This window comes from Paraconexibacter sp. AEG42_29, from assembly GCF_040581415.1.
Lineage (GTDB): Bacteria > Actinomycetota > Thermoleophilia > Solirubrobacterales > Solirubrobacteraceae > Paraconexibacter.
On the sequence record NZ_CP114014.1, the window covers coordinates 1,394,404 to 1,450,434 of the forward strand.

Below are 56,031 nucleotides of genomic sequence, written 5' to 3' on the forward strand. Positions count from 1 at the left end.
GCGGTATCGTCGCGGGTGATTGACCCCCTCCGGACCCCCTGATCCTGGCCACGACCTGCCGGCCGACGCGTTCCTCGAGTCGCTCACCGACACGAGCCTGTACTCGATCGGCGCGTACTTCTGCGACCGCCATCCCGAGCTGATGGACGACGTGATCGGCCAGGCGGAGGACATCGAGCGGCTCGGCCTGCAGCGCTGGGCCCAGCACGAGGAAGTCGGCATGGACACGGCGTTCCAGACGCTCATCACCGGGCTGGCAGTGCGGTACTTCAAGGCCGTCGCCGGCGCCGGCCGCTGATCGCACGCGCCACGCACCGGGGCCACGCGTCGCCGCGGCCGCGAACCTGAGATACTTCGTCGGCCTCATCGGGGCGTGGCGCAGCCTGGTAGCGCGCGCCGTTCGGGTCGGCGAGGTCGGAGGTTCAAATCCTCTCGCCCCGACTAGAGCAGCAGGACCGCGGTCGACGACCCAGCCGCGGGAAGCAACAGAAGCCCCGCCCGCCGCGGGGCTTCTTTGCGTCCGGGGCCGTCCCGTGACCAGAGCGGCACCGCTTCTGGCGTGAGTGCGGCGCCCGGGTGCAGCGGGGGCCACAGGTGTGACGGGTACGACCGGAGCGACAGGCGCGGTCAGCCGAGTCGCCCGGCTCGGGCAACGCCTAGCTGTCGGTGACTGGGGGAGTCCCGTTCCGGGGTGCAGCGGGAGGTACCTCCGGGTCCGGCGTCTCGGCCGGCGACTCGCCCGGCGCGGCCGGCGGCTCGGGCTCGACGGACAGCGTCGACAGCTCCGCTTCGTCCTCTGCTCCTGCCGGGACGGCCGCCTCGGTCGCGTCAAGCTTCGCCCGCAGGGCCTCGGTCGCCACGTGCAGGTCCCGGACGAGCTCCCCGAGCGGGCGCGGGTCGGGGACGGCTTCGGGCTCCTCGCCCTTGCGGGCGGCGTTGAACTCGCGCATGAAGCCGCGCGGCCCGGCCTCCAGGCGCGTCCGGACCGCGCCCAGGGCGGCCTTCAGGTTGTCCCATTCCGTCCTCGCTGCCTCCTGGCCGTCCGGCCCGAGCGCCTTCCAGCGCGCGTCGAGGTCCCGGGCGGTGTTGACCCGCGCGTTGGCGGTCCGGGCGAGGTTGGCGAGCTGGAGATATCCCATGACGCAGGCGCCCCGGACCGGCGGGCCCGGGCAGGGGAAGGGTAGTCGGGCGCGCGGCAGGGTGCCGCCGCAACCCATGCGTGGCGGCCAGGGCGTCTGCGCCGCCGTACCTCAGCCGGCCCGGGCCGCTCCGACCAGGCGCCGCAGGACGACCACGCCGCCCCAAGGGGTCCCGAGGTTCAGGTCGAGGTCGTCGACGTGCGCGCGCATGAGCTCGATCCCGCGCCCGCGGTCCGGGTCCCCCGGCGGTAGGCCGCGGCCGCCGACGTCGCGGATGCGGATCGTCACGTCGTCGGCGCCGCGGGCGAAGTCGACCAGGACGGGCCGGGGAGCGAAGTCGTGCCCGTGTTCGATGGCGTTCTGCCACGCCTCGTTGGCGGCGAGCACGAGGCCGACGCTGTCCTCCGCGTCGACCCCGACCTCGTGGAGCCAGCGGCGCAGCAGCCGGCGAGCGGCCGCGACGCCGTTCGGCTCCGGCAGCAGCGTGAGCGAGACCTCCAGGCCCAGGCGCGGTGCCGCCCGCGCGCACAGGACCGTCACGTCGTCCCCGGCGGCGGTCCCGCACGCGTCGAGGATGCGGCCGCGCGTCGTCTCGATGTCCGGCGCCTGGCCGAGGGCGCCCAGCAGCCGAGCGAGCCCGGTCTCGATCCCCTCGCTGCGGCGCTCGACGAGGCCATCGGTGTAGAGGACGAGGACGGCGTCCGCCGGGAACGCGACGACGACCTCTTCGGCGTCGCACACGTCGACGACGCCGAGCGCCGGGCAGCTGCCGTCCACGAGCCGCGGCTGGGCGCCCGGAACCGCGATGGCCGCCGGCGGATGCCCGGCGTTGACGATCCGGACGACGTTGCGGTCGGGTTCGACCACCGCATAGATCAGCGTGGTCATGTCGTCGGGAGCCAGGACCTGGTGGAACGCGTTCAGCCGTTCCACGACCTCGGTCGGCGGATGGCCCTCGAGCGCGTACGCGCGGGCGACGCTGCGCAGCTGGCCCATCCGGGAGGCCGCGTCGACCCCGCGGCCGGACACGTCCCCGACGAGCAGACCAATCCGGCCGCCGGGCAGGGTGAAGGTGTCGAACCAGTCGCCGCCGACCTGGGTGCCCTCGCCGCCGGCCTCGAAGTGCGTGGCGATCGCCAGGCCGGGGGTGACCGGCAGCTCGGCCGGCAGCAGCGCCTGCTGGAGCGTCGAGGCGATCTCGTGCTCGCGCTCGTACAGCGCCTCGGCCTTGACGCGGGCGGCCTGCTCGCCGGCGAGCGCGAGCCGCGCGCGCTCGACCTCGATCCGGCCGCGCAGGTCCCACAGCTCGACGAGAACCTGGCCTTCGGCCTCGGAGACCAGCGACGCCACTAGCTGCACCGGGACTCCCGTGCGCAGCTCGAGCTCGACCTCGAAGCGGTCACCGGGCTGCTGCAGCGCGCCGAGCTTGCGCAGGACCTCGTCCCCCGGCGCCAGGCCGCCGAAGAGGTCGGGGAGCGTCTCGCCCTCGAGCGCGCCGGCCGGCCGGCCGAGCAGCGCGGCCATCGCCGGGTTGGCGTGGACGACGACCCCGGCCGCGTCGGCGATCCCCAGGCCGTTGGGGGACGACCGCATCGCGCCGAGCAGCAGCGATTCGCTGCGCAGGCGGGCGCGCCGCTCGAGCTCCAGGTCGGCGAAGACCGCGACCTTCGAGCGCAGGATCGCGGGGTCGAACGGCTTCAGGACGTAGTCGACCGCGCCGGCCTCGTACCCGCGGGTGACGTGTGAGACGTCGGTGCTGACCGCGCTGAGGAAGATGATCGGCGTCAGGCGCGAGCGGGGCCGCCGCCGGATGTAGCTGGCCGTCTCGAACCCGTCCATCCCCGGCATCTGCACGTCGAGGATGACAGCGGCGAAGTCCTGCTCGAGCAGGGCGCGCAGGGCGTCCTCACCCGACGTGACGCGGACGAGCTGCAGGTCGAGCGGGCCGAGGACCGCCTCGAGCGTGATGAGGTTCTCGACGCGGTCGTCCACGAGCAGGACGCTCGGACGGTCGGCGGGGGCGGTGGTGGTGAGGGAGCCGGCGGGGAGCACGATCGATCAGGCCTGCAGCCAGACCCGCATGAGGGACAGCAGCTGGTCCATGTCCACGGGCTTGGTGATGTAGTCGGACGCCCCCGCCTCGATGCACTTCTCGCGGTCGCCCTTCATCGCCTTGGCGGTCAGCGAGATGATCGGCAGCGCCTCGAACCGCGGCTGGGTGCGGATCGCGCGCGCCGTCTCGTAGCCGTCCATCTCCGGCATCATCACGTCGAGCAGGACGAGGTCGGTCTTGTGCTCGCTGAGGCGCTTGAGCCCCTCGCGACCGTTCTCGGCGTAGAGCACCTTCATGCCGCGCATCTCCAGGGCGCTCGTGAGCGCAAAGACGTTCCGCACGTCGTCGTCCACGATCAGGATGCGCTTGCCGAGGAAGATCGAGTCCGCGGTCCGCAGCTGGGAGAGGAGCTTGCGCGTGGGGGCGGGGAGGCGGGCCTCCATCCGGTGCAGGAACAGCGCCGTCTCGTCCACGAGGCGCTCCGGCGACGCGACGGCCTTCGCGTTCACGCGTCCGGCCAGCGGCTCCAGGCGGCTGCGCTCGGCGTGGGCTTCCGGCGCGTAGACGACGAACGGCAGGTCCCGCAGGCGGTCGTCGCCGGCAGCCTCCTCGAGCAGCGCGAGGGCGGGGGTGAGCGACGCCCCCGCCGGGATCACCACGCAGTCCGGGCGCTCAGCGCGGAGGGTCGCGAGGGCCCCGTCGTAGGGGATCGTGCGCAGCTCGACGTCGTCGCCGGCCCCGAGCAGCGTGAGGGTGGCCGGGTCCAGCTCGCTGCCGTCGCCGATGACCGTGAGCTGCTTGACCGTCCGGGAGGCCAGGGCGGTCAGCGCCGCGGCGACGTGGTCGACGAGCTCACCGCCTGCGAGCTCCCCGTACGCGCCCGCCGCGCCCGCGCGCAGAGCGGCGAACCTTCTGCCCGGCTGGCCGACGACGAACGCGGGGCGGTGGCGCGTCTCGGGGTCCTGCTTGAGCTGCGAGAGCAGGACGTCGCCGCGGCCGTCGCCGGCGAAGATCAGGACCGCGTCCGGGCGGTGCTCGCGGGCGAGCGCGAGGCCCATCGGCGCGCGGCGGGCGACCAGGACCTTGAAGTCGCGGTCGCGGGCGGCGGTGAGGACCTCGGCGGCCCGCGCCGAGTCGTGGGCGATCACGAGCAGCACGCGGTCGCCGGGCCGCAGGCCGGCGCGGTCGTCCTCGATGCCCTCGAACGCGAGCAGCGTGTGCTCGCGGGAGTCGTCGTCCGGGTCCTGGACGGCTGCGGCGGCCGGCGACGGTGTCGTCGTCTCGTTCGCGGCCTGCATCTGCGGCTGCGGCGGGCGGGCCGGCGGGACCTCGGCCAGCCGCGGGCTGGCGGGCAGCGCGAGCGTGAAGGCGCTGCCCTCGCCGATGACGCTGATGACGTTCAGCTCGCCGCCGAGCAGCCGCGCGATCTCGCGGCTGATCGAGAGGCCCAGGCCGGTGCCGCCGTAGCGCCGGGACGTCGTCCCGTCCGCCTGCTGGAAGGCTTCGAAGATCAGGCCGAGCTTCTCCTCGGCGATGCCCACGCCGGTGTCCAGCACGGTGAACTCGACGGTGCCGCGCTCGCCGGGGGCGATCCGCAGCCGGACCGAACCCGCCTCGGTGAACTTGAACGCGTTGGAGAGCAGGTTGCGCAGGACCTGCTGCAGGCGCTGCTCGTCGGTGACGATCGCGGCCGGCAGGTTCTTCGCCCGCTCGATCGCGAACGCCAGGTGGTTCTGCTCGGCGACCGGACGGAACGAGCGCTCCATGTCGTCGCACAGGTCGCTCAGCGCGACCGGGCCCGCGTTGAGGTCCATCTTGCCGGCCTCGACCTTGGACAGGTCGAGGATGTCGTTGATCAGCGCGAGCAGGTCGTTCCCTGCGCCGTGGATCGTGTTGGCGAACTCGACCTGGGTGGCCGTGAGGTTGTCCTCCTCGTTGTCCGACAGCATCCGGGACAGGATCAGGAGGCTGTTCAGCGGTGTGCGCAGCTCGTGGCTCATGTTCGCCAGGAACTCGGACTTGTACTTCGAAGAGAGCGCCAGCTGGGCGGCCTTGTCCTCCAGCCCGGCGCGCGCCAGCTCGATCTCCGCGTTCTTGATCTCGATGTCGCGGTTCTGCTGCTGCAGGACGAGGGTCTTGTCCTGCAGCTCGTCGTTGGTCTGGCGCAGCTCCTCGGACTGCTTCTGCAGCTCGTGGGTCAGCGCCTGGGACTGGGACAGCAGCTCCTCGGTGCGCATGTTCGCGCGCAGGGTGTTCAGGACGACGCCGATGGTCTCCGCGAGCTGGTCCAGGAAGCCGCGGTTGACCGGCGTGAACGGCCGCAGCGACGCGAGCTCGATGACGCCCAGGACCTGCTCCTCGAAGGTGATCGGCATGACGACGATCTGGGCGGGGGACGCCTCGCCGAGCGCGGAGCCGATCTTCACGTAGTCGCCCGGGACGTCGGTGATCGTGACCGAGCGCGCCTCGCGGGCCACCTGGCCGACGAGGCCCTCCCCGAGGCGGAAGCGCGTCGGCACCTCGCCGTGCGGGCGGTAGCCGTACGCAGCGATCAGCTCGAGCTCGACGTCGTCGCCGTCACCATCCAGGTCGCCCTGCTCGCTGAGGAAGAACGCGCCGTGCTGCGCGGAGACGACGGGCGTCACCTCGCTCATGATCAGCTGCGTGACGGCCTGCAGGTCCCGCTGGCCCTGGAGCATGCCCGAGATCCGCGCGAGGTTCGTCTTCAGCCAGTCCTGCTCCGCGTTGACCTTCGTGGTCTCGCGGAGGTTCTCGATCATCTGGTTGATGTTGTCCTTCAGCTCCGCGACCTCGCCCTGGGCCTCGACGGCGATCGTCCGCGTCAGGTCGCCCTGGGTCACGGCGGTCGAGACCTCGCCGATCGCGCGCACCTGGGTCGTCAGGTTGCCGGCGAGCTGGTTGACGTTCTCGGTCAGGTCGCGCCAGGTGCCGCTCACGCCCTCGACCTTGGCCTGACCGCCGAGCTTGCCCTCGGTGCCGACCTCGCGCGCGACGCGGGTGACCTCGTCCGCGAACGAGGACAGCTGGTCGACCATCACGTTCAGCGTCTCCTTCAGCCCGGCGATCTCCCCCTGGGCGTCGACGGTGATCTTCTGGCTGAGGTCGCCGCCGGCCACCGCCGTCGCCACGTGGGCGATGTTCCGCACCTGGCTCGTCAGGTTGGCGGCCATGAAGTTCACGTTGTTCGTCAGGTCGCGCCAGGTGCCGCTGACGTCCTCGACCTTGGCCTGGCCGCCGAGCTTGCCCTCGGTGCCGACCTCGCGGGCGACGCGGGTGACCTCGTCCGCGAACGAGGACAGCTGGTCGACCATCGTGTTGATCGTGTCCGCCAGCGCGGCGACCTCGCCCTTGGCCTCGACCGTGATCTTCTTCGACAGGTCGCCGTTGGCGACGGCGGTGGTGACGGTGGCGATGCCGCGGACCTGGTCGGTCAGGTTCGTCGCCATCAGGTTCACGTTCTCGGTGAGGCCCTTCCAGGTGCCGCTGACCCCCGGCGCCTCGGCCTGCCCGCCGAGCTTGCCCTCGGTGCCGACCTCGCGGGCCACGCGGGTGACCTCGGCGGCGAACGCGCGCAGCTGGTCGACCATCGTGTTGATGGTGTCCTTGAGCTCGAGGATCTCGCCGCGGGCGTCGACGGTGATCTTCTTCGACAGGTCCCCCTCGGCGACGGCCGTCGTCACCGCCGCGATGTTCCGCACCTGGTCGGTCAGGTTGCGGGCCATGAAGTTCACGTTCTCGGTCAGGTCGCGCCACGTGCCGGACACGCCGGCGACCTCGGCCTGACCGCCGAGCGCGCCCTCGGTGCCGACCTCGCGGGCGACGCGGGTGACCTCGTCCGCGAACGAGGACAGCTGGTCGACCATCGTGTTGATGGTGTTCTTCAGCTGGAGGACCTCGCCCTTCACGTCGACCGTGATCTTCTGCGAGAGGTCGCCCTTGGCCACGGCCGTGGTGACCTGGGCGATGTTGCGCACCTGGTCGGTGAGGTTCGTCGCCAGCGAGTTGACGTTCTCCGTCAGGTCCTTCCAGATGCCGGCCACGCCCGGGACGAACGCCTGGCCGCCGAGGCGGCCGTCCGTCCCCACCTCGCGCGCCACGCGCGTGACCTCGTCGCCGAACGAGGACAGCTGCTCGACCATGGTGTTGATGGTGTCCTTGAGCTGCAGGACCTCGCCCTTGGCGTCGACGGTGATCTTCTGGGACAGGTCGCCTTCGGCCACCGCGGTCGTGACCTGGGCGATGTTGCGCACCTGGTCGGTGAGGTTCGCCGCCATCGAGTTGACGTTGTCCGTCAGGTCCTTCCAGGTGCCGGAGACGCCGGGGACGAAGGCCTGCCCGCCGAGCTTGCCCTCCGTCCCGACCTCGCGCGCGACGCCCGTCACCTGCTCGGCGAAGACGGACAGCGTGTCGGTCATCGAGTTGATCGTGTCGGCCAGTGCGCCGACTTCGCCGGTCGCCTCGACGGTGATCTTCTGCGACAGGTCGCCCTTGGCCACCGCGGTCGCCACCTGCGCGATGCCGCGCACCTGACCGGTCAGGTTGGACGCCATGAAGTTGACGTTGTCGGTGAGGTCCTTCCACGTGCCGGCCACGCCGGGGACCGCGGCCTGGCCGCCGAGCTTGCCCTCGGTGCCCACCTCACGCGCGACGCGGGTGACCTCGTCCGCGAACGAGCGCAGCTGGTCGACCATCGTGTTGATGGTGTTCTTGAGCTCGAGGACCTCGCCGCGGGGATCGACGGTGATCTTCTGGCTGAGGTCCCCGTAGGCCACCGCGGTGGTGACCTGGGCGATGTTCCGCACCTGGTCGGTGAGGTTCGTCGCCATGAAGTTGACGTTGTCGGTGAGGTCCTTCCAGGTGCCCGACACGCCAGGGACCGCGGCCTGGCCGCCGAGCTTGCCCTCGGTGCCGACCTCACGGGCGACGCGGGTGACCTCGTCCGCGAACGAGGACAGCTGGTCGACCATCGTGTTGACCGTCTTGCCGATGTGCGCGAACTCGCCCTTCAGGGGCTGCCCGTCGATGCGCAGCTCCATCTTCTGGCCGAGGTCGCCCTCGGCGACAGCGCCGATGACGCGGGCGACCTCGGTGGTGGGCCGGACGAGGTCGTCGACCAGGCCGTTGACGGACTCCAGGGCGATCTTGAAGTCGCCGCGGGCGTCACCGAGGCGGGCGCGCTCGACCATGCGGCCCTCGCGGCCGACGACGCGGCCGAGGCGGAGGAGCTCGGCGTTCAGCTGGGCGTTGCGGTCGACGAGCTCGTTGAAGGCGGCCTCGATCTCGCCCATGACGCCCTTGCGGCGGGCCGGGAGGCGCTGGCCGAAGTCCCCGTCGGCGGCGGCGCGCAGGGCCTCGTGCAGCCGCTGGAGGACCTCGTCGGGCGGTGCAGCGGGCGACCCGGCAGCGGTGCCGTTGGTCGTCGTGGTGGTCGTCCCGCCGGCACTCTTGGCCATGCACATTCCCCGAGTCGAGCTACGCGATCCTGCCGCAGGGCACGCGCAGCCGCGCAAAACCCCCGTTTCAACCCCGGGGTATGGCCCCCGCCCGCGCAGTTGAAACCACCTCCGGTCGATAGCCTCGGAGCACATGTCGCTCGCCATCGCCCCCGAGGTTGCGGCCGCCCTGGACGCCGGCGGGCCCGTCGTCGCCCTCGAGTCGACCATCGTCTCCCACGGGCTGCCGCGCCCCGACAACCTGCGCATCGCGCGGGAGATCGAGGACGCGGTGCGCGCGGGCGGGGCCGTCCCGGCGACGATCGCGTTGGTCGACGGGGTGGTGCGGGTCGGGCTGGACGACGCGGCGCTGGAGGCGATCGCGCTGCGCGAGGACGTCGTGAAGTGCTCGGCACGCGACCTCGCCGTCGCGGCGGCGCGCGGGGGGACGGGCGCGACCACCGTCGCTGCGACGGCGCACGTGGCGGCGCAGGCGGGGATCGCGCTGTTCGCGACCGGGGGGCTGGGCGGCGTGCACCGCGAGGCCCGGTCGACGTGGGACGAGTCCGCGGACCTCGTCGCGCTCGCGCGCACCGGTATCTGCATCGTCTGCGCCGGCGTGAAGTCGATCCTCGACGTCGGCGCGACGCTCGAGCGGCTCGAGACGCTCGGGGTGTCGGTGGTCGGCTACGGGACGGATCGCTTCCCGGGCTTCTACCTCGCCGACTCCGGCTTCCCGCTGACGTGGCGGGTCGACGCCCCGGATGAGGTCGCGGCGATCCTGGCCGCCCGCGTGGGGCTCGGCCTCGACGGCGGTGCCCTCGTCGTCGCGAACCCGATCGCGGCCGGTGACCAGCTGGACCCGGTCCTGCACGAGCGTGTCCTGAGTGAGTCGCTGGCGGCGGCCACGGAGCAGGGTGTGACCGGTCGCGACGTGACCCCCTTCCTGCTTGCCCGGTTCCACGCGGAGACCGCGGGGGCGAGCCTCGAGGCGAACGTCCGGCTCGTCCTCGCGAACGCGCACCTGGCCGGCCGGATCGCGGCGGCACGATGAACGGCGGGCGCGTCGTCGTCGTCGGCGACCTGATGGTCGACGTCGCCGCGACCGCCCGCACGCCCGTCCTGCGTGGCTCGGACGCGCCGGCGACCGTGCGCTTCCGCGGCGGCGGGAGCGGGGCGAACGTCGCAGCGTGGCTCGCGGAGGACGGTGTCCCGGTCACGCTCGTCACGCGGGTGGGCGACGATCCGGCGGGCCGCGCCGACTGTGCCGCGCTGCGGGCGCGCGGGGTCGACGTGCGGGTCGCGGTGGACCCGGACGCGCCGACCGGGACCTGCATCACGGTCATCGAGCCCGACGGCGAGCGGACGTTCCTCCCGGACCGTGGTGCGAACCTCGGGCTGACGCCGGCGGACCTGCCGCTGGAGGTCTTCACGCCCGACGCCCACCTGCACCTGTCCGGCTACGTGCTGCTGGACGCCGATGCCCCGGCCCGTGCCGCCGGGCTGGCCGCGCTGCGCAAGGCGAAGGACCTGGGCATGAGCATCTCGGTCGACCCGGCGTCGAGCGGCCCGCTGCACGCGCTCGGCGTGCAGACGTTCCTGGACTGGGTCGCCGGGGTGCAGACGCTGCTGCCGAACGCGACGGAGCTCGTCACCCTGACCGGGGAGACGGACCCGGAGCGGGCGGCCGGCCTGCTGCGGACCGCAGCGTGGGCGCAGGAGGTCGTGGTGACCCTGGGACGCGACGGCGCGCTGTTCCGCGACGGCCTTCAGACGGCCTGCGCCCCGGCGGCACCGCTGACGCCTGGGGTCGCGGCCGACAGCACGGGGGCGGGCGACGCGTTCGCCGCCGCGTGGCTGGCCGCGCGGCGGTCGGGCGCGGGCCCGGACGAGGCCCTTGCCGCCGCATGCGCGCGCGGGAGCCAGGTGGTGGGCCTGGCGGGCGCGCGGCCGGCGCCGGGCTGATCGCGGGAGGCGATTCCGCGGAATCGCCGGGAACCCGAAGGTCGGAGGGCGAGGCTCGCGTCAGGCCGGCGGGAGCAGCGCGGCAGCGACGTCGAACGGCGGGACCGGCAGGTGCGCCGGTGCGACCGGCTCACCGCGACGATGGTGCGTGACCGTGCGGTAGTCGCCGTCCGTGGGCAACACGCGCGCGATCGTCGCGGTCCGCGGACGCGGGGCGGCCCGAGGTCGCAGAGATGTCACGCGCGGGTCGTCCGGGCGGCACTAGGCTGAGGACCATGTCCCAGAGCGACGATGACCAGCTGTTCGGCCCGGAGCACGTCCGGGTCTATCAGGAGACCGACGGTGCCCGCGGGTACCACTGGCGCGGGACCGAGATCCTGCTGCTGACGACGATCGGCAACAAGTCCGGCGAGGCGCACACGACGCCGCTGATCCACCGGACCGATGGCGACAACTACGTCATCGTCGCGTCCAAGGGCGGAGCGCCCGAGGATCCGGCGTGGTTCAAGAACATGCAGGCCAACCCCGACGCCGACGTGCAGGTCAAGGCTGCGCACGTCCCGGTGACGATGACGGTCGCCGAGGGCACCGAGCGCGCGCGCCTGTGGGACGCGATGGTCGAGGTCTGGCCGGACTACACCGACTACGCGGCCAAGACCGACCGCGAGATCCCGATCGTGGTGCTCGTCCCGCGCTGACCCGCTGACTCAGGCTCCTCTCAGCGTCTGCTTAGAGGAGCCGCAGGCGCGGGCGGCATCGTGCTGTCCATGCACCGGTCAGAGATTCCCGAGGGCCTCGGCGCCGAGCGACTCCGCGCCGGCCGCCGGGCCAAGCCGACCCGCCAGGAGCGGACCCGCCGCGTCCGGCGGCTCGCCGTCACCTGGACCGTGGTGGCGTTCGCCGCGGTCTGGGGCGTGATCTTCACGCAGATGCGCGCCGGTGCCGACCCGGCCCTGGGCGCCGGCGCGCCGGCGGTGGCGGCGACCACGGGGACGACGAGCGAGGCCGCGGCGACCGAAGACGCGATCGCGGCGACAGACGCGACGGCCACGTACGACGACGGGACGGCCACGACCACCGACGAGAGCGCCGCGTCCGACGTGACGACCTCTCAGTCCTGAGGCCAGACGGCCGGGTGGCCGGACCTTGCGCACCAGCGCACGTCATGCATGCTCCAGCGCGAAAGGTCCCACTGCGCACCCGCCATCCCGGCGCCCGGTGCTCTCAGCCCGCCAGGCGCATGACCGGCCGCCGCGCCGGCGCGCCGATCGTCGCCGCGACGTGGTCCGCCAGGTGCTCGGCGTCGCGGGCGATTCCCGCGAACCGGCCCGAGCCCCAGCTGTGCAGCCACGGCATGCCGATGACGGACAGGCCGCGGATCGCCGTCACGCCCCGATGGTGGGTCGGGTAGCCCGTGCCGTCGAAGGCGGGCACCTGCACCCAGGACCAGTCCGACCGGAACCCGGTCGCCCAGATCACGGAGGTGATCCCCTGGGCCTCGAGGTCCAGGCGGGACGGCGCGTCGGCCGCGCGCGGCGGGTCCCACAGCGGGATATAGCGCGCCTCCTCCGGAGCGTCGACCCCGGCGCCCTCGATGTACGCGTCGATGACGTCCTTGATGCGGTCGTCGGTCGCGTCGGCCAGATCGAGGTTCGCGCGCAGGTCGCCGGCGAACGACAGCTCGGGCGCCGTGATGTCGGTCAGGCGGCCGTGCAGGTGCATCCCCTCGGTCGCGAAGCGGCGCAGGTCGATGTCCCGCCCGCCGTCCCGGCCGGTGACGTAGTGGTTGGCCTCCTTGCGGGCCTTCAGGCCCTCGGGGTGCTGGTCGATCGGCAGGTCGTAGCGGCCCATGTCCTGCAGCCAGGCGACGACGTCTCGCCCGCGGTAGAAACGCGCGACCCGCGGGGCCGAGCCGACCGCGAGGTGCACCTCCCGGCCCTCGAGGTGGAGGTCCTCCGCGATCTGGGCGCCCGACTGGCCGCTGCCGACCACGAGCACCGCGCCGTCCGGCAATGTCGCCGGCGACTTGTAGCGCGAGGAGTGCAGCTGGGTGACCGACGACGGCAGGCGCTCGGCCATCCGCGGAGAGGTCGGGACGTGGTACCCGCCGACCGCCAGGATGACCTGGTCGGCGGTCACGGTCCCGACGTTCGTCCGGACCACGAACGTCCCGTGGTCGGACTGGGTGAGCTGCTCCACGGCGACGCCCTCGACGACCGGCGGCCGGAAGGACGCGACGTACTGGTCGAGGTACTCGAGGATCTGGTCCTTGACCATGAAGCCGTCCGGGTCGTTGCCGGCGTACGGGTGGCCCGGCAGCTGACACTGCCAGTTGGGCGTGACGAGGCAGAACGAGTCCCAGCGCTGGCGGCGCCAGGACGAGGCGATCTCGTGCCGCTCCAGGACGATGTGATCGACGCCGCGGGCGCGCAGGCACCAGCTCGTCGCCAGGCCGGCCTGGCCGCCGCCTACGACGACGACCGGGTAGTGCCCGCTGAGCGCGGGAGGTGGCGTCGTGCGGGCGTCGCGGTAGAGCGCCTCGACGGTGACGCTGCCCGCCGGCTGGCCGGCTGCCCGGGTGCGCAGCTCGGCCGTCTCGGCGGCGGCCGCCGTGCACGCGAAGCCGTATTTCGCGCGGACGCGCTCGCTGCCGGCGGCGAGCGCGTCGGTCGCGCGCCGGACGAACTCGTCGACCGGGTAGGTGGCGCCGGCGCAGAGCGCGCGCTCGATCGTGCGTGACGGAGAGGTGCAGGTCTGATGCGTCCCGTCGGGCCAGCGGACGCGGAAGTGGACTTCGGGCATGGGGCTTTGTCCTCGGGGCGGTGGGTCCGGACGGGTCAGGCGGCCGCGAGCGGAGCGGGCGTCGCGTAGACGTCCGGGCGCAGGTCGCGGATGGGGGAGAGCGCGCGGCGGGCCCGCGTGAGGGCGGCGTCGACGTCCTCGACGGTGGCGATCGCCAGGCCCTCGCCCGTGGACGTGACCGCGAGCGGGTCGCCGCCCGGGCCGATGACGCGCGCGCTGCCGATGAAGCGCAGCGCGCCGAACGTCCCCGACTGGTTGGCGGACGCGACGATCAGCGAGTTCTCGGCGGCGCGGGCGCGGTCCCAGAGCTCGGAGCGGCGGTACTGGCGGTCGTCCTCCAGGCGCGGCGCGGCGTTCGTCGCGCTGCAGGGCCAGGCGGACAGGAAGCACAGGATCTGCGCACCCTGGAGCGCGAGCGTCCGGGACGCCTCGGGGAAGGCCTTGTCGTAGCAGATGAGCATCCCGATCCGGCCGACCGGGGTGTCGAACGCGGCGAGCTCGTCGCCGGGCCGGGTGATGCGGTCCTCGTCGAGCGGCAGGTGGACCTTGCGGTGGACGCCGAGGACCTCGCCGCCGCTCACGCAGACGGCGGTGTTGTGCACCATGGTGTCGTCCTCGCCCGCCGTCACCTCCGCCATGCCGAAGCACACGACCATGTCGCCGGCGAGGTCCGCCACGCGCTGGACCTCCGGGCCGTCGACGGTGAACGCGGGCGGCCACTCGGCGTCGCCATGGAGGGTCTCGACGTAGCCGCCGAGGCAGGCCTCCGGCAGGACGAGCAGGCCCACGCCGGCCGCGCGCGCCTCCTCGATCAGGGTGGCGATGCGGGTGAAGCACTCCTCGAGGTCGCGGCCGAACGGCGCGGACGTGGCGGCGATGGTGAGCGGGGTCATGGGGTGCGGCCTTCGGTTCCGGGGGTGGGGGACGACGGGGCGGGCGGGCCTGCGGTCGGGATCGGCCACACCATGTGGCGGTGCTCGGTGCGCGCGACCTGCACTGCGCGCACGTCGTCCCAGCCGAGGCGCTCGAAGAAGTGGCGGTAGCGCACCTGCACGTGCGCGTCGAAGTGCGCGGCGCCGGCGTCGAGCGCCTGCGCGCACGCCTCGCGGACCAGGAGCGCACCGACGAGGCCGCGGGCCGGGCCGCCGGCGCCGCTGCAGACCAGGCGGCTGCCGCGCCACCAGCCCGTGGCCACGTCGACGGGGTGCAGGCGCACGCCGCCGATGACGTGCCCGGTCTCGCTCAGCGCGACCAGCACCCGGGTCAGCGGCGCGCCGTCGTGCCCGTCGTGGTCGTCGGCCTCGAACAGGTGCTGCTCGTCGACGAACGCCCTCAGGCGCAGCGCGGCGTAGTCGTCGAGGCGACCGGGGTGGCGCTCGGCGCGCACCACGGTGAACCGCCGTACGGCGGGGACCGGCAGGTCGAGCATCGTCCTCATCGGCGCGGTCAGCCGCCCTCGCCGCAGAGGGCCGAGCAGGCGCCGCACGCCGCGCAGCCGGCGCCCTGGTCGGCGCCCCGCATCCCGGCCGCCTTCAGCGCGGTCGCCACCCTGCGCGTCACGCGGGTCAGGGTCAGCGGGTCCGGCGCCGGGACGCCGTCCGCGTGCGCCAGCGAGCCCTCCAGCGGGCGATAAGGGACGACGAACGGATAGACGCCCATGCCGATCAGCCGCTCGGCGCCGGCGACCAGCTCGTCCGGATCCTCGCCGAGGCCGACGAGCAGGTAGGTGGAGACGCGGTTACGGCCGAAGACGCGGACCGCCTCGAGCCATGCCGCGTCGTACCGCGACAGCGGGACGGTCGCCTTGCCGGGGGTCCAGCGCTCGCGGACCGCCTGGTCGAGCGACTCGACGTGGATGCCGATCGCGGTCGCGCCCGCGTCCTTGAGGACCTGGATCCACTCGAGGTCCAGCGGCGGCTCGATCTGGATCTGGATCGGCAGGCCCGGGACCGCTTCGAGGATCGCCTCGACGCACTTCGCCAGGTGCTTGGCGCCGCGGTCGACGCCGTTGGAGGTGCCGGTCGTCATCACCACCTGGCGGACGCCGTCGAGCTCGACGGCGGCCTTCGCGACCTGGGCCAGCTGCTGCGGGAACTTCACCTGCGTCGTGGCCCCTGCGCGCAGCGACTGCTCGATCGTGCAGAAGCGGCAGCGGCTGGACTCCTCGGTGTAGCGGATGCAGGTCTGCACGACGGTCGTGGCCAGGACGTCCGTGCCGTGCAGGCGGGCCAGCTGCTCGAACGGGATGCCGTCGTCCGTCGTCAGGTCGTAGAACCGCGGCCGCATGATCGGCTCGAGGAGGGCGTCCTCGATGACCACCCCGTCACGGGTCAGGACGCCGCCCTCGAGCAGCTCGAAGGGGGAGTCCGCGACGATCGGCAGGGTGGCGGCGTTGCTGCTGCCGCCGACCGACCAGTGCCCGTCGTCGCTCGGGCCGGCGCCGGCCTTGCGCCGGAGGGGAGGGGCGGAGCGGACGCCGAGGACAGCGAGCTCTGCGCGCAGGTCGAGTTCCATCGTCGTCCGCCTCGCTCGCCCGCTCAGAACATCCAGGTGGAGTTGATGATCGCGCCCTTGCGGGCGTAGTGGATCACCGCGTCCTGGAGGTCGAGCGGGTGCGCCGGGATGACGCCCTCGATCAGGTCCTCCTCGCGTGCGCCGTGCAGCGACAGGCCGAGCCGGCAGGCGTAGACCTTGCCGCCCATGCCGATGTAGCGCTCGAGCACGTTGTTCTCGTTGCGCATGCCGGGGAAGACCTCGTCCCCGATGGTCGGGAAGCCGCGGCTGGCCAGGCAGTTGAGGGCGCCGATGCCGTAGAAGTACAGCGCCGAGTCGAAGCCCTTCTTCTCGGCGCGGATCGCCTGCAGCACGGCGACGAAGCTCACGGACGACTCGTGCACGAGCCCATGGACGAGGCCGAAGTACGTCTCACCGGCCTCGGCCTGGTAGTCGGGGAAGACCTTGGTGGCACCGTAGAGCGACTCGCCGTTCGCCTTGCTCGGGTGCGGGATCTCCATCAGGCTCGCGATCTCCTGATCGTTGAGCTGCGGTTCGACGGCCATCTGGGGGTTCTCCTTGGTGTGGGTCAGGCGGGGGAAGCGGATGGACCACATGCTCCGCGTTCGACGGGCCCGCCTCTATGGACCGCCGGTCGGAGGTCCGGCGCGCGAACTGCGGACGCGGGGTCCTGATCCCCGGTGCCATGTGGTCCAGTCCCCCCGGGCACCCTCTGGTCGACCGGAGGTCCGGACGTCCGAACCCGCTCCACGCGGGTTTCGGGGCGCGTCCCGGCAGGCCCGTCGCTACTGTCGTCGGCGATGACCGACCCGATGCTCCGTGTGCTCGTCGCCGAGGACCAGGCGCTCCTGCGCGAGGGGCTCGTGCGGCTCCTCGGGGACCTCGGGTTCGACGTGGTGGCGGAGGCGGCGGACGCGGACGAGCTGCTGGTGGCCGTCCACGAGCACGTGCCCGACGTCGTCGTGGTCGACGTCCAGATGCCGCCGGACCTGACGGACGACGGCATCCGCGCCGCGCTGAAGATCCGCGCGGAGCTGCCCGGCGTCGGCGTCCTGGTGCTGTCGCAGTTCCTCGAGGAGAACTACGCGCTCGACCTGATCGGCGAGGACGCGAGCGGCGTGGGCTACCTGCTGAAGGACCGCGTCTCGGACGCGGCGGCGCTGGCCGACGCGATCCGGCGCGTGGCGGCGGGCGGGTCGGCGCTGGACCCCGAGGTCGTCGGCCGGATGGTCACCCGCAAGCGCCGCGACTCGCGGCTGGACTCGCTGACGACGCGCGAGCGGGAGGTGCTCGCGCTGATGGCCGAGGGGAAGTCGAACCCGGGGATCGGCGCGGCGCTCGGCGTCACCCCGGCCGCGGTCGAGAAGCACGTGACCGGGATCTTCCAGAAGCTGGACATCGGACACGAGCACTCCGAGCACCGCCGCGTGATGGCGGTCCTGGCGCGCCTTCGGGCCGGCTAGGCCGGAAGCTTGCTGCGCGGTGCTGCCATGGGCAGCATCACGCCGCGAGCATGCGCCGGACCCGAGACGCGGTGCGCGCCGCCTCGTGCGCGTGCAGGTCGTCCCAGACCAGGCGCAGGATGCGGTAGCCCGCCAGCTGGTAGTCGCTGTCCCGGCGACGGTCGGCGCGCATCTGGGCGCGGCGCCGGTGGTGGGCACGACCGTCGAGCTCGATCACGAGCCGGCGGTCGGTCCGGTAGACGCAGTCGGCCTTGTGGCCGGCGACCGACACGTTCAGGTCGTCCGGCCGGGGCAGGCGGTGCGCGGTCAGGAAGCGCAGGAAACGCCGCTCGAACTCCGACTTGGTGTGGGCGTCGTCCGCGTCGATCAGGCGCGTGACCAGCGGGGCGCCCGACCGTCTCGGTGTGCGCGCCTGGGCAGCGCGGATCTTGTCGACCCGCAGGGACGGCAGGCTGTCAGCAAGCGCGCGGTAGTCGTCCCAGGGCATCACGTCCGCCAGGTCCACCAGGGTCCGCGGTTGGTGCGTGACCCGGAAGAGGCCGCTGGTGAAGACGTCGACCGCCTCCAGGTGGCGGGTGCGATGCACGGCTATGTCCTCCCGGCTGCGGGACGAGGCGGTCGTGCTGATGTGCAGTCGTCCCTCGGGATCCCCGGGCGTCCGCCAGCCGTGGAACGCCGCGGCGGTGAAGTGGGAGAGGACACCCTCCGGCGCGCAGGTCCAGACCGCCGCGAGCCACCGTCCTTCGTCCTGCAGCGCGGTGTGACCGAAGGCATAGACGCCGGCCTGCACCCGCGTGAGCCGGCGTCGTGCCACCCGCGCCGCAATGGCGTTGCGGTCGAGGCCGGCGGCGATGAGCTGATCGTGCCGGAGGAGCCCGAACTGGCGGTTGGCGAGCGCGAAGAGCCTCTCCTCGCGATCCTTGCTGCGTGGTGCTGCCATATCCAGTACTAGGTCGCAAGCACCTGGATCCGCCCCCCTGAAATAGGGTTCCTGCGTGCTCAGAGTTCTGTCCTACGCCTACTGGGCGCTGATCGCCGTCACCTGCCCGTTGTTCTTCGCCGGCGCACTGCTCATCTGGCTCGTCACGCTGCCGTTCGACCGGCGCAAGGTCGTCCTGCACCAGTACTCGTGCGCGTGGGCCGTCTTCTTCATCGTCATCAACCCGATGTGGAAGGTGCGGGTCACCGGACGCGAGCACCTGAAGTGGCGTGGGCCGGCCGTCCTGGCCGCGAACCACGCGTCGCTGATCGACATCCTGGTGCTGTTCCAGCTGTTCCGCCCGTTCAAGTGGGTGTCCAAGGCCGAGAACTTCAAGCTGCCGTTCATCGGCTGGAACATGCACCTGAACGGCTACGTGTCGCTCGTCCGCGGCGACCGCGAGTCGATCATGAAGATGCTCGAGGAGTGCTCGGTGCTGCTGAAGAAGGGCAGCCCGGTGCTGTTCTTCCCAGAAGGGACGCGGAGCAAGGACGGCAACCTGCGTCCGTTCAAGGACGGGGCGTTCTCGCTCGCCCGGCAGCACGAGGTGCCGCTGGTCCCGATCGCGGTTCACGGCACGGGTTCCGCGCTGCCCAAGCACGGCATGGTGCTGAAGGAGCACGTGGACGCCTGGGTGCAGATCCTGGAGCCGATGGACCCCGCGGACTACGCCTCGGTCGAGGAGCTCCGGGACGTCGCTCGCCAGCGGATCGAGGACGCGCTCGCGTCCCGGCCGACCGCTTAGGGGAGCACGCCGGTGGCCAGCGGGATCCGCGCCTCGACCGTCGTGCCGGACCCCGGCGCGCTGACGACCGTCAGCGACCCGCCCGCGACCGCGACGCGGTCCTCGAGGCCGCGGAGTCCCGTCCCGCCCGCGAGGTCCGCGCCGCCCGGGCCGTCGTCCGCGACCCGGACCACGAGCTCCCCGTCGCGTGCGACGGCGCGCACCGCCGCGTGGGTGGCCGGCGCCGCGTGCTTGGCGACGTTCGTCAGCGCCTCGGCGACCACGAAGTAGGCGGTCGCCTCGATCGCGCTCGGCCAGCGGCCGGGCGGGACGTCGATCTCCACAGGGACCGGCGTCCGGACGGTCAGCGCGGCGATCGCGGCGTGCAGCCCGCGGTTCGTGAGGATCGCCGGGTGGATGCCGGCGACGAGGTCGCGCAGCTCGCCGATCGCGGCGCGGGCGTCGCGGGCCGCCTCGTCGATCGTCGCCGCGGCGGCCGCGGCCTCCGCGTCCCGGGTCAGCTGGGTCCCGGCCCGCTGCAGGGTCATCAGCAGGTGGACCAGTCGCTGCTGCGCACCGTCGTGCAGGTCGCGGCCGATGCGGTGGCGCTCGGCGTCGGCGGCCGCGACGATGCGGGCGCGGGAGGCCTCCACGGACTGCAGCCGGGTGCGGTCGATCGCCTCGCGGCGGCGGTGGTCCTCGGCGGCGAGCTGGTCGGAGATGTCCCGGAACGCGACGACCGCCCCGCGCGCGCCCCGCATCGGCAGCGGCGCCGACGAGTACGCGACCGGCACCATCGAGCCGTCCCGCCGGACGAACCAGTCCTCCGTGACGTGCACGGTCTCGCCGGTGACGCGCGGGCGCAGCATCGGGCACTCGGACGCCGGGAAGTGTGAGCCGTCCGGGCGCTTGTAGTGGATGGTCGGATGGCTGATCCGGCCGAGCAGCTCAGAGGGGCTGTCGTAGCCCAGGACGCGCAGTGCCGCGGGGTTCAGGAACTCGACGCGGCCGTCGGGGTCGACCAGGTAGATCGCGTCCGCGACGGTGTCCAGCAGCGCCTCGAGCAGCTCCCGCGGCGCCGCCGCGATCAGCTGGCTGACGACCTTCGCGGTGGTGGCCTCGGACACCACCGGCACGATAGTCCGCGCGTCAACGGGCGCGGAGACGCGCCCGCGGGATCAGCCCGCGTTGCCGTTGGCGTGCACGCCCGAGGCGCGCAGCGGCGCCGCGGCCGCGACGCCCGGCAGGCAGACCCGGCAGAAGTCCTCGCCGAACGGCGTCAGCAGGATCGAGCGGCGGACGGTCTTCGTCTTGCCCGGGCCGTGCAGCGCCTCCAGGACGTCCGGCTGCGCCTCGAGCACCTGGTAGCGGAGCGGGTCCGCCAGCGGCTCGCGCGAGAACCAGATCAGCCCGAGGCGGAAGAGGTTGTTCAGGTAGGCCGGGACGCGCTCGCTGTAGCGCACGCCCGAGTTCGGGCCGATCATCGACAGGCCGGGGGCGACCATGTTCGTCCCGATCAGCGGCGAGTTGATCAGCGGCGTCTTGCCCTGGCGCACGTCGACCGACGGCTGCGGGCCCTCGACCGTGAGGTAGCGCAGGATGCGGGCCTCGTCCGGCGCGATCTCGTCGATGATCCGCTCGTACGCCGGGTGGGCGGCCTCCTCGTAGCGCACGTCCGTCGACTTGTGGAGCAGGTCCGCGCCCTTCTGCTGCAGCGAGCGGGCGTCGTCGGCGGCGATCTTCTTGAGGTCGGGCGCCGGGTCGGCAGCAGGCTGCGGGACCGGGCGGCGCTCGCGGATCGGGCCGGGCAGCCGCTCCTCGATCGCCGGGATGCCCAGGACGTCCCGCGCGTAGCCCTTCACGCTGCGCTCGACGTCGTGCAGCAGCTCGGCCGCGGACTCACCGGAGACCGCGGCGTGGACGACGCGGTTGCCGGCCCGCAGGTACGCCCTCGCCGACCAGCCCGCCGTGCGGATGCCGGCCCCGACGCCGATGCGGACGAGGCCCGGCAGGGCCTTCGAGACCGAGCCGGCCGTCGGGACGGGGGGATACGCGCGATCCCCCGCTGGATCGTCGATGTCGCTCATGGGGTCAGCTTACGACGGCTCACACGCCGAAGACCGCCAGGTGGATGAGGCCGCCGCTGAAGCCCAGCACGGCGCCGTGGACGTACAGCATCCACTCGTCCTCCTTGATCGCGGACCGCAGCATCTCCTGGAAGTCCACCGCGGCCATCTCCCGCATCCGGCCGGCGATCAGCTCGCGGATCAGCGCGCTCTGCTTGGCGTTGAACTCCTGGTCCCCGAGCGGGGTCATCGTGTAGTCGACGGCGTCGACGGCGACCGAGTCCCGGATCGCGTCGTACTCCTTGCCGCCCATCGCGACGCGCACGGCCGCCCGCGCGGGGCCGGTGGCACGGTCCACGGCGGGGCGCATCGCGGTCTCGATCATCGCCCGGGTGCGGTCGGCGCGGACGCCGGTCAGCAGCTCGGTGCCGATGTTGCTGAGCGTCACGATCTCGTCCGCGATCAGCTTCGCGTAGATGTCGGCGACCGCGCTCTGGCGGCGCAGGAAGAGCCCGTGGAACTTGATGCCCATGATGAACTTCGGCTCGACCGGGACGAAGATCAGCGACATCGCCAGCAGGTTCGTCATGTAGCCGACGACCGTGCCCAGGATCGGCAGCAGCCACCAGTAGTGCCACTCGTGGGTGATGAAGTAGACGGGGACGCCGAGCAGGAAGCCGAGGTAGAAGCCGAAGTTCACCATCAGCTTCAGCTCGCGGTCGCCGATGTCCAGGAAGATCCGGTTCGCGAGCTCCGGGTGCGCCTCGAGGTGCTTGATGACCATCAGCTTCACGTCGAGCAGCTGGTCGATGTTCTCGCCGATCTGATCAGTGACGGCGTGCACGATCTCCGGCAGCTGGGCGCGGACCCGCGCGTGGATCGCGTCCTTGATGCGGGGCGGCACGTCGGCCCAGAGCTGCGGCTGCTCGCGCTCCATGATCTGCTCGACCAGCGTGTGGATGTCCCGCTCGGAGGTCGCGAGGATGTGCTCGGCGATCTTCTCGGGCTCGAGGCGCTGGTAGAACTCGCCGGGGCTGCCGAGCTTGGAGATGCCCTTGTCGACGGCGATCGAGCCCATCTTCGCGGCCCGGGACGGCACGATGCCCTGCCAGCCGACGTTGCCCTTGATGAGGCCGGGGATCTCCTGGAAGCGGCGCGGCAGGAGGTTGCCGACGGTCTTCAGGCCCGGCACCCGGAACCCGATGAAGCGGATCGGGTTGAAGAGCATCCACACGCCGCTGAGGTTCGTGATGTAGCCGATCGCTCCGGTGAAGAGCGGGATGATGATCAGCTGGGCCCAGTCCACGGCGCAATCCTAGTCCGAACGTGCTCGTTCGGGGAAGAAGCTCCCGCGCCTGGCCTACTTCCCGGTGGTGCGGTGCTTCGCCACGCGTCCGTGAGCAGCGGACCCGCGGCCCGCGCCGCCGCTGCCGCTGCGCGCGTTCACGGCGCCCGGCGCCGGGGTGCGGCGGATCAGCGCGCGCAGCGCGGCATCCGTGCCGGCGGCGTCGGGGCGCTCGGTCACGATCGCGAGCGGCACGGTCCGCAGCGACGGCCCGCGCGTGGCGTCGACGACCGCGACCACGGCCTTGTCGCTCCCCGGGAGGTCGAAGACGATCCCGGCCAGCGGCGGACCGCCCGGGGCGACAGTGACGAGATCGCCCACGCGAGTCGGTTCCATCCGGCGAGACTACTCCGGCCGGTACGGGCGAGGGCGTTAGCGTGGCGGCCATGGCCGCCCTTTCCGACACCGCCGACATCGTCATCGCCGGCGGCGGGCACAACGGCCTCGTCGCGGCCGCCTACCTGGCGCGTGCCGGCCGTCAGGTCCTGCTGCTCGAGCAGGGCGACGTGCTGGGCGGCGCCGCGGTGTCGTCCTCGCCGTGGCCCGGGGTGGACGTGCGCCTCAGCCGCTATAGCTACCTGATCTCGCTGCTGCCGCAGCAGATCCTGGACGACCTCGGCATCGACCTGCAGCGCATCCGGCGCCGCGTCCCGGCGTACACCCCGGTCGGGGACGGCGGCGTGCTCGGCGTCCCCGGCTCGCCGTTCGCGGACGCCGTCGCGCGCCTGGCCCCGGCGCTGTTCGCGTCGCTGACACAGCCGCTGCGGACCGAGGCGGACCTGCGCGCGGCCGCCGCCGACGACGCCACCTGGGACGCGCTCGTCCGCCGCCCGCTCGGCGAGGCGCTACGAGCAGCCCACGCCGGCGACGACGTCGGCCTCGGCATCGTCTCGACCGACGCGCTGATCGGCACCTTCACCAGGATCGACGACGCCTCGCGCCTGGCGAACCGCTGCTTCCTCTACCACGTGATCGGCGGCGGGACGGGCGACTGGGACGTCCCGGTCGGCGGCATGGGCGCGCTCACCGGCGCGCTGGCAGCGACCGCTCGCGCGGCGGGCGCTGACCTGCGCACGGGTCACCGCGTCATCGCCGTCGAGGCCGACACAGGAGCGGACGACGGCGTCCGCGTCATCGTGCGCGACCCAGCGTCCGGGGAGGACCGGACCGTCGTCGCCGACATGCTGCTGAGCAACCTCGCGCCGGCGGTCCTGGACCGCCTGCGCCGCGCGCCCGGGTTCGACACGCACGACGACCCGCCCGAGGGCGCCCAGCTGAAGGTCAACCTGCTGCTGCATCGCCTGCCGCGCCTGCGCGACCGCGCCGTCGATCCGGTCGATGCGTTCGCCGGGACCTTCCACGTCAACGAGTCGGCGGCGCAGCTCGAGGCGGCGTACGCCCAGGCGTCGGCGGGCCGCATCCCGGACGTCGTCCCCTGCGAGATCTACTGCCACTCGCTGAGCGACCCGTCGATCCTCGGCGCCGAGCTGCAGGCTGCCGGCGCGCACACCCTCACCTGCTTCGCGCTGCACCTGCCCGCGCGCCTGTTCAGGGACGACCCCGAGGGCGCCAGGCAGCGGGCCCTCGCAGCGACGCTGGCGTCCCTGGACAGCGTCCTCGGCGAGCCGATCATGGACTGCGTGATGCGCGCCCCGGACGGCACGCCGTGCGTGGAGGCGCGCAGCCCGGTTGACCTGGAGACCGACCTCGGCCTGCCCGGCGGGCACATCTTCCACCGCGACCTGCAGTGGCCGTTCGCCGAGTCCGAGGACGAGGCCGGCACCTGGGGCGTGGCGACGGACCACCCCCGGATCCTGCTCTGCGGCGCCGGCGCGCGGCGCGGCGGCGGCGTCAGCGGAATCCCCGGCCACAACGCCGCGATGGCGGTTCTCAGGGGCACGGACTGACCAGATCGGCGGTTCCGGATTCCGGGGGGCCGTGCCTATACTCGCCGCCCTTGGCCGCGCTGACCTTCTCCCCCGTGCAGACGCGCCGCACCTTCGAGGAGGCCGTCGACCAGATCGCGGAGCGGATCCAGCTCGGCGAGCTGCGGGTGGGCGACCAGCTGCCGCCCGAGCGGGCGCTCGCCGCCCAGATGCAGATCAGCCGCCCGACGGTGCGCGAGGCGCTGAAGGTCCTGGCCGACAGCGGCGTCGTCGAGGTCCGTCCCGGCCCGACCGGCGGCGCGTTCGTCCGCTCGGAGTTCGTCCCGCGCGAGGTCATCCAGCGCCGCAGCGACCTGCGGTTGCACGAGGTCATCGGGGTCCTGGAGGCGCGGCGGATGTTCGAGCCCGCGATCGTCCGCCTCGCGGCGGTGCACGCGCAGGACGCCGACTTCGAGGCGATGGAGCGGACCATCCACCTGCAGCGCAAGCTCGCCGAGGCGTCCGGCCCGGGCCTGATCGCGAACGAGGACCGCTTCCTCGCGCTCGACCAGCGCTTCCACCTCGCCGTCGCCCGCGCGACCGGGAACTCGACGCTGGTCGACCTCATGCGCACGCTGCTGCGGCGCCTGGACATCGCGCGCGACATGGCGATCCACTCGCCGCCCTCGGTGGAGTGGTCGCTCGACATCCACCGCCAGACCGTGGACGCGATCCGCGGCGGCGATCCCGCGGCGATCGACGCCGTCATGGACGAGCACCTCGCCGAGCTCGAGCGGGCCTGGGAGCGCGACCTGGACCCGGCACGGGTCGACGACCTGCGCGAGCTGCCTGTCTGACGTCTGTCGAGACCCGGCGGCTGCGCCCGCCCCGCTTGGTAACGTCGCCTTACCATGCTGCTCCCTTCGGTCGTGTCGCTCGATGACAAGTACCTGCTGGAGGACGGCCGGATCTTCCTCAGCGGTATCCAGGCGCTCGTGCGCGTGCCGATGGACCAGCATCGCGCCGACCAGCGCGCCGGACTGCGCACGGGGACGTTCATCTCGGGCTACCAGGGCTCCCCGCTCGGGGTCTTCGACAAGGAGCTCCAGCGCGCGAGCCGCCTCTGCGCGGACCACGACATCCACCTGCAGCCCGGCGTCAACGAGGAGCTCGGCGCCACGTCGGTCTGGGGCAGCCAGCTCGCGCCGACGCTGCCGGGCGCCCAGCGCGACGGCGTGGTCGGCCTCTGGTACGGCAAGAACCCGGGCCTGGACCGCGCGGCGGACGCGATCCGCCACGCGAACTTCTGCGGGACCGCCCACCACGGCGGGGCCGTCGCCATCGTCGGGGACGACCCGTCCTGCAAGTCCTCGACGCTGCCCAGCGCGGCGGAGGCGACCCTGGCTTCGCTCTACCTGCCCACGCTGTGGCCCGGGACCGTGCAGGAGGTCCTGGACCTCGGCCGGCACGCGATCGCGCTGTCGCGGGCGAGTGGCCTGTGGTCGGCGCTGAAGATCGTCACGAACGTCGCGGACGCGGCAGGGACCGCGACGGTCGGTGCCGAACGTGTCGTCCCCGTCATGCCCGAGCTGCTGGTCGCCGGCCGCGCGTACGTCCATCGGCCGAACCCGACGATGCTCGCCCCCGACTCGCTCATCAGCGAGCGTGGGCTGTTCGAGGTCCGGCTGCCGCTCGCCCGGATGTACGCTCGCGCGAACGGCCTGAACCGGATGACCGTCGACGGCGGCGGGAGCGCGCGGCTCGGCCTCGTCGCCGCCGGCAAGACCTACCGCGACCTGGTCCAGGCGCTGCAGGACCTCGGCCTGGATCTGGGGCGCCTCCGGGCCGCCGGGGTGCGGGTGATGCAGGTCCAGATGCCGTGGCCGCTGGACCGCGATGACGTGCGCGAGTTCGCCGCCGGCCTGGAGGAGATCGTCGTCGTCGAGGACAAGCTGCCGTTCCTGGAGACCCAGTTCCGCGACCTGCTCTACGGGACCACCGACGCGCCGCGGGTCCTGGGCAAGCGCGACGAGCAGGACCGGCCGCTGCTGCCCGTTGAGGGCGAGCTGGACGCCGACCTGATCGCGCGCGCCGTCGCGCGGCGGCTGCAGGCCGCCGGCATCGACCTGGAGTCCGTCACCGCCCGCGTCCGCGAGCTCGAGCAGATCGGGCGCGCGAAGCTCGTCCCGCTGCCGGTCGTCCGCACGCCGTTCTTCTGCTCGGGCTGCCCGCACAACTCCTCGACGGTCGCCGCGGACGACGCCCTGGTCGGCGCCGGCATCGGCTGCCACACGATGGTCCTCCTGAACCCGGAGGGGCGCGGAACGCTGACCGGCATCACGCAGATGGGCGGCGAGGGCGCGCAGTGGATCGGCATGGCCCCGTTCGTCGAGGGCGAGCACTTCATCCAGAACCTGGGCGACGGGACGTTCCACCACTCGGGCTCGCTGGCGATCCGGGCGGCCTGCGCCGCAGGGGTCAACGTCACCTACAAGCTGTTCGCCAACGGCTCGGTGGCGATGACGGGCTCGCAGTCGATCGTCGGCGGCATGACGGTGCCGGAGCTGACGCGCTGGCTCGTGCTCGAGGGCGTGAAGCAGGTGGTCGTCACGACCGAGGACCTCAGCCGCTACGACGGCGTCGCCCTCGACGCCCACGCCACGGTCCGCCCGCGCGAGGACATGCTCGCCGTGCAGGAGGAGCTGTCCCGGGTGCAGGGCGTCACCGTCCTCATCCACGATCAGCAGTGCGCCGCCGAGCGCCGCCGCCTGCGCAAGCGCGGCAAGGTCCCCGAGGCGACCGAGCGCGTCGTCATCAACGAGCGCGTGTGCGAGGGCTGCGGCGACTGCGGGAAGAAGTCCTCGTGCCTGAGCGTGCTGCCGGTCGACACCGAGTTCGGCCGCAAGACACGGATCCACCAGGCGTCGTGCAACAGCGACTTCTCCTGCCTGGAGGGGGACTGCCCGTCGTTCCTGACGGTGGTCCCGGCGGCGAAGCCCGCAGGCCCCGAGGCGACACCGCCCGCGGTCCCTTTCCCGCCGGTCGCCCTGCCCGACCCGGTGCTCGCGACCGACGCCCAGACGACGATCCGCATGATCGGCATCGGCGGGACGGGCGTCGTCACGGTCAGCCAGATCCTCGCGATGGCCGCGCACCTGCAGGACGGCTACTCGTGGTCGCTCGACCAGACGGGCCTCTCGCAGAAGGGTGGGCCGGTGATCAGCGACATCCGCCTCTCGCAGGACCCGATCACGGGGTCGAACAAAGCGTCCGCCGGACGGGTCGACGTCTACCTCGGCTTCGATCTCCTCGGCGCCGCGAACCCGAAGAACCTGCAGATGTCCGCCGCGGAGCGGACGCTCGCGGTCGTGTCGACGAGCGCCGTGCCGACCGGCCGCATGGTCGTCGACCCGTCCGTCCGCTTCCCGGAGCTCGACGGACCGGTCACGGCGATCACGGGACGCACGCGCGGCGCGGTGTTCCTCGACGCGCAGGCGCTGTCCGAGCGGCTCTTCGCCGACCACCTGCCGGCGAACTTCATCGTCCTCGGCGCGGCGCTGCAGCAGGGTGCCCTGCCCGTCGGCCTCGACGCCCTCGAGGCGGCCGTCCGGCTCAACGGCGCGGGCGTCGAGAAGAACCTCGCCGCGCTTGCGTGGGGGCGGGCCTGCGTGGCCGCGCCCGATGCGGTGGCGGCACTGGACGTGCCGGTCGCCGGGCACGAGGGCGACCCGGCGCTGCCCGCACCCTCTGCCGCCGCGTGCGCGATCGCGGCGACGGTGGCGGCCGTGCCGGGCAGCCCGCTCGAGGCCGTCGTCCGCCGGCGGGCCGACGAGCTGATCGCCTACCAGTCACCGGCCTACGCGCGCCGCTACGCGCGGACGCTCGCCACGGTCGTCGCCGCCGAGCGCGCCGCCTGCGGGGACGACGGCGTCGTGAGCAACGCCGTGGCCCGGCAGCTGTTCAAGCTGCTGGCGTACAAGGACGAGTACGAGGTCGCGCGGCTGCACCTGGACCCGGTCGAGCGCGATCGGGTGACGCGCGAGTACGGGGCCGGGGCGAAGGTCCAGTACCACCTGCACCCGCCGCTGCTGCGGGCCCTCGGGATGGAGCGCAAGCTGCGCCTGGGGCGCTGGTTCGACGGCGGCTTCAAGACGCTGAAGGCGATGAAGCACCTGCGCGGGACGCCGGCCGACCCGTTCGGCCGCGCGGAGGTCCGGGTCGTCGAGCGTGCGCTGATCGGCGAGTACGAGGCGGTCGTGCGGCGTGCGCTGAGCGCGCTGACGCCGGCCACCCGCACGCTGGTCGCCGAGCTGGCCGACAGCCCCGACCTGATCCGCGGCTACGAGGACATCAAGCTCGCGTCCGTCGTCCGCTGGCGGGCCGCAGTGACCGACATGCAGGCGCGCCTCCACGGGACGGCGGGCGACAGCGAGCTCGTCGTCGTCCAGGCGCCGGCCCCGTTCACGCCGATGCGCTGATGTCAACCGACAGCCGGTCCACCCACCGGGCCGCCCGCGTCCCGGTCGCCCCGGTGGGCCCCGGTACGCTCGGCGACGACCATGAGCAAGACGCCGAAGAAGCCGAAGAAGCGCCCGAAGCTCGACCGCGAGACGTTCGACGCCGAGCTCCGCCGCCTCCAGGTGGAGCTCGTCCTGCTGCAGGAGTACGTCAAGGCGAAGGGCCTGAAGGTCGTCGTCGTATTCGAGGGCCGGGACGCCGCGGGCAAGGGCGGGGTCATCAAGCGCATCGCGGAGCGCACGAGCCCGCGGGCGGTGCGGGTCGTCGCGCTCGCGACGCCGACCGAGCGCGAGCAGACGCAGTGGTACTTCCAGCGCTACGCCGCGCATCTGCCGGCCGCCGGTGAGATCGTCCTGTTCGACCGCTCCTGGTACAACCGCGCCGGCGTCGAGAAGGTCATGGGGTTCTGCACCGACGAGGAGTACTCGGAGTTCATGCGCTCGTGCCCCGAGTTCGAGCGGATGCTCGTGCGGTCCGGGATCCTGCTCGTCAAGTACTGGTTCAGCGTCAGCGACGAGGAGCAGGAGAAGCGCTTCCGGGCCCGCGTCGACGACCCGATGCGGCGCTGGAAGCTCAGCCCGATGGACCTCGAGTCGCGCGAGCGCTGGGTGGAGTACTCCCGCGCGAAGGACGACATGTTCCGCCACACCGACATCGAGCAGGCGCCGTGGTACGTCGTGGCCGCCGACGACAAGCGCCGCGCGCGCCTGAACTGCATCAGCCACCTGCTCTCGATGGTCGAGTACGAGGACGTGACGCCGCCGCCGCTCGAGCTGCCGCCGCGGCAGCCGGACACGGACTACGTCCGACCACCGCTGGCCGACCAGACGTTCGTCCCGGAGCTGTACTGAGCGTGGGACGTCCGGAGCCCGGCGCATGACGCGCTCGTTCGCCGCCGACGAGGAGCTGCTGCGGTCGGTCCTCGAGGAGGTCGTGCGGGACGCCGAGGGCGCCGACGGGCTCGCGCTGCACCGGCGGGCGGTCACGCTCGGCGAGCAGCTGCGGGCCGGGGACGCGGCCGCGGCCGACGCCCTGGCCGCCCTCGTCCGCGACCTCCGGGTGGACGAGCTGCAGGTGCTCGTGCGCTCGCTCACGCGGTGGTTCCAGCTCGTGAACCTCGCGGAGGACAACGAGCGCGTGCGGCGCCTGCGGGTCCGCGAGCTCGCGGAGGCGCCCGCACCGCGCCGCGGGTCGCTGCGGGACGCCGTCACCCGGCTCGCGGCGGACGGGGTGGACCCGGCGGCGCTCGACCGGCTGCTGGCCCGTGCGCAGGTGTCGCTCGTGATGACCGCGCACCCGACCGAGGCGCGGCGGCGCACCACGCTCGACAAGCTCACGCGGGTCTTCGCGCTGCTGCGGGGCCTGGACGAGCGCCGGCCGACCGCCGAGTCCGAGGCCGTCGCGGCCGCGGGGCTGGCGTCGGCCGTCCAGGAGCTGTGGGGCTCGGACGAGATCCGGGCCGTGTCGCCGACGGTCCTCGACGAGGTCCGCACGGGGCTCGTGTACGCGACCTCGTCGCTGGCGACGGTCGTCCCGCAGCTGTACCGCGAGCTGGAGGCCGCCGTCGCCGAGGCCTACCCGGGCCGCGAGGTCACCGTCCCGCCGCTGCTGCGGTTCGGCTCGTGGATGGGCGGCGACCGGGACGGCAACCCGTACGTCACGCCGCAGGTGACCGTCGAGACCCTGCGCACCCTCCGCGAGACGTGCCTGCGGTTCCTCTACGACCGTGTCGCCGATCTGGCGGCCCGCGTCTCGCTGAGCGCCCGGCTGGTCGGCGACCCGCCGTTGCTGGCGCCAATCCTCGCCGACGCCGCGCAGCGCTTCCCCGACCTCACGCAGATCGTCGACGCGCGCAACCCGGAGGAGCCTTACCGGCGGGTGTTCTCGGTGATCGCCCGCCGCGTGCGGGCAACGCTCGAGGGCGACGCCGAGGGCTACGACGGTCCCGAGGGGCTGCTGGCCGACCTGCGCGTCTGTCAGGCGGCCCTGCGCGCCGGCCACGGGCGCTACGTGGCGGCGGGCGAGCTGCAGGACGTCATCCGCCAGGTCGAGGTCTTCGGCTTCCACTTCACGCGCCTGGACATCCGCGAGCACGCCGGCGTCCATCGCCACGCGGTCGCCGAGATCCTGGCGGAGCTCGGGCTCGAGCCCGACTACGCGGGCCTCCCCGAGGACGAGCGCGTCGCGGTCCTCGTCCGCGAGATCGAGACGCGCCGCCCGCTGATCCCGGCGGACATCGGCGGCTTCTCGCCCTCCACCCAGGAGACGGTGCAGACCTTCCGCATGCTGCACGAGGCGCGGACCGGCGAGCACGCCGACGCGCTGCTCTCGTACATCGTGTCGGGAACGGAGGCGCCGTCGGACCTGCTGGAGGTCCTGCTGCTGATGAAGGAGTGCCGGCTGTCGAAGGCCGGTGGCGAGGGCGCGCTGCTGCGCGTCGTCCCCCTGTTCGAGGCCGGCGAGACGCTGGCGGCGGGCGCCGAGACGATGCGCACGCTGGTCGAGCTGCCGTGCTACCGGCAGGCACTGGAGGCGCGCGGCGACGAGCAGGAGATCATGGTCGGCTACTCGGACTCGAACAAGGACGTCGGCTACGTCGCGTCCGGGTGGGAGGTCTACCGCGCGCAGCTGCGCATCGTCGACGTCCTGCGCGAGCACGGACTGCGCTGGACGTTCTTCCACGGTCGCGGCGGTGCGGTGGGACGCGGCGGCGGACCGAGCAACGTCGCGATCCTCGCGCAGCCGCCGGGGACGGTCGGCGGCCGGCTCAAGGTCACCGAGCAGGGGGAGGTGCTGTCCGACAAGTACTCGGTCCCGGAGATCGCGCACCGCGAGCTCGAGCTGACGGTCGCAGCGGCGCTTCTGCGAGGCGCCGGGCCCGGGGACGCGCAACTGTCGCCCGGCCAGCGCGATCGCTTCGAGCCGGTGCTGGCCGCGATGGCGGAGCGGTCCTCCAGGGCCTACCGTGCGCTGGTCTACGAGGACCCCGGCTTCGTCGCGTTCTTCCATGCCGTGACGCCGGTCGACGAGATCTCGCGGCTGCGCCTCGGGTCGCGCCCGGCCAAGCGGAAGCAGACCGATCGCATCGAGGACTTCCGGGCGATCCCGTGGGTCTTCAGCTGGACGCAGGCCCGGATCGTGCTGCCGGCGTGGTTCGGCCTCGGCACCGCGCTGCGGGCGGCCCGCGAGTCGGCCGGCCTCGACGTGCTGCAGGAGATGGACGCGGGCTGGCCGTTCTTCGCGGCGCTGCTCTCGAACGCCGAGATGGCGTGCGCGAAGGCGGACATGGAGATCGCCCGCCGGTACGCGGCGCTGTGCGAGGACGACGCGCTCCGGGAGCGGATCTGGGGCCAGCTGGAGGCGGAGTTCGTGCTGACGTGCCGCGAGCTGCTGGCCGTCACCGGCGGGACGGCGCTGCTGGACCGCGAGCCCGTCCTGCAGCGCTCGATCGCGCGCCGCAACCCGTCCGTCGACCCGCTGTCGTTCGTCCAGCTCGAGGTCCTGCGGCGGCTGCGGGCGGGGGACGGGGGCGAGGAGCTCGCGCGCGCGTCGTTCCTGGTGATCAACGGCATCGCGGGCGGGCTGCGCAACACCGGCTGACCGCCCGTCTCGTCGTGGGGGCAGATGAAAGAACCGTCATCTCCGCTTCACGCGGGGGCCATGCGGGCAGGGGATCGTGACGGCCATGCTGCCCCGGATCGTCCTCGCCCTCGCCGCCGCCGCCGCCCTGCTCCTGGGGGTCGCGGGTGCGCGCGCCTTCGTCGGGGGGGACGAGGGCGCCGCCGCGCCGGCCCCGATCGAGCTGTCCGGCGCGACGACGGGGGCCGGCTCCGCGACCACCACCGGGACGACGGGGACGACGAGCACGGAGGGGGCCACCACCGGCGAGCGGACGACGAGCACCGCGGCGCGAACAGGGACGGGGTCCACGTTCGCGCCGCCGCCGACCCGGACGCGGGATGACTCCGGCCGTGACGACCGCGACTCCGGCGACTCGGACGACTTCGACGACGCCCCGCCGGCGCGGTCCTCGTCGGCTCCGGACGCCGACGACGATGACGGCGATGACGACTCGGGCCGCTCGTCGGGGTCCGGCGGGTCGTCGGGGTCGGATGGGTCGTCGTCGGGCTCCGGGTCGAGTGGCTCGGGATCGGGCGGCTCTGGCTCCGGGTCCGGGTCGTCCGGCGGCTCCGGCGGGAGCGACGACTCGGGCGGCGGCGATGACGATTGACGGCTGACGGCCTGCGGCGGCGCTGGGGCAGCACCCGGGCGCGGATCCTGTCCGCGTTCGTCGTCCTGCTGGCCGCATCGACGGTCGCGACCACCCTCGGCCAGCGTCAGCTGCTGCTCGATCGGGCCGTCGACCGCGTCGACCGGCAGCTCGTGCAGGAGGCCGAGGAGTTCCGCCGCATCTCGGCACTGACGCGTGACCCGCAGACGAACCGCCCGCTGCCGCGGACGCCCGACGTGCGGTCGCTGCTCGACGCGTTCCTCGCGCGCAACGTGCCCGTCGAGGGCGAGGCGTTCTACACGTTCGTCGGCGGCCGCAACGGCGCGGCGTCGGCCGGCGAGGGCATCACGGCCGCGGTGACCCGTGCCGTCCTGCCGCTCGCGGGGGTGGGAGAGAGCCGCCTGGGTGAGCTCGACGTCCCGGGCGGTAGCCGCACGCGGTACACGCTCGTTCCGGTGACGCGCGCCGGGCGGACGCTCGGCAGCCTCGTCGTCGTCGCCGACCTGGGCCGCGAGGAGCGCGAGGCGACGCGCGCCGCCCGTGGTAGCGCGCTGATCGCGCTCGTCGTCCTGCTGATCGCGACGGGCATCGCGTTCGTCGTCGCGGGCCGCGTCCTAGCTCCGCTGCGGCGGCTGCGCGCGACCGCCACGTCGATCACGGAGAACGACCTCACGCAGCGGCTGGAGGTCCGCGGTAGCGACGAGCTCGCCGAGCTGGCACGGACGTTCAACGCCATGCTCGACCGCCTGGAGGGCGCGTTCGACAGCCAGCGCGCGTTCGTCTCCGACGCCGGCCACGAGCTGCGCACGCCGATCACGATCATCCGCGGGCACCTGGAGCTGCTGGGCGACGGGGAGGATCCGGACGAGCGCCGCGAGACGCTCGCGCTCGTGCAGGACGAGCTGCAGCGGATGTCGCGCCTGGTCGAGGACCTGCTCACGCTCGCCAAGGCCGAGCGCAGCGACTTCCTACGGGCCGAGGACATCGACCTCGACGAGTTGGTCGAGGAGCTGCTGGTGAAGGCCCGCGCGCTCGGCGACCGCTTGTGGGCCGTCGAGCGCGCCGACCCCGGCCTGCTGCACGCCGACCGCCAGCGGCTCACCCAGGCCGTGATGAACCTGGCGGCGAACGCCGTCCAGCACACGGGGCGCGGCGACACGATCACGCTCGCCGGGGTGCACGAGGGCACGCGCGTCACGCTGAGCGTCGCCGACACCGGGCCGGGGATCGCGCTCGGCGACCAGGCGCGCATCTTCGACCGCCACCAGCGTGGCGGGGACGAGCGCCGCCGGCCGGACGGTGCCGGGCTCGGCCTGGCGATCGTGACCGCGATCGCCGCCGCGCACGGCGGCCGCGCCACCGTCGCCAGCGCCCCCGGCGAGGGTGCGCGCTTCGCCATCATCCTGCCGGTCGACCCGGATCCTGAGGAGGACCTGCCGTGACCCGTGTGCTGATCGCCGAGGACGAGCCCCGGCTGAGCTCGTTCCTCGAGAAGGGCCTGCGCGCGAACGGCTACGCGACGACGGTCGTCGCGGACGGCCGCTCGGCACTCGCCCTGGCTGGGATCGAGGAGTTCGACCTGCTCATCCTCGACCTCGGGCTGCCGGGCCTGGACGGCCTGGAGGTCCTGCGGCAGCTGCGAGCGGGCGGCACGACGCTGCCGGTGGTGATCCTGAGCGCCCGCGACGAGGTGGCCGACAAGATCGCCGGCCTCGAGGTCGGTGCCGACGACTACGTCACCAAGCCGTTCGCCTTCGAGGAGCTGCTCGCCCGCGTGCGGGCACGCCTGCGGGACACCGGGACGGCCGAGCGGACCGTCCTCACCGCCGGCGCCGTGACGCTCGACCTGCGCACCCGCCGCGCGACCGTCGGCGACACGACCGTCACGGTCACCGCGCGTGAGTTCACGATGCTCGAGACCTTCATGCGCCACCCCGACCAGGTGCTCACGCGCGAGCAGCTGCTCAGCCACGTGTGGGGCTACGACCACGACCCGGGGTCGAACGTCGTCGACGTCTACGTGCGGCACCTGCGGCGCAAGCTCGGCGCGGGGACGATCGAGACGGTCCGCGGGATGGGCTACCGGCTCGCGATCTGACGGCACATGAACGAACCGTCATCCGGTCTTCATGACCGGGTCACGGGCCCCGGGCAGTCTCCTGTTCATCAAGCCAGCCAGTCCAAGGAGACGCACCATGCGCAAGACCCTGATGATCGCCGCGGCCGCCCTCGCCGCCGCCGTGCCCGCCACCGCCCTCGCCAAGCACGGCGCCGACGACGGCGCGCAGACCAGCACGACGACCACCGCGACCACGACGACCGGCACCACGACGACGGGGACGACCGCGACGACGACGCCCGCGCGCGGGCAGCGCATCACGACGGCGCAGCGCGCGAGTGCGATCCGCGCCGCGAAGGCCGTCGTCCCCGCCGCCGCTCGCGTGACGAAGGTCGAGCGCGAGACCGACGACGACAGCACCCAGGCCTACGAGGTCAAGCTGCGGACCAGGACCGTCCGCTACGAGGTCGACCTCGACCGCGCGTTCAAGGTCCTCGACGTGGACCGCGACCGCATCGGCGTCGCCCCCTCCCAGCGGGATCGCGACGACGACCGCAGCAACGACCGCAACGACGACCGTGACGACGACCGCGGTGGCCGCGGGCGCGGCAGCGACGACGACTGACGCGCTCGCGCGCGGGCCGCGACCGGTCCGCTCGATGGCTCGATGTGTCACCAGGCGCCACATCGGTACCTCGTGGCACATCGAGCCAGGCAGTCGGCCCGCGCGCGTCCCGACACCGCCGTCCAGGACCGCAGCGGGACGGCGCAGCGTCCGGAGGTCGTACGATCGGCGCATGACCTCCCAGCTGCGGATCTACACGATGAAGCCCGGCGCGATGGAGCCGTTCGTCGCCCTGTGGCGCGAGCACGTGGTCCCCGCGCGCGCGGTCTACGGCTTCGGCGTCACCGGCAGCTGGACGACCCCGGACGGCGCGGAGTTCGTCTGGGTCGTCGAGTTCGACGGCGACCTCGCCGCGTTCGAGGCCGCCGACAAGGCCTACTACGACAGCCCCGAGCGGGCCGCGCTGCCGACCAGCCCCGCCGAGTACATCGCGTCGATGGACCTGCGGATGCTGGCCCCGGTCGCCTGACGCCCGCGGCAGAGGGGTCTGCCATCCTGGGAGCGATGATGCGCAGCCGAACGCTGACCCTGCTCGTGACGAGCGCCCTGACCGTGTCGGTCACCGCGTGCGGCTCCTCGAGCGACGACGACGCCACTGCGACCGGCGCGCCCGGTGCGGCCGTCACCGGGTCCTCCGCCACGGCCGCGAGCACCACGGCGGAAGCCGCGACGACGACGACGGCCGCAGCCCCACGGGCGGCCTCCGGGACGCTCAAGCTCGCCAAGGTCGGGTCGTTCGACCAGCCGATCTACGTGACGGGCGCGCCCGGCGACACGCGCCGGTTGTTCGTCGTCGAGCAGACGGGGCGCATCCTGGTCGTCCGCGGCGGCAAGACGGTGGCCAGCCCGTTCCTGGACATCCGCAGCCGGGTGACGGCGGGCGGCGAGCAGGGGCTGCTGTCCGTCGCGTTCGCGCCCGACTACGCCAAGAGCGGTCGCTTCTACGTCTACTACACGGACAAGAGCCAGGAACAGCGGGTCGTCGAGTACCGGCGCGCGAGCGCGGACCGCGCCGACAGCGGGAGCGCCCGCCTCGTGCTGAAGATGGCCGACCCCGAGTCCAACCACAACGGCGGCCTGCTGAAGTTCGGCCCCGACAAGCTGCTCTACATCGGCACCGGTGACGGCGGCGGCGCCGGCGATCAGCACGGCAGCCGCGGCAACGCGCAGGATCTGACCTCACCGCTCGGGAAGCTGCTGCGCATCGATCCGAAGAAGTCCGGGTCGCGGGCCTACCGGATCCCGGCCGACAACCCGTTCGCTAAGCGTGGCGGAGGCGTGCGCAAGGAGATCTACAGCTACGGCCTGCGCAACCCGTGGCGCTACTCGTTCGACCGCTCCAGCGGCGCGCTCGTGATCGGCGACGTCGGTCAGAACGAGATCGAGGAGATCGACTACGTCGCGAAGGGCAAGGGCAACGGCGCGAACTTCGGCTGGCGGCCGTTCGAGGGCAAGGCGCGGTTCAAGGACGGCGAGTCGGCCCCGGGCGCGGTCCCGCCCGTCCTCGAGCTGCAGCACCGCGACGGGAACTGCTCGGTCACCGGCGGCTACGTCGTCCGGGACACCGCGTTGCCGACCTCGATCCGCGGCAAGTACGTCTACGGCGACTTCTGCAAGGGCGAGCTCCGCGCCGCGACGCTGTCCCCCACGGCGGCGACCGGCGACGCCAAGCTGCCGCTGCCCAAGGTCCAGAGCCTGTCCTCGTTCGGCGAGGACACGAAGGGCCGCGTCTACGTGGTCTCGCTCGGCGGGACGGTCTCGCGGATCACGACCGGCTGACGGGACCAGACGTCCGGCGGCTGCGGGCGCGGGCGCTCCACGGCGTCGGCGCCACCGGCGCCTCGACGCGCAGGACGTCCAGCGCGCGCTCGAGGTCCCGCCCCATCGAGGGCAGGTCCGGTAGCGCGTCGGCGTCCGCGTAGAGGCCGACGTGCAGACGCCCGAGGTAGGAGATCGCGCCGATCGAGAGCGCGTGCCCGGGCGCGACCGGGACCGCGGGGTGGACGCTGCGCAGCGGCCGGCCGAGCAGCGACAGCTCGATTTCCGGCCCGGGGACGTTCGAGACGATCGCGTTGAACGCGGCCTTGCCGTAGGCGAGCCGCGCCGCCGCCCCCGCCGCCTGGGCCGGCAGCAGGTCGGCCGCCTCCATGATCTGGGCGATACCGGGGCCGCTGCCGTCGCCGCTCGCCTCGGCCTTGGCCGCACGCGTGCGGTCGCGGACGGTGCGCAGGACGCTGACCGCGTCCGAGTCGGCGACCGGCAACTCCACCGCGATGAACGAGATCTGGTTGCCGAGCGCGGCGGGGTCGTCCTCGCGGGTGCTGACCGGGACCAGGACGCGGAGCTGGTCCGTCGCCTCGCCCGCGGTCTCGAGTGCCCGTCCGAACGCGAGCGAGCACGCCGTGAGCAGCACGTCGTTCAGCGTCGCGGAGTGCCGGCGGCCGGCGGCCTTCAGGCCGTCGAGCGGCGCCTGCGCGTAGGCGACGGCGCGGCGCGGGCCGACCGCCCGATCGAGCGACGTGGACGCGACGGGCGAGGTCAGGCGGTCGAGCCCGCCGGCGGCCTCGCGGAGCTCGTTCGGGAGCGCAGCCGCGCGGCGCGCCACCTCGCGCAGCGCCGTCGGGCTGGTGACGCTGGCGGCCGCGCCGCGGACGTTCGGCGTGGGCGCGTTCTCCCGCGCGAGGCGAACGGCGGTCTTCGCGCGGACGCCGAGCGCCGCCCGGGCGGCACGTGCCGGGGCGGGACGGGCGACGGGGCGCCAGTCCGCGTCCTCGCCGGTCGGGACGGCGGGCGGGTCCGGCGTGAACAGCAGCATCGCGACCTCGATGGCGGCGATGCCGTCCACCAGCGCGTGGTGCGCCTGGCCGACGATCGCGAAGCCGCCCGAGCCGGTCGGCGGGAAGCGGACCAGGTACAGCTGCCAGAGCGGGCGTCCCGGATCGAGGGGACGCGAGAGCAGCGTCCCGGCCAGCGTCCGCAGCTCGGCCGGGCCGCCCGGGGCGGCGAGGGTCAGCTCGTGCACGTGGTGCGCGATGTCGAAGCCGGGGTCGTCCACCCAGCGCGGATCGCCGAGGCCGAGCGCGGGGATCGTCACCCGCCGGCGGAACCGCGGGACGAACCCCAGGCGTGCGTCCAGGTGACGTCGCAGCGCGGCGAGCGACGGCGGGGCGCCGTCGAAGCGCATGGTCCAGCCCACGTGCAGCGGCGCGTCCGCCGAATCGAGGGCCAGGAAGCTGTAGTCCAGTGCGCTGAGGCGATCAGGCGAGGGTGGCGTCGGGCGGGGCAAGGCCCTCCATTGTGCCCCATCCGGAGGCGGCCCACGCACCACTATCGTCCCGCGCATGTCTCCGGTGGTCGACGTCGCGCACATCCGTGCCAGCAACCCCGGCCCGTTCACGCTGACGGGCACCAACACGTACGTCGTCGGGCGCGACGGCTGCTGGGTCATCGATCCGGGGCCGGACCTCGACGAGCACCTGGACGCGGTCGCCGCCGAGGTGCAGGCCCGCGGCGGCGCAGCCGGGATCCTGCTCACGCACGACCACGGGGACCACGCGGACGGCGTTCCGCAGCTGCTGCGCCTGCTCGACGGCGACGTCAAGGTCCACGCGGCGCGGTACCGGCGGGCCGACGTGAAGCTGCGCAACGGCGACATGGTCGGCAACTTCGCGGTCGCCGGGACGCCGGGGCACGCGCCCGACCACCTCGCCTTCGTCCTCTACGACACCGTCTTCACCGGGGACGCGGTCCTGGGGGAGGGGTCGGTCTTCGTCGCCCCGGACCCGGGCGCGCTGCGGGGCTACCTCGCGGGGCTCGAGCTGCTCAAGGCGCTGCAGCCGCGGCGGATCTGGCCGGGTCACGGGCCGGTCGTCGACGACCCGGTCGCCAAGCTCGACCAGTACATCGACCACCGCCTCGAGCGCGAGCGCAAGCTGTTGCTCGGGCTCGACGACGGCGCGCGGACGATCGACGCGCTGCTGGACGCCGCCTGGTCCGACGTCCCCGACGTCCTGCGCCCGGCGGCCGCGGTGACGCTGGCGTCGCACCTGGACAAGCTCGAGGAGGAGGGGCGGCTGCCGGACGGCGTCGAGCGTCCGCAGTGGCCGATCCCGGGGATGTCGACGCAGGTCTGACGCCCCGCCCGACCCTGGGCGGCGTGGCTCGGCCCGGTCGCTCGATGTGCCAGCACGTGCGCGGGTGGCGTGTGGCGGCACATCGACGGGACCGCTCAGGCGGGCGCCTCCGCCAGGCGCCGCTCGCCCAGGGCCAGCGCTGCTGCCAAAGGCGTCTGCTCCCGCGCGGCTGCCTCCGCGTAGATCGCGCGCAACGTGTCGCCGACGCGGCGCACGTCCGCGGTGGCCGCCGCCTTCGCGTACCCGCCGGGTCGCAGCTCGTGCGCGATGTTGATGATGCCGCCGGCGTTGGCGACGAAGTCCGGGGCCCACAGGATCGACCGTCCGCGCAGGAGCTCCGCCACGTCGTCCGCCGCCAGCTGGTTGTTCGCCGCGCCGGCGATGACCGGCGCCTGCACGACCCCGGCGGTGTCGTGATCGAGGATGCCGCCGAGCGCGCAGGGGCAGTAGACGTCGACGGGCGCGCCGAGCGCCTCCGCCGCCGTCACCCAGCGCGCGCCGAGCTTCGCGGCGTCGACCCTGCGCGCCGGGTCGATGTCGTTCGCCAGCAGCGTCGCCCCGCGGCGGGCGAGCAGCCGCGCGACGCGCAGCCCCACGTGCCCGAGGCCGACGACCGCCACCGAGCGGCCCTTCAGCGAGGCACTGCCGAAGACGGACTCGACCGAGGCGAGGACGGCGGCCTCCACGCCGATCGCGGTGAACGGGCTGGGGTCGCCCGAACCGCCGTGCCGTGCGGCGCGCCCGGCCACGTGCTCGGTGCGGCCGGCGATCGTGTCCATGTCCCGTGCCGACGTACCGACGTCCTCGGCGGCGATGTACGCCCCGTCGAGCGCGGCGACGGTGTCCGCGAAGTCCTCGAGCGCCGCACGGCGCACACGGGGAGTGAGGACGGTGTCGGGCCGCAGCATGATCACGCCCTTGCCGCCCCCGAGCGGAAGGCCGGCGACGGCTGACTTGTAGGTCATGGCCCGCGACAGGCGCAGCGCGTCGCGCATCGCCGAGCGCGCGTCGTCGTAGCGCCACATCCGGCAGCCGCCCAGCGACGGCCCGCGCGCGGTCGAGTGCACCGCCACCATGGTGAAGAGCCCGGATCGCGTGCCGCGCCGGATGAGCAGCTGCTCGTGTTCCAGCGCGGCGGCGTACGGGTCCATGGCGACGACCTTAGTCCCTCCCCGCGGCGCCTCTGGACGGGCGTCGTCGCGCGACGTCCACGCTCCGCCGAGCTCGCCCGGCGTGCGGGCGCTGCTTCGGCGGGCCTTACGGGGCGGCGGGCGCGGATGCGCCGCCGGACGTGGCGCCCGGCGGGCTCGTGGACGCCGCGCCGGCACCGGGCGCCGACCCGCCGCTGGTGCCGGTCGAGCCGCCGGCTCCGGCCGTGCTGCCGGAGGTGCCGCTGCCGGGCGCGGAGCTGCTTCCGGCCGCGGGTCCTGCTCCGCTCGGCGCCGCCGTGCCGGCCCCGCTGCCGCCGCCTGAGCTGCTGCCGCCGGCGGTGCTGCCGGACGTGCTGCTGCCGGCCGAGGTGCCGCCGGTGCCGGTGGCGGCGCCGGTGCCCGGTCCGGTCGTGCCGCTGCTGCCTGCCCCGGCGCTGCTGCCGCCGCCAGGCGCGCCGAGCAGGCCCGACAACACCCCGGCTGCGCCGCCGCCCGTGGTGCTGCCGGCCCCGGCGTCGTCCGCAGCAGGGTCCTCGAGCGGTGCGGAGGCGCCGCCGTCGGGGTCGACCGCAGTCTGCTCGGCCCGGTCCTGGTCGCTGAGCAGCAGGCCGGGGGCCATCGCCGTCAGCGGTGCCTCACCGGCACGCCGGTGCGCAGCAGCCGCTGCATCGGGGCGGACCGTGGTCGCGCCCCGCGTCGCCCGGTCGCGCCGCGCGGTGGCGGTCGTCCGGGCGAGGAAGGCCGACGAGGCCGACGCGGGCCGTGCCGTCGACGCCGCGGCGGGCTCGGCGCCGGAGCGACCGGAAGCCGGCTGCGCGTGCGCGGCGCCGGAGCCGCGCGGCTGCACCGCCCGCTCGCGCGCGACCTCGACGGCGCCGCCGCCGACGACGACGGCGCAGCACACCACGGCGGCGAGCTTGGAGGCCGCTGCCCCCGCAGCGACCGTGCCGGTGGCCGTCACACCGGCGGCGCCGACGCCCGCGCCCCCGGCGGCCGCGGCCCCACCCGCAGCGCCGGAGCCGCCGGCGCCGAGGCCGATGAGCTTCGCGAGGAATCCCCAGGGGCCGGCGGCCGGGCTCAGCGCACCGAGGTCATGCGTGACCGCGCGGAGCGTGGCCCGGTAACCGGCGCAGCCGTCGCACTCGCGGGCGTGGCGCCGGGCGCGGCCGCTCATCCGCACGCCGCGGTCGTGCGCGGCGGTGATGTCCTCGCGGATCTCCTGGCACGGCGTGTCGCGTGCCTGCTGGGACTCGACGAGCCCCATGCGAGCACGGACGAGCAGCGACTTGATGGCCGGGACGGTGACCTCCAGCGCCCCGGCGAGCTCCTGGTACGTCAGCCCCTCCATCTCGCGCATCAGCAGCGCCGAACGCTGCTGCTCGGGCAGTGCCCGCACGTCCACGACGAGGCGGCGGAGGTCCTCGCGGCGCTCCGCCGCGAGGATCGGATCGCCCGTCGTGGCGGGCAGCGGGCGGGTGGCCTCCGACAGCTCGACCATGGGCTGCGAGGCGGGCCGGCGGATGTGGTCGATGCAGCGGTTGTGCGCCACGCGGTAGAGCCAGGCCCGCAGCGTGATCGGCCGGTCGTCGGCGCGCAGCGCGGCGTACGCGCGCAGGAACACGTCCTGCATCGCGTCGTCGGCGTCGGTCGCCGAGCCGCCGAGCATCTGGCGCGCGTACGCGGACAGGCGCTGGCGGTAGCGGTCGTGGATGACGCGGAAGGCGTCCTCGTCGCCCCGCCGGAAGAGCGCCACGAGCTGCTCGTCGGTCCGGAGCCGGAGGAGCACGCCGCCCGGCCGGCGGGCGCCGAGTGCTGCCGGGGCTCTGAGCGCAGAAGCTTCCATGCCGGTTCGACGACTGTAACGACGGGTCCGGCAGGAAGTTCCGGTGTGCGTCAGATGATCCGTCCCGCCCGCCGACTGCCGTCGCCGCGCCCCGTCACTTCACCTCGCGTCGCACGAGGCGCGCAGCCCCGACGACGAGGGGGAGCGCGATCCAGATCGAGCACGAGACCGCCAGGTGGGTCCAGTCCGACCCGCTCGCCCGGAGCTCGCCGACCTCGGTCAGCGCCCGGTTGGGGTCGACCCAGTCCCACGCCCCGTCGAGGGAGCTGACGAGCTCACCCAGGACCGAGAACGCGGTCGGCAGCGCGAAGTACGCGACGATCGCCGCCGCCGGCGAGGCCAGCGCCAGGCCGAACGCCACGCCCCAGAGGACGGTGAGCAGCAGAGCGAGCGTCGCCTGGCCCAGTCCGGCGGCGCCGATGCCCCAGGGGTCGGGGGCGTCGCCGACTGCGGTCAGCAGCACCGACAGGACCACGGCGACGACCAACGTGCCGAGCGCGAGTCCGAGCGCGGCGAGGATCTTCGCCCGCGTCACGCGGCTGCGTTCGGGGACGAGGGCGAAGGTCGTGAGCGCCGTCCGCTGGGACCACTCGCCGGTCATGAGCAGGATGCCGACGACCGGCAGGACGACGAGGCCAGGGACGAGGGTGAGCCCCAGGAAGTCGTCGAGCTGGTGGTCGGCGGTGTCGCCGACGAACAGCAGGATCAGGCCGACGGCGGCGGTGGCGAACGCGGTCAGCCCCAGCAGCCAGCGGCTCGCGCGTGTGTCCGACGCCTTCCGCAGCTCGATCGCGGTGAGCCGCGCGACGGACGGCCGCGCGAAGGGACGCGGGCTGTACTCGCCTGCGTCCGGCGTCGTGGCGGGCTTGGTCATGGTGGTGCTCATGCGACAGTTGCCTCCCGGCGATCGTGCTGGTCGGTGGGTTCGGTGGGGGTGGCTGACCCGGTGGTCAGGGCGAGGAAGAGCTCCTCGAGGCCGGCGCCGTCCGCGGTGCGCAGCTCGACGAGCGCGACCCCGGCGGCAGCGGCTGCGCGGCCGACCGCGGCCGCGTCGGCGTCGACGAGGGCGCCGCCCCCGGACGCCGGCTGCGACGGCAGTCCGGCGACCGCGAGCGCCCGGCGCAGCGCGGTCGTCGACTCCGCGCGAACGAGCGTGCCGGTGCGCGCGAGCAGCTCCTCCTTGCTGCCGTCGGCGACGATCCGGCCGCCCGCGATCACCACGAGGCGATCGGCGACCGCCTCGATCTCGCGCAGCAGATGCGAGGACAGCAGGACCGTCCCGCCGCGGTCGGCGAAGTCCCGCAGCAGGCCGCGCATCCAGAAGATGCCCTCGGGGTCGAGGCCGTTCGCGGGCTCGTCGAGCATCAGGACGCGCGGGTCGCCGATCAGGGCCTGGGCGATCCCGAGGCGCTGGCGCATGCCGAGCGAGTAGTCGCCCACGCGGCGCCGCGCCTTCTTCGGGTCCAGGTCGACGAGCTTCAGCATCGCGTCCACCCGGCTGCGCTCGACGCCGAGCACGGCGGCGGTCAGTGCGAGCGCCTCGCGACCGGTGCGGCCCGCGTGCTGCGCCGACGCGTCCAGCAGGACGCCGATCTCCCGGCCGGGATTGGGCAGCCGGCCGTAGGCGACCCCGGCGACCGTGGCCCGGCCGGTGGTCGGCGGGGTCAGCCCGCAGATCATCCGCATGGTCGTCGACTTGCCGGCGCCGTTGGGCCCGAGGAAGCCGGTGACGGTCCCGGGGGCGCAGGCGAAGCTGACGTCCTCGACCGCCGTGTGGTCGCCGTAGCGTTTCGTCAGGTGCTGGGCAGTGATCATGCCGTCGACACTGACCCCCGGCGCCCGCGTCCACATCGGCCGAAGGTCGACGGACGATCGACTTCGGTCGGTGGTCGCCGGCGCCGGGCCGCCGTACGCTGCGAGGCGATGGCCGTCACACGCTCCCTGCTCCCGTCGTTGCTCCTGGCCGAGGGCCCGAACGACGGCGGGGCCGTGCCGCCGCGCACCCCGCGCGACTGGCTCGTCGACGCGGCGATGTTCCTCATCGCGATCGGCGGCGGGCTCATCGGTGTCGGCGAGCAGTTCCCCGGTGACTCGCCCGACGAGGGCATCCTCTTCCTGGACCTGACCGGGGGAGCCGTGCTGATCATCGCGCTGTGGTGGCGGCGACGGTGGCCGGTTCCGCTCGCGCTCGCCGCGGCGCCGATCGGCGCCTACTCGAACTTCGCCGGCGTCGCCGCGCTGCTGCTGCTGTTCACGGTCGCCGTCCACCGGCCGTGGCGCGTGGTCGCCCTGGTCGCCACGACCCACATCGCCGGCGCCTTCGTCTACGCGGTGCTCTACCCCGATGACGACCTGCCGTACGTGGCGCTCGTCATCTTCATCGCGCTGATGCTCACCGGGGCGACGGCGTGGGGGATGTTCATCCGTGCCCGGCGCGAACTGGTGGCGAGCCTCCGCGAACGGGCGCAGCGGGCCGAGGCCGACCAGCAGCTGCGGCTGCAGCAGGCCCGCGACGCCGAGCGCTCGAGGATCGCGCGGGAGATGCACGACGTCCTCGCGCACCGCATCTCGCTGCTCAGCATGCACGCGGGCGCCCTCGAGTTCCGTCCGGACGCTCCCCCGGCGGAGATCGCGCACGCGGCCGGGGTCATCCGCGCATCGGCGCACGAGGCGCTCGAGGACCTCCGCGAGGTGATCGGCGTCCTGCGCAGCGACGCCGGGTCGGGCTCCGACGGCGACGGGGACGGCGACGGCCGGGACGCACCGACCCGTCCGCAGCCGACGCTCGCCGACCTGCCCGCCCTGCTCGAGGAGTCGCGGGGCGCGGGGATGCGCGTCCGCGAGGAGGACACGATCGCTGCCGACGACCGGGCGACCCTGCCCGCGGCCACCGGGCGGACCGTCTACCGGATCCTCCAGGAGGGGCTGACCAACGCGCGCAAGCACGCGGACGGGGCGGGCGTGGTCGTCCGCCTCGCGGGCCGGCCGCAGGACGGGCTGACCGCCGAGGTTGTCAACCGCGCACCGGCCGGGGGCGGGGTGGCGGGAACGATCCCGGGCGCCGGCACGGGCCTGGCCGGGCTCGGCGAGCGCGCGGCGCTGGCGGGCGGCCGGCTGACGGCCGGTCCCACCGACGAGGGCGGCTTCGCGCTGCGGGCCTGGCTGCCGTGGCCGCCGCGCGGGCCGGACGGCGGTGGGACGCCGGTCGTGCAGACCGCCCCCGGTGCGGGGGTCCACGGGCCGGAGGCGACCGGTGGTTGAGCGCGCGGTCCGCGTCCTGCTGGTCGACGACGACGCGTTGGTGCGCGGGGCGCTGCGCATGATGCTCGAGGGCCAGGCCGACATCCGGGTCGTCGCCGAGGCGGCGGACGGCGCCGAGGTGCCCGAGGCGGTCGCCGTCAACAAGCCCGACGTCGTCCTGATGGACATCCGCATGCCCGGGGTCGACGGCCTCACCGCGACCGAGCGCCTCCGGGCGCAGGCCGACCCGCCCCAGGTGATCGTCCTGACGACGATGAACGCCGACGACCAGGTGCTACGGGCCCTGCGGGCGGGGGCGGGCGGGTTCCTGCTCAAGGACATGCCGCCGGCGCAGATCGTGGAGGCGATCCGCCAGGTGGCCGCTGGGGAGGCGATGCTGTCGCCCGCCATCACGCGGCAGCTGATCGCGCACGTGGCCGACCCCGAGGCCGACGACCGCCGCGCGCGGGCCCGCGCGAGCCTGGACGAGCTGACCGAGCGTGAGCTCGAGGTGGCGGTGGCGCTGGGCCGCGGCGACGCGAACGCCGACATCGCCGCCGAGCTCTTCATGTCCGTGGCGACGGTGAAGGCGCACGTCTCCCGGCTGCTGACCAAGCTCGGCGTCAACAACCGGGTGCAGGTCGCGCTCCTGGTGCACGACGCGGACCTCATCTGATCCTCGTGGCGGCGGTGGCGGCCCGCCCCGGCGCCCCGGAATAGAGTCGGCCACATGCGCTTCCTCGCCCGCGGGCTCGTCTCTCTCTGCGCGGCGGGCCTGCTCGCGCTCGGCGCCGGCGGCGGGACGGCGGCCGCCGCGGCGCCTGCTCGTGAGTGCGCCGGCATCGGCGCCGCCGGCGGCGTCTTCAAGACGGTCGGGCCGCCCGCGCTGTTCTGGCTCGAGAACGCAGGCTTCGACGGGCGCGGGGGGATGTGGATCTCCGAGCTGTTCCAGAACCGGCTCGTGCGCTTCGACGCGCGCGGCGAGCCCGGGGTCGGCATCCCCGTCCCGAGTCCGGGGGCATCGCTGCTCGGGCCGGACGGGCTGATGTACGTCCTCTACGGGAACTCACCCGTCAGCGGCCTGAGCCCGGGCGGGTCGGGCGTGCTGCGCTTCGACCCGGCCGCCGCGAGCCCGGTCGCCGAGACGTTCACCACCGGCCTGCAGATGGCGAACGGCGCGGCGTTCGACGCCGCCGGGAACCTGTACGTGGGGGAGACGACGAAGACCGGCCTGACGAAGATCCGCCGCGACGGCACCGTCGACGAGGCGTTCGCGGCTGCCACGCCGGTCACCGGCGCGGACGGGGTCGCGGTGATCGGCGACACGCTCTACGCGACGCTGCTGACCGACCTGCGGTCGTCGATCGTCCGCGTCCCGCTGAGCGATCCGTCGGCCTACACGATCCTCACGAGTCTGAGCCCGGGCGGTCTCCCCAAGCTGCTCGACGACGTCGCGGTCGGCCCCGACGGCGCGCTCTACGTCGCGGCCGGGACGGGGGAGGTCATCCGCGTCGACCCCGTCACGGGCGCAGCGTGCGTCGCCTACCAGGCGCCGTTCCCGATCGACAGCATCCGGTTCGCGGCGGGCTTCGCGCCGTACGAGGTCGCGCGCGACGCGTTCATCACCTCCGAGACCGGGGCCATCGTCCACGTCCGCTTCAGCTTCCCGCCGGGCACGGGCACCGGGCCCGCGGCGGCGCCCGCGGCCATGCGACTGACGGTCGCGCCGGGACGGGTGCGGCGCGGCCGGACGGTCACGCTGCGGCTGACGGTCCGCTCGCCGTCGGCGTCGTGCCGCGCGGGCGTGCGGGTCCGGGTCGGGTCGACGGTCGCCCGGACGGACGCACGCGGCCGGGCGACGCTGCGGGTCCGCTTCGGCGCCATCGGCCGGCGGACGCTGACCGCGACCCGCACCGGCTGCCGGAGGGCGCGCGCCACGGTCCGCGTCACGCGCTGAGAGCAGACGCCATGCCGCAGGTGACGCCCGGCGTCACCCACGGCATGCCGTCCGCCCGAGTCAGGCCTCGATGTTCGACATCACGTGCTTGATGCGCGTGTAGTCCTCGAAGCCGTACGCCGACAGGTCCTTGCCGTAGCCGGACTGCTTGAAGCCGCCGTGCGGCATCTCGGCCACCAGGGGGATGTGCGTGTTGATCCAGACGCAGCCGAAGTCCAGGTGCTTGGCCATGCGCATCGCGCGCCCGTGATCCTTCGTCCAGACCGACGACGCGAGCCCGTACTTCACGCCGTTGGCCCAGGCCAGCGCCTGCGCCTCGTCCGTGAACTGCTGCACGGTGATGACCGGGCCGAAGACCTCGTCCTGGATCAGCTCGTCGTCCTGCTTGAGCCCGTCGATGACGGTCGGCTCGAAGAAGTAGCCGGCGCCGTCCGCGGCGTTGCCACCCGTGGTGACGGTCGCGTGGGCCGGGGCACGCTCGACGAAGCCGGCGACGCGCTCGCGCTGGACCTGGCTGATCACCGGGCCCATGTAGGTGTTCTCGTCGAGCGGGTTACCGTAGACGGTCGCCTTGGCCTGCTCGGTCAGGGCCTCGACGAATGCGTCGTGGATCCCCGGGCCGGCGATGACGCGGGTCGCGGCGGTGCAGTCCTGCCCGGCGTTGAAGTAGCCGGTGCCGGCGATCATCTCGGCGGCGGCCTCCACGTCGGCGTCGTCGAACACGATGACCGGGGCCTTGCCGCCGAGCTCCAGGTGGACGCGCTTGAGCGATTCCGCCGCGGCCGCGGCGACCGCCTTGCCGGCCCGGACGCTGCCGGTGATGGACACCATGTCGACGCCTTCGTGGCGGACCAGCGCCTCACCCGTCGCCCCCTTGCCGAGCAGCACGTTGAACACGCCCTCGGGCAGGTGCTTCTGCATCAGCTCGGCCATCCACAGCGTCGACGCCGGCGTGTTCTCGGAGGGCTTGAGGATGATCGAGTTGCCCGCCGCGATCGCCGGCCCGAATTTCCAGATCGCCATCATGAACGGGTAGTTCCACGGCGTGATGCCCGCGGTGACGCCGATCGGCTCGCGCCGGATGGACGACGTGTGGCCCGCCATGTACTCGCCCGACGACAGCCCGGCCAGGTGCCGCGCCGCCCCGGCGAAGAAGCGGATCTGGTCGACGCCGGGCGGGACCTCCTCGCTCTTGACGAGCGCCAGCGGCTTGCCGGTGTTCTCCGTCTCGATGGCCGCGAGCTCGTCCCCGCGCTCCTCGATCTCGTCGGCGATCTTCAGCAGCGCGAGCGAGCGCTCGGCGGGGGTCGCCTGACCCCATTCGGCGAAGCCCGCCCGGGCCGACGCGACGGCCGCGTCGACGTCGGCCTGACCGGAGATGCCCATCTGCGCGATGGTCTCCCCGGTCGCCGCGTTGTGGACGTCGTGCGAACCGTCGCCGGTGGCGGCGACGCTCCTGCCGCCGATGAAGTTCTGGAGCATGGCCATCGCCCGACGCTACCAGCGGCCTGCTCGCCGTTTGGGACAAGGCGGCCCGGTCCGGCGAGCCTGGGCGGCGGCGAGGGTCGCGCGGCGGCGCAGCGGGTCCTTCAATACCCTCCCGCGCATGACGAACGTCGTGATCACCTCGGCCGCGCGCACCGCGATCGGGTCCTATGGCAAGTCCCTGAAGGACGTCCCGCCGACCGAGCTCGGGACGATCGCCGCGAAGGCCGCGCTCGAGCGCGCCGGCATCGAGGGGGACAAGGTCGAGCACGTCGTCTTCGGCAACGTCATCCACACCGACACGCGCGACCCCTACATGGCCCGCGTCGTCGGCATCCAGTCGGGGATCCCGCAGGAGGTCCCCGCGTTCACCGTCAACCGGCTCTGCGGGACGGGCGTGCAGGCGATCGTCTCCGCCACGCAGGCGATCCAGACCGGCGACGCGGCGGTCGCGCTGGCCGGCGGCGCGGAGTCCATGAGCCGCGGGCCGTACTGGATGCCCGACGCGCGCTGGGGCTCGAAGATGGGCCCGGCCCGGGTCGTCGACCCCGTGATGGGCTCGCTCACCGACCCCTTCAACACGATCCTCATGGGCGTCACCGCCGAGAACCTCGTCGAGAAGTTCGACATCTCCCGCGAGCGGCAGGACGCCTACGCCGCCGAGTCGCACCGCCGCGCGGCGGCCGCCCAGGCCGACGGCCTGTTCGACGACCAGATCGTCGGCGTCCCCGTCCGCGTCAAGCGCGACACCGTCGACTTCCTGCGCGACGAGCACATCCGCCCGGACTCGACCGCCGAGTCGATGGGCCGCCTGAAGCCCGTCTTCAAGAAGGACGGCGGCACCGTCACCGCCGGCAATGCGTCCGGCATGAACGACGCCGGTGCCGCGGTCGTCCTGATGGACGCAGACCGGGCGAAGGAGCTCGGCGCGCCGGTGCGGGCCCGCGTCCTGTCGTACGCCTCGTGCGGCGTGGACCCGAAGATCATGGGCATCGGCCCGGTCCCGGCGATCAAGAAGGCGCTCGACCGCGCGGGCCGCACGCTCGACGAGGTCGGCGTCATCGAGCTCAACGAGGCGTTCGCCGCGCAGGCGCTGGCCGTGCTGCAGGAGCTGGGCCTCGAGGACGAGGACCCCCGCGTCAACCCGAACGGCGGCGCGATCGCCCTCGGTCATCCGATCGGCGCCTCCGGCGCGATCATCACCGCCAAGACCCTCGATCAGATGGAGCGGGGCGACCACGAGCTCGGCCTCGTGACCCTCTGCATCGGTGGCGGCCAGGGCATTGCCCTGCTGCTCGGACTGGAGAACTAGACCATGGCCCTTTTCACCGAAGAGGCGGCCGTCTACGGCGCCTTCGGCAAGCTGTTCTCGGACATCATCGCCGACGAGAATTCCGTCGGCGTGTTGGTCCGGACCAACACGATCCTGCAGCTGCAGCTGCGCGACCCGCGGTCGACCGTGACCGTCGCCGTCCGCCAGGGCCAGGAGCCGCTGATCTACTTCGGGCAGACCTCGCGCCGGCCCGAGGTCTTCCTGCAGATGGACGCCGACACCGCGCACGGCTGGCTGCTCGGCGAGATCAACCCGACGGTCGCCTTCGGGGACAACCGCATCAAGGGCCGCGGGCCGTCCGGGCAGATCCTGGCCGTTCTGGCCTGGGCCAAGGTCCTCGTGCCGCGGTACAAGGCGATCCTCGAGGAGAACGGCGGGGAGCTGCCGCCGCCGCTGGCGCCGCCGGAGCCCGCGCCAACCCCTGAGCCCGCCGCCCCGGCTGCGGAGGACGCCCCGGCCGCCGAGGGGACTCCGGCTGCGGAGGACGCCCCGGCCGCCGAGGAGACTCCTGCAGCCGAGGAGACCCCGGCTGCGGAGGAGACCCCTGCAGGTGAGGAGGCCGCGGCTGCGGACGACGCACCCGCGCCCGACCCCGCGCCGGCTGAGGAGACCCCGGCCCCTGCGGCTGAGGAGACCCCCGCACCGGCAGCCGAGGAGACGCCGGCCCCTGCGGCTGAGGAGACCCTGGCCCCCGCGGCCGAGGAGACCCCCGCACCGGCAGCCGAGGAGCCCGCCCCCGAGGCCGACCCGGCCCCGGCCGAGGAGGTTGCCGCGCCCGACGAGCAGGTGCCCGCCGCGCCCGCCGAGGAGACTCCCACGCAGCCCGCCGAGCCCGCCGCCCCGGCCGACGAGCCCGCCCCCGCCGAGGCCACGCCGGCCCCGGACCCGGCCCCCGAGGACGAGGCGCCCGCCGGCGCCTGAGACTCATAGGGTGGGCGGATGAACCGTCCCACCTCTGCCGTCCTCATCGCGCTGGTCGCGGCAGCCGCAGTGCCGGCTGCCGCCCACGCGACGCTCGTCTACGACAAGAACGTCCCGACGGCGAAGCCCTCGGTGTACGTCGCCAAGGACGACGCGAGCTCACCGCGCCGCCTCGGCGCCGGCCGCTCGCCCGACCTGTCTCCCGACGGCCGCACCGTGGCCTGGGAGGGCGCGAACTTCAGCAAGCCGACGCTCGTCGTCGCGTCGACCACGGGGGCCGCCACCCCGCGGACCCTGCTGACCGATTACCGCTCGCAGGGCCTCGCGGTGGCCTGGTCCCCCGACTCGACAGCGATCGCGGCGATGGTCGGCCCCGAGATCAAGGCCCGCACGCTCGTGATCGCGAACGTCGCTACCGGCGCCCGGACGACCGTCGGCAAGGGCTTCTTCGGCAGCGCGAGCTTCTCCCCGGCCGGCGACCAGCTGGTCTACGCGAAGGGCGCGAAGGACGACTTCCGCTACGACCTGTACCGCTACGACCTCGCGACCGGGAAGACCACGAAGCTGACCACCGACCGCCGCGCCCAGAGCCCGCTCTGGGGCCCGAAGGGCATCGTCTTCACGCGCCTCGTCGACGCGAGCGTGCGCAAGTACGGTCCCAAGGGCGAGCTGTACACGATCAGCCCCGCGGGCAAGAGCCTCAAGCGCCTGACGAGCCAGCCGGTCGCGTCCCTCCTGTTCGGGCTCAGCGCGACCCAGTTCTCCGCGGACGGGACCCGGCTGCTCGGGCAGTTCACGGGTCAGGACACGAGCTACGCGCAGGTGGTCGACCCGGCCACCGGGAAAGTCCGCACCCTCGGCAAGGCCGAGGAGACGGGCTACGAGGGGTACGCCCTGAGCCGCAACGGCAGCACCGTCCTCGCCGCCACCGGCGGCTTCGACCCGTCGGGACCGCACGACATCGTCACCGTGCCCTACGCGGGCGGTCCCGCGAAGCTCCTCGTGAAGAACGCGTTCCGCGCCGACTGGGACCGCTGACCGACAGGCCGACCGACCGGCCGCGTGACGCGGGGCCGGTCGTCGTCAGGCGGGCGGCCCCGCGAGCGTGTTCCACTCGCGCTTGTGGACCTTCTTGAGCGCCTGGTACTCGGTCAGGGCCGCGGCGGAGTCCACGTCGCCGAGGGTCGGGTGCCACGGCACCAGTCCCTCGGCCGCCGTGACGCCGTAGCGCTTGGCCAGCACGGCGCCGATCGCCTTGATCTTCATGTCGCCGACCCCGGGCAGGGCGGTGAGGTTCGCGCGCAGCTCCGCCTCGTCGGCTGCGTCGTTCCAGACCCGCGCGGCGTCACCGTCGTACCGGTCGCGGATGTGCACCGCCAGCTCGTGCACCCGCTGGGCCATCGACCCGGGGAACCGGTGGATCGCCGGCTTCTCGCGGAAGACCGGCTCGAGGTCCGTCGCGGCGAGCGTCGCCGCGTCGAGGGTGCCGAGGCGCTCCTTCAGCGCCAGCGGGCCGACGAACGCCTTCTGGACGGTGACCTGCTGATCGAGGACGAAGCCGACGAGCAGCGCCATCGGATCGGCGGCGATCAGCGCGTTCGCCTCGTCGGACGCGGTGAAGTGCAGGCGTTCCGGCACCGGACGGCTCAGTCGTCGTAGCCCGGCTCGCCGGGGAGCACGACGCGGGCGGTCTCGCCGGTCATCACGACGCGGGGCTGGACGGGCTGCACCGTGCGCCCGGCCGCGTAGGCCAGCAGCTCGTCCGCGGTGGCGAACGGCGCCAGCTGCTCGAGGTGCTTGATGGTCGGGAACACGAGCAGGATCTGGCCGCCGGTATGCGCGTCAAGCGCGGCCTGGGGGCTGAACCAGCCGTGGTCGACGCACTCCTCGCCATCGATCACGACCTCCTGCCCGGCCGGCATCGACGCCAGGAAGAAGTGGGTGTCGAAGCGGATCTTGACCTCGGCCGGGGTGATCCACTGCGAGAACTTCACGAGCTCCGAACCAGCGGCGTCGGCGAGCGTCACGCCCGCCTCCTCGACGAGCTCGCGGACCGCGGCGCGGCGGTGGGCGGCGTCGCCCTCGCCCTCGTGCGCGTCGACCCCGCCGCCGGGGAAGACCCACACACCGGCCATGAACTTCGCCTTCTCGGTGCGCTTGACCAGCAGCACCTCGAGCGTCTCCGCACCACCGCGCAACAGGATCACCGAGGCCGCCTGTCGCGGCACGGCCTCCTTGTCCCCCGTGTTGAGGGTCTGCCCCGGCTCGGGAACGCTGCGGATCTCCGGCATGGATGCAGCCTAGTGGCCCTGGAGACGGCACGGCAGCGGCCCGCGTGGCACCCCGTCAACGGGTAGGGTTCGCAGCGATGAGCACCACCGAGACCGAGCGCTGGATCTGCGAGTCCTGCGGCTTCATCTACGAGCAGGAGGAAGGCGACCCGGACGGCGGGATCCCGCCCGGAACGCCGTTCGCGGACATTCCGGACAGCTGGTTCTGCCCGGTCTGCGGCGCCCGCAAGAAGGACTTCGTCCTCTACGAGGACTGACCCCGGACGGGCGTCGCCGACCGTGGCCAAGGACAAGCAGGACGCCAAGGACAAGCGGGCCCGGCAGGACGCGAAGGGCAAGCCGATCAAGGCGAAGCGAGCGCGGAAGCCGAAGGACGGACCGCCCGCAGCCGCCCCCGTCGCCGCCGCGAAGCCGGCCGGCAGGCCTGCGCCGCCCGCGGCGGAGCGGCCCGCTCCGGTCCAGCCGCCTCCGGTCGTCGCGCCACCCGCTCCGGCCGCGCCACCCACGCCGGCCGCACCACCCACGCCGGCCGCGCACGCGTCGCCACCGGCGATCCCGGCGGTGGACTCCGGCCGCGCGAGCTTCGGCCTCAGCCGCTTCGCCAACGCCCTCGGCGGTGCCCGGCTCTGCTACGGCGAACCGGTCCAGGTCGGGGACCGCGTCGTCATCCCGATCGCCCGCGTCCGCGGGGCCGGCGGCTACGGCTTCGGCCGCGGGGCGAACGCCACGGACATGGGCGAGGGCGATGGCGGCGGGGCCGGCGGTGCCCTGGAGGCAACGCCCGCGGGCTTCCTCGACATCACCGCGGACGGCGTGCGCTTCGAGGCGATCCCGGACCCCGTGACGACCGCCCGCGCCCTCAGCACCGGGGCGTCCGCGGCCGCGATGCTGGTCAGCGCGGTGATCGGCATCCGCCGGGCGTCGCGTCGCCGCCGCACCGCGGGCCTGCTGCCGCCGACCTCCTGACCGGCGTCCGCAGCGGACCTCGCCTGCTAGGGTAGTTGCGTAAGCAACTACAAGCCGCAGGAGGCCGCGCCATGGCGAACCACGCCGCGCCGTTCCCGAAGGAATCCGACAGCAAGGGCGCGTTCGTCCGCCAGGACAGCGTGTTCCGCGACCGCGTGACCGCGGACGGGTCGTCCGGCTATCCCGCTGTCGCCGGCCGCTACCACCTCTACGTGTCGCTGGCCTGTCCCTGGGCGCACCGCGCGGTCATCGTGCGCGCCCTCAAGGGGCTCGAGGACGCGATCGGCGTCACGGTCGTCGATCCGATCCGCGACGAGCTCGGCTGGCGCTTCCGCCCGGACGTCCCCGATCCGCTCCACGGCTGGACCTACCTCAGCGAGGGCTACGCCGCGTCCAACCCCGCCTTCGATGGCCGCGTGACGGTGCCGGTGCTGTGGGACAAGGAGACGGGCCGGATCGTCAACAACGAGTCGGCGGAGATCATCGAGATGCTCAGCGGCGAGTTCGATGCGGTCGCGACGAACCCGGACCTCGACCTCTACCCCGCGGACCAGCGCGAGGCGATCGACGCCCTCAACGCGCAGATCTACGACACGGTCAACAACGGCGTGTACAAGTCGGGCTTCGCGTCCACGCAGGAGTCCTACGAGGCGGCGGTGTACCCGCTGTTCGAGACCCTCGACGAGCTCGAGGATCGCCTCGGCAGCCGGCGGTACCTCTTCGGAGCGGCGCAGACGCTCGCCGACTGGCGGCTCTTCACCACGCTGGTGCGCTTCGACCCCGTCTACCACGGGCACTTCAAGTGCAACGTGCGCAAGCTCGGCGAGTACCCGAACCTCTTCGGCTACCTGCGCGACCTCTACCAGACGCCCGGGGTGGCGGACACGGTCGACATGGACCACATCAAGCG

At 73.5% G+C, this 56,031-nt stretch carries 51 protein-coding genes and 1 tRNA gene (2 of these 52 cut by a window edge); 30 read left to right on the forward strand and 22 right to left on the reverse strand.

Features of this window, described 5'->3' with window-relative positions; all coding sequences use genetic code 11:
* From DSM112329_RS06745 to DSM112329_RS06755, 3 genes are all read left to right on the forward strand, one after another.
* Positions 1-23, forward strand: partial view of a sigma-70 family RNA polymerase sigma factor gene (locus DSM112329_RS06745; RefSeq protein WP_354701040.1) — the final stretch only. It extends 1,489 nt beyond the left edge of the window; 23 of the gene's 1,512 nt are visible here — the last part of the coding sequence; its start codon lies beyond the left edge, outside the window; its stop codon occupies positions 21-23.
* A complete protein-coding gene (locus DSM112329_RS06750; RefSeq protein WP_354701041.1) occupies positions 20-298 on the forward strand; it encodes a hypothetical protein in 279 nt (92 codons plus the stop codon). The genes DSM112329_RS06745 and DSM112329_RS06750 overlap by 4 nt, the downstream gene beginning before the upstream one ends.
* A gap of 69 nt (positions 299-367) precedes the next feature.
* Positions 368-441: transfer RNA gene (locus DSM112329_RS06755), tRNA-Pro, on the forward strand.
* A 215-nt stretch (positions 442-656) separates the two neighbouring features.
* Here the strand turns inward: DSM112329_RS06755 and DSM112329_RS06760 are convergent.
* From DSM112329_RS06760 to DSM112329_RS06770, 3 genes are all read right to left on the reverse strand, one after another.
* Positions 657-1,139, reverse strand: a complete 483-nt coding sequence (locus DSM112329_RS06760) for a hypothetical protein (RefSeq protein ID WP_354701042.1) — start codon at positions 1,137-1,139, stop codon at positions 657-659.
* A 111-nt stretch (positions 1,140-1,250) separates the two neighbouring features.
* The gene (locus tag DSM112329_RS06765; protein WP_354701043.1) at positions 1,251-3,191 is read right to left on the reverse strand and encodes a SpoIIE family protein phosphatase; all 1,941 of its coding nucleotides are present in this window, start codon (positions 3,189-3,191) and stop codon (positions 1,251-1,253) included.
* A gap of 6 nt (positions 3,192-3,197) precedes the next feature.
* Complete coding sequence (locus DSM112329_RS06770; RefSeq protein WP_354701044.1) at positions 3,198-8,666, reverse strand: HAMP domain-containing protein; 5,469 nt, start codon at positions 8,664-8,666, stop codon at positions 3,198-3,200.
* 133 nt (positions 8,667-8,799) lie between these two features.
* Here DSM112329_RS06770 and DSM112329_RS06775 point away from each other — a divergent pair, with 133 nt between their 5' ends.
* The gene (locus DSM112329_RS06775; RefSeq protein WP_354701045.1) at positions 8,800-9,699 is read left to right on the forward strand and encodes a pseudouridine-5'-phosphate glycosidase; all 900 of its coding nucleotides are present in this window, start codon (positions 8,800-8,802) and stop codon (positions 9,697-9,699) included.
* The gene (locus tag DSM112329_RS06780) at positions 9,696-10,610 is read left to right on the forward strand and encodes a carbohydrate kinase family protein (RefSeq protein ID WP_354701046.1); all 915 of its coding nucleotides are present in this window, start codon (positions 9,696-9,698) and stop codon (positions 10,608-10,610) included. The genes DSM112329_RS06775 and DSM112329_RS06780 overlap by 4 nt, the downstream gene beginning before the upstream one ends.
* Positions 10,611-10,670: 60 nt before the next feature.
* On the opposite strand, the gene DSM112329_RS06785 is transcribed toward DSM112329_RS06780, so the two are convergent.
* Entirely contained in the window at positions 10,671-10,793 is a 123-nt protein-coding gene (locus DSM112329_RS06785; RefSeq protein ID WP_354701047.1) for a hypothetical protein, read from the reverse strand.
* 92 nt (positions 10,794-10,885) lie between these two features.
* On the opposite strand from DSM112329_RS06785, the gene DSM112329_RS06790 reads away from it, so the two are divergent.
* Together DSM112329_RS06790 and DSM112329_RS06795 are read left to right on the forward strand one after the other, a co-directional pair.
* A complete protein-coding gene (locus DSM112329_RS06790) occupies positions 10,886-11,308 on the forward strand; it encodes a nitroreductase family deazaflavin-dependent oxidoreductase (RefSeq protein ID WP_354701048.1) in 423 nt (140 codons plus the stop codon).
* Positions 11,309-11,377: 69 nt separating this feature from the next.
* On the forward strand, positions 11,378-11,731 hold the full coding sequence (locus DSM112329_RS06795; protein ID WP_354701049.1) for a hypothetical protein: 354 nt from the start codon (positions 11,378-11,380) through the stop codon (positions 11,729-11,731).
* Positions 11,732-11,834: 103 nt separating this feature from the next.
* Here the strand turns inward: DSM112329_RS06795 and DSM112329_RS06800 are convergent, their stop codons facing one another.
* Genes DSM112329_RS06800 through DSM112329_RS06820 form a run of 5 tightly spaced genes read right to left on the reverse strand, consistent with a single transcriptional unit; the run spans position 11,835 to position 16,471 of the window.
* Positions 11,835-13,412 carry an MSMEG_0569 family flavin-dependent oxidoreductase gene (locus DSM112329_RS06800; RefSeq protein WP_354701050.1) on the reverse strand — a complete coding sequence of 526 codons (1,578 nt, stop codon included), beginning with the start codon at positions 13,410-13,412 and terminating at the stop codon, positions 11,835-11,837.
* Positions 13,413-13,447: 35 nt separating this feature from the next.
* A complete protein-coding gene (locus tag DSM112329_RS06805) occupies positions 13,448-14,305 on the reverse strand; it encodes a carbon-nitrogen hydrolase family protein (RefSeq protein ID WP_354701051.1) in 858 nt (285 codons plus the stop codon).
* The gene (locus DSM112329_RS06810; protein ID WP_354701052.1) at positions 14,302-14,850 is read right to left on the reverse strand and encodes an MSMEG_0567/Sll0786 family nitrogen starvation N-acetyltransferase; all 549 of its coding nucleotides are present in this window, start codon (positions 14,848-14,850) and stop codon (positions 14,302-14,304) included. Before DSM112329_RS06810 ends, DSM112329_RS06805 begins: the two co-directional genes overlap by 4 nt.
* An 8-nt stretch (positions 14,851-14,858) precedes the next feature.
* A complete protein-coding gene (locus tag DSM112329_RS06815) occupies positions 14,859-15,926 on the reverse strand; it encodes an MSMEG_0568 family radical SAM protein (protein ID WP_354701053.1) in 1,068 nt (355 codons plus the stop codon).
* A 23-nt stretch (positions 15,927-15,949) separates the two neighbouring features.
* Positions 15,950-16,471 carry an MSMEG_0572/Sll0783 family nitrogen starvation response protein gene (locus tag DSM112329_RS06820; RefSeq protein WP_354702453.1) on the reverse strand — a complete coding sequence of 174 codons (522 nt, stop codon included), beginning with the start codon at positions 16,469-16,471 and terminating at the stop codon, positions 15,950-15,952.
* Positions 16,472-16,726: 255 nt separating this feature from the next.
* On the opposite strand from DSM112329_RS06820, the gene DSM112329_RS06825 reads away from it, so the two are divergent.
* Positions 16,727-17,389 (forward strand): response regulator transcription factor, encoded by a 663-nt coding sequence (locus DSM112329_RS06825; RefSeq protein ID WP_354701054.1) that lies wholly within the window; start codon positions 16,727-16,729, stop codon positions 17,387-17,389.
* Positions 17,390-17,426: 37 nt separating this feature from the next.
* Here the strand turns inward: DSM112329_RS06825 and DSM112329_RS06830 are convergent, their stop codons facing one another.
* The gene (locus tag DSM112329_RS06830) at positions 17,427-18,329 is read right to left on the reverse strand and encodes a DUF559 domain-containing protein (protein WP_354701055.1); all 903 of its coding nucleotides are present in this window, start codon (positions 18,327-18,329) and stop codon (positions 17,427-17,429) included.
* 55 nt (positions 18,330-18,384) lie between these two features.
* Between DSM112329_RS06830 and DSM112329_RS06835 the strand changes: the two genes are divergently transcribed.
* Entirely contained in the window at positions 18,385-19,113 is a 729-nt protein-coding gene (locus DSM112329_RS06835; RefSeq protein WP_354701056.1) for a lysophospholipid acyltransferase family protein, read from the forward strand.
* Here DSM112329_RS06835 and DSM112329_RS06840 read toward each other — a convergent pair.
* Genes DSM112329_RS06840 through DSM112329_RS06855 form a run of 4 tightly spaced genes read right to left on the reverse strand, consistent with a single transcriptional unit; the run spans position 19,110 to position 22,839 of the window.
* Positions 19,110-20,219 (reverse strand): PAS domain-containing sensor histidine kinase, encoded by a 1,110-nt coding sequence (locus DSM112329_RS06840; protein ID WP_354701057.1) that lies wholly within the window; start codon positions 20,217-20,219, stop codon positions 19,110-19,112. The genes DSM112329_RS06835 and DSM112329_RS06840 overlap by 4 nt on opposite strands.
* Positions 20,220-20,270: 51 nt before the next feature.
* Positions 20,271-21,179 (reverse strand): Abi-alpha family protein, encoded by a 909-nt coding sequence (locus DSM112329_RS06845; RefSeq protein WP_354701058.1) that lies wholly within the window; start codon positions 21,177-21,179, stop codon positions 20,271-20,273.
* Between the two features lie 19 nt (positions 21,180-21,198).
* A complete protein-coding gene (locus DSM112329_RS06850; protein WP_354701059.1) occupies positions 21,199-22,464 on the reverse strand; it encodes a hypothetical protein in 1,266 nt (421 codons plus the stop codon).
* Positions 22,465-22,518: 54 nt separating this feature from the next.
* The gene (locus DSM112329_RS06855) at positions 22,519-22,839 is read right to left on the reverse strand and encodes a hypothetical protein (protein WP_354701060.1); all 321 of its coding nucleotides are present in this window, start codon (positions 22,837-22,839) and stop codon (positions 22,519-22,521) included.
* Between the two features lie 50 nt (positions 22,840-22,889).
* Between DSM112329_RS06855 and DSM112329_RS06860 the strand changes: the two genes are divergently transcribed.
* The 11 genes from DSM112329_RS06860 to DSM112329_RS06910 all read left to right on the forward strand — a co-directional run bounded on the left by DSM112329_RS06860 (position 22,890) and on the right by DSM112329_RS06910 (position 37,580).
* Positions 22,890-24,410: an FAD-dependent oxidoreductase gene (locus tag DSM112329_RS06860; RefSeq protein ID WP_354701061.1), complete on the forward strand. Its 1,521-nt coding sequence runs from the start codon at positions 22,890-22,892 to the stop codon at positions 24,408-24,410.
* Positions 24,411-24,460: 50 nt separating this feature from the next.
* Entirely contained in the window at positions 24,461-25,225 is a 765-nt protein-coding gene (locus tag DSM112329_RS06865) for an FCD domain-containing protein (RefSeq protein WP_354701062.1), read from the forward strand.
* Between the two features lie 54 nt (positions 25,226-25,279).
* Positions 25,280-28,846, forward strand: a complete 3,567-nt coding sequence (locus tag DSM112329_RS06870) for an indolepyruvate ferredoxin oxidoreductase family protein (protein ID WP_354701063.1) — start codon at positions 25,280-25,282, stop codon at positions 28,844-28,846.
* Between the two features lie 81 nt (positions 28,847-28,927).
* Positions 28,928-29,737 carry a polyphosphate kinase 2 gene (gene ppk2, locus DSM112329_RS06875; protein ID WP_354701064.1) on the forward strand — a complete coding sequence of 270 codons (810 nt, stop codon included), beginning with the start codon at positions 28,928-28,930 and terminating at the stop codon, positions 29,735-29,737.
* A gap of 25 nt (positions 29,738-29,762) precedes the next feature.
* On the forward strand, positions 29,763-32,486 hold the full coding sequence (gene ppc, locus DSM112329_RS06880) for a phosphoenolpyruvate carboxylase (RefSeq protein WP_354701065.1): 2,724 nt from the start codon (positions 29,763-29,765) through the stop codon (positions 32,484-32,486).
* A gap of 85 nt (positions 32,487-32,571) precedes the next feature.
* Positions 32,572-33,117 (forward strand): hypothetical protein, encoded by a 546-nt coding sequence (locus DSM112329_RS06885; protein WP_354701066.1) that lies wholly within the window; start codon positions 32,572-32,574, stop codon positions 33,115-33,117.
* On the forward strand, positions 33,114-34,559 hold the full coding sequence (locus DSM112329_RS06890) for an ATP-binding protein (RefSeq protein WP_354701067.1): 1,446 nt from the start codon (positions 33,114-33,116) through the stop codon (positions 34,557-34,559). The genes DSM112329_RS06885 and DSM112329_RS06890 overlap by 4 nt, the downstream gene beginning before the upstream one ends.
* The gene (locus DSM112329_RS06895; protein ID WP_354701068.1) at positions 34,556-35,215 is read left to right on the forward strand and encodes a response regulator transcription factor; all 660 of its coding nucleotides are present in this window, start codon (positions 34,556-34,558) and stop codon (positions 35,213-35,215) included. Before DSM112329_RS06890 ends, DSM112329_RS06895 begins: the two co-directional genes overlap by 4 nt.
* Before the next feature lie 97 nt (positions 35,216-35,312).
* Entirely contained in the window at positions 35,313-35,801 is a 489-nt protein-coding gene (locus DSM112329_RS06900) for a hypothetical protein (protein WP_354701069.1), read from the forward strand.
* A 172-nt stretch (positions 35,802-35,973) separates the two neighbouring features.
* A complete protein-coding gene (locus DSM112329_RS06905; RefSeq protein ID WP_354701070.1) occupies positions 35,974-36,270 on the forward strand; it encodes an NIPSNAP family protein in 297 nt (98 codons plus the stop codon).
* 35 nt (positions 36,271-36,305) lie between these two features.
* Positions 36,306-37,580, forward strand: a complete 1,275-nt coding sequence (locus tag DSM112329_RS06910) for a PQQ-dependent sugar dehydrogenase (protein WP_354701071.1) — start codon at positions 36,306-36,308, stop codon at positions 37,578-37,580.
* Here the strand turns inward: DSM112329_RS06910 and DSM112329_RS06915 are convergent.
* Complete coding sequence (locus DSM112329_RS06915; RefSeq protein WP_354701072.1) at positions 37,567-39,087, reverse strand: wax ester/triacylglycerol synthase family O-acyltransferase; 1,521 nt, start codon at positions 39,085-39,087, stop codon at positions 37,567-37,569. The two genes, DSM112329_RS06910 and DSM112329_RS06915, sit on opposite strands and share 14 nt — an antisense overlap.
* Positions 39,088-39,142: 55 nt before the next feature.
* Between DSM112329_RS06915 and DSM112329_RS06920 the strand changes: the two genes are divergently transcribed.
* Positions 39,143-39,934 (forward strand): MBL fold metallo-hydrolase, encoded by a 792-nt coding sequence (locus DSM112329_RS06920; RefSeq protein ID WP_354701073.1) that lies wholly within the window; start codon positions 39,143-39,145, stop codon positions 39,932-39,934.
* A gap of 95 nt (positions 39,935-40,029) precedes the next feature.
* Here the strand turns inward: DSM112329_RS06920 and DSM112329_RS06925 are convergent, their stop codons facing one another.
* From DSM112329_RS06925 to DSM112329_RS06940, 4 genes are all read right to left on the reverse strand, one after another.
* Positions 40,030-41,085 carry a Glu/Leu/Phe/Val dehydrogenase dimerization domain-containing protein gene (locus DSM112329_RS06925; RefSeq protein ID WP_354701074.1) on the reverse strand — a complete coding sequence of 352 codons (1,056 nt, stop codon included), beginning with the start codon at positions 41,083-41,085 and terminating at the stop codon, positions 40,030-40,032.
* Between the two features lie 106 nt (positions 41,086-41,191).
* On the reverse strand, positions 41,192-42,928 hold the full coding sequence (locus tag DSM112329_RS06930) for a sigma-70 family RNA polymerase sigma factor (RefSeq protein ID WP_354701075.1): 1,737 nt from the start codon (positions 42,926-42,928) through the stop codon (positions 41,192-41,194).
* Between the two features lie 94 nt (positions 42,929-43,022).
* A complete protein-coding gene (locus DSM112329_RS06935; RefSeq protein ID WP_354701076.1) occupies positions 43,023-43,814 on the reverse strand; it encodes an ABC transporter permease in 792 nt (263 codons plus the stop codon).
* Positions 43,811-44,743, reverse strand: a complete 933-nt coding sequence (locus DSM112329_RS06940) for an ATP-binding cassette domain-containing protein (protein WP_354701077.1) — start codon at positions 44,741-44,743, stop codon at positions 43,811-43,813. The genes DSM112329_RS06935 and DSM112329_RS06940 overlap by 4 nt, the downstream gene beginning before the upstream one ends.
* A gap of 108 nt (positions 44,744-44,851) precedes the next feature.
* On the opposite strand from DSM112329_RS06940, the gene DSM112329_RS06945 reads away from it, so the two are divergent.
* From DSM112329_RS06945 to DSM112329_RS06955, 3 genes are read left to right on the forward strand one after another with little or no spacing between them, the layout of a single operon-like run.
* Positions 44,852-46,189, forward strand: coding sequence for a histidine kinase (locus tag DSM112329_RS06945; protein ID WP_354701078.1), 1,338 nt, complete (start codon positions 44,852-44,854; stop codon positions 46,187-46,189).
* Positions 46,182-46,844: a response regulator transcription factor gene (locus DSM112329_RS06950; protein WP_354701079.1), complete on the forward strand. Its 663-nt coding sequence runs from the start codon at positions 46,182-46,184 to the stop codon at positions 46,842-46,844. The genes DSM112329_RS06945 and DSM112329_RS06950 overlap by 8 nt, the downstream gene beginning before the upstream one ends.
* Before the next feature lie 54 nt (positions 46,845-46,898).
* Positions 46,899-48,125 carry a hypothetical protein gene (locus DSM112329_RS06955; RefSeq protein WP_354701080.1) on the forward strand — a complete coding sequence of 409 codons (1,227 nt, stop codon included), beginning with the start codon at positions 46,899-46,901 and terminating at the stop codon, positions 48,123-48,125.
* Between the two features lie 60 nt (positions 48,126-48,185).
* Here the strand turns inward: DSM112329_RS06955 and DSM112329_RS06960 are convergent, their stop codons facing one another.
* The gene (locus DSM112329_RS06960; protein WP_354701081.1) at positions 48,186-49,613 is read right to left on the reverse strand and encodes a gamma-aminobutyraldehyde dehydrogenase; all 1,428 of its coding nucleotides are present in this window, start codon (positions 49,611-49,613) and stop codon (positions 48,186-48,188) included.
* Positions 49,614-49,731: 118 nt separating this feature from the next.
* Here DSM112329_RS06960 and bktB point away from each other — a divergent pair, with 118 nt between their 5' ends.
* The 3 genes from bktB to DSM112329_RS06975 are packed head-to-tail and all read left to right on the forward strand — an operon-like array spanning position 49,732 to position 52,902.
* Positions 49,732-50,922, forward strand: a complete 1,191-nt coding sequence (bktB, locus tag DSM112329_RS06965) for a beta-ketothiolase BktB (RefSeq protein WP_354701082.1) — start codon at positions 49,732-49,734, stop codon at positions 50,920-50,922.
* 3 nt (positions 50,923-50,925) lie between these two features.
* The gene (locus tag DSM112329_RS06970) at positions 50,926-51,864 is read left to right on the forward strand and encodes a hypothetical protein (protein ID WP_354701083.1); all 939 of its coding nucleotides are present in this window, start codon (positions 50,926-50,928) and stop codon (positions 51,862-51,864) included.
* Positions 51,865-51,882: 18 nt separating this feature from the next.
* Positions 51,883-52,902, forward strand: a complete 1,020-nt coding sequence (locus tag DSM112329_RS06975) for a hypothetical protein (protein ID WP_354701084.1) — start codon at positions 51,883-51,885, stop codon at positions 52,900-52,902.
* A gap of 45 nt (positions 52,903-52,947) precedes the next feature.
* Here DSM112329_RS06975 and DSM112329_RS06980 read toward each other — a convergent pair whose 3' ends face one another.
* Both DSM112329_RS06980 and DSM112329_RS06985 read right to left on the reverse strand, forming a co-directional pair.
* Complete coding sequence (locus DSM112329_RS06980; RefSeq protein WP_354701085.1) at positions 52,948-53,502, reverse strand: HhH-GPD-type base excision DNA repair protein; 555 nt, start codon at positions 53,500-53,502, stop codon at positions 52,948-52,950.
* An 8-nt stretch (positions 53,503-53,510) separates the two neighbouring features.
* The gene (locus DSM112329_RS06985; RefSeq protein WP_354701086.1) at positions 53,511-54,155 is read right to left on the reverse strand and encodes an NUDIX hydrolase; all 645 of its coding nucleotides are present in this window, start codon (positions 54,153-54,155) and stop codon (positions 53,511-53,513) included.
* Between the two features lie 77 nt (positions 54,156-54,232).
* Between DSM112329_RS06985 and DSM112329_RS06990 the strand changes: the two genes are divergently transcribed.
* The 3 genes from DSM112329_RS06990 to DSM112329_RS07000 form a co-directional block, all read left to right on the forward strand.
* Complete coding sequence (locus DSM112329_RS06990) at positions 54,233-54,412, forward strand: rubredoxin (protein ID WP_354701087.1); 180 nt, start codon at positions 54,233-54,235, stop codon at positions 54,410-54,412.
* A gap of 22 nt (positions 54,413-54,434) precedes the next feature.
* Entirely contained in the window at positions 54,435-55,121 is a 687-nt protein-coding gene (locus tag DSM112329_RS06995) for a spore germination protein GerW family protein (protein WP_354701088.1), read from the forward strand.
* Positions 55,122-55,192: 71 nt separating this feature from the next.
* On the forward strand, positions 55,193-56,031 hold the 5' portion of the coding sequence (locus DSM112329_RS07000) for a glutathione S-transferase family protein (protein ID WP_354701089.1). The gene runs 100 nt beyond the window's last position; only the first 839 of its 939 coding nucleotides appear in the window; it begins with the start codon at positions 55,193-55,195; its stop codon lies beyond the right edge, outside the window.

Excerpts from the sequence above, each read along its gene's own strand:
- DSM112329_RS06760 (WP_354701042.1), bottom strand. The coding sequence starts at position 1,139 with ATGGGATATCTCCAGCTCGCCAACCTCGCCCGGACCGCCAACGCGCGG.
- DSM112329_RS06770 (WP_354701044.1), bottom strand. The coding sequence starts at position 8,666 with ATGGCCAAGAGTGCCGGCGGGACGACCACCACGACGACCAACGGCACC.
- DSM112329_RS06775 (WP_354701045.1), top strand. The coding sequence starts at position 8,800 with ATGTCGCTCGCCATCGCCCCCGAGGTTGCGGCCGCCCTGGACGCCGGC.
- DSM112329_RS06780 (WP_354701046.1), top strand. The coding sequence starts at position 9,696 with ATGAACGGCGGGCGCGTCGTCGTCGTCGGCGACCTGATGGTCGACGTC.
- DSM112329_RS06790 (WP_354701048.1), top strand. The coding sequence starts at position 10,886 with ATGTCCCAGAGCGACGATGACCAGCTGTTCGGCCCGGAGCACGTCCGG.
- DSM112329_RS06795 (WP_354701049.1), top strand. The coding sequence starts at position 11,378 with ATGCACCGGTCAGAGATTCCCGAGGGCCTCGGCGCCGAGCGACTCCGC.
- DSM112329_RS06800 (WP_354701050.1), bottom strand. The coding sequence starts at position 13,412 with ATGCCCGAAGTCCACTTCCGCGTCCGCTGGCCCGACGGGACGCATCAG.
- DSM112329_RS06805 (WP_354701051.1), bottom strand. The coding sequence starts at position 14,305 with ATGACCCCGCTCACCATCGCCGCCACGTCCGCGCCGTTCGGCCGCGAC.
- DSM112329_RS06810 (WP_354701052.1), bottom strand. The coding sequence starts at position 14,850 with ATGAGGACGATGCTCGACCTGCCGGTCCCCGCCGTACGGCGGTTCACC.
- DSM112329_RS06815 (WP_354701053.1), bottom strand. The coding sequence starts at position 15,926 with ATGGAACTCGACCTGCGCGCAGAGCTCGCTGTCCTCGGCGTCCGCTCC.
- DSM112329_RS06820 (WP_354702453.1), bottom strand. The coding sequence starts at position 16,471 with ATGGCCGTCGAACCGCAGCTCAACGATCAGGAGATCGCGAGCCTGATG.
- DSM112329_RS06825 (WP_354701054.1), top strand. The coding sequence starts at position 16,727 with ATGACCGACCCGATGCTCCGTGTGCTCGTCGCCGAGGACCAGGCGCTC.
- DSM112329_RS06830 (WP_354701055.1), bottom strand. The coding sequence starts at position 18,329 with ATGGCAGCACCACGCAGCAAGGATCGCGAGGAGAGGCTCTTCGCGCTC.
- DSM112329_RS06845 (WP_354701058.1), bottom strand. The coding sequence starts at position 21,179 with ATGAGCGACATCGACGATCCAGCGGGGGATCGCGCGTATCCCCCCGTC.
- DSM112329_RS06855 (WP_354701060.1), bottom strand. The coding sequence starts at position 22,839 with ATGGAACCGACTCGCGTGGGCGATCTCGTCACTGTCGCCCCGGGCGGT.
- DSM112329_RS06860 (WP_354701061.1), top strand. The coding sequence starts at position 22,890 with ATGGCCGCCCTTTCCGACACCGCCGACATCGTCATCGCCGGCGGCGGG.
- DSM112329_RS06870 (WP_354701063.1), top strand. The coding sequence starts at position 25,280 with ATGCTGCTCCCTTCGGTCGTGTCGCTCGATGACAAGTACCTGCTGGAG.
- ppk2 (WP_354701064.1), top strand. The coding sequence starts at position 28,928 with ATGAGCAAGACGCCGAAGAAGCCGAAGAAGCGCCCGAAGCTCGACCGC.
- ppc (WP_354701065.1), top strand. The coding sequence starts at position 29,763 with ATGACGCGCTCGTTCGCCGCCGACGAGGAGCTGCTGCGGTCGGTCCTC.
- DSM112329_RS06885 (WP_354701066.1), top strand. The coding sequence starts at position 32,572 with ATGCTGCCCCGGATCGTCCTCGCCCTCGCCGCCGCCGCCGCCCTGCTC.
- DSM112329_RS06900 (WP_354701069.1), top strand. The coding sequence starts at position 35,313 with ATGCGCAAGACCCTGATGATCGCCGCGGCCGCCCTCGCCGCCGCCGTG.
- DSM112329_RS06905 (WP_354701070.1), top strand. The coding sequence starts at position 35,974 with ATGACCTCCCAGCTGCGGATCTACACGATGAAGCCCGGCGCGATGGAG.
- DSM112329_RS06910 (WP_354701071.1), top strand. The coding sequence starts at position 36,306 with ATGATGCGCAGCCGAACGCTGACCCTGCTCGTGACGAGCGCCCTGACC.
- DSM112329_RS06920 (WP_354701073.1), top strand. The coding sequence starts at position 39,143 with ATGTCTCCGGTGGTCGACGTCGCGCACATCCGTGCCAGCAACCCCGGC.
- DSM112329_RS06925 (WP_354701074.1), bottom strand. The coding sequence starts at position 41,085 with ATGGACCCGTACGCCGCCGCGCTGGAACACGAGCAGCTGCTCATCCGG.
- DSM112329_RS06930 (WP_354701075.1), bottom strand. The coding sequence starts at position 42,928 with ATGGAAGCTTCTGCGCTCAGAGCCCCGGCAGCACTCGGCGCCCGCCGG.
- DSM112329_RS06935 (WP_354701076.1), bottom strand. The coding sequence starts at position 43,814 with ATGAGCACCACCATGACCAAGCCCGCCACGACGCCGGACGCAGGCGAG.
- DSM112329_RS06940 (WP_354701077.1), bottom strand. The coding sequence starts at position 44,743 with ATGATCACTGCCCAGCACCTGACGAAACGCTACGGCGACCACACGGCG.
- DSM112329_RS06945 (WP_354701078.1), top strand. The coding sequence starts at position 44,852 with ATGGCCGTCACACGCTCCCTGCTCCCGTCGTTGCTCCTGGCCGAGGGC.
- DSM112329_RS06955 (WP_354701080.1), top strand. The coding sequence starts at position 46,899 with ATGCGCTTCCTCGCCCGCGGGCTCGTCTCTCTCTGCGCGGCGGGCCTG.
- DSM112329_RS06960 (WP_354701081.1), bottom strand. The coding sequence starts at position 49,613 with ATGGCCATGCTCCAGAACTTCATCGGCGGCAGGAGCGTCGCCGCCACC.
- bktB (WP_354701082.1), top strand. The coding sequence starts at position 49,732 with ATGACGAACGTCGTGATCACCTCGGCCGCGCGCACCGCGATCGGGTCC.
- DSM112329_RS06970 (WP_354701083.1), top strand. The coding sequence starts at position 50,926 with ATGGCCCTTTTCACCGAAGAGGCGGCCGTCTACGGCGCCTTCGGCAAG.
- DSM112329_RS06975 (WP_354701084.1), top strand. The coding sequence starts at position 51,883 with ATGAACCGTCCCACCTCTGCCGTCCTCATCGCGCTGGTCGCGGCAGCC.
- DSM112329_RS06985 (WP_354701086.1), bottom strand. The coding sequence starts at position 54,155 with ATGCCGGAGATCCGCAGCGTTCCCGAGCCGGGGCAGACCCTCAACACG.
- DSM112329_RS06990 (WP_354701087.1), top strand. The coding sequence starts at position 54,233 with ATGAGCACCACCGAGACCGAGCGCTGGATCTGCGAGTCCTGCGGCTTC.